General features: G+C 65.9%; 53 protein-coding genes and 1 other RNA gene (2 of these 54 only partly in view). 24 read left to right on the top strand and 30 right to left on the bottom strand.

Translation table 11 applies throughout. The features are described from left to right. Nucleotides 1-818, top strand: partial view of a dicarboxylate/amino acid:cation symporter gene (locus CO669_RS11270; protein ID WP_097659878.1) — the 3' portion only. It extends 517 nt beyond the left edge of the window; the window shows 818 of its 1,335 coding nt (coding positions 518-1,335); the start codon falls outside the window, past its left edge; its stop codon occupies nt 816-818. Between the two features lie 409 nt (nt 819-1,227). Here CO669_RS11270 and CO669_RS11275 read toward each other — a convergent pair whose 3' ends face one another. From CO669_RS11275 to CO669_RS11320, 10 genes are all read right to left on the bottom strand, one after another. After that, complete coding sequence (locus CO669_RS11275) at nt 1,228-2,838, bottom strand: ABC-F family ATP-binding cassette domain-containing protein (protein ID WP_097659879.1); 1,611 nt, start codon at nt 2,836-2,838, stop codon at nt 1,228-1,230. 174 nt (nt 2,839-3,012) lie between these two features. Continuing rightward, nucleotides 3,013-3,360 (bottom strand): RidA family protein, encoded by a 348-nt coding sequence (locus tag CO669_RS11280; protein ID WP_097659880.1) that lies wholly within the window; start codon nt 3,358-3,360, stop codon nt 3,013-3,015. 15 nt (nt 3,361-3,375) lie between these two features. Beyond that, complete coding sequence (locus CO669_RS11285; RefSeq protein ID WP_097659881.1) at nt 3,376-4,497, bottom strand: NAD(P)/FAD-dependent oxidoreductase; 1,122 nt, start codon at nt 4,495-4,497, stop codon at nt 3,376-3,378. Further along, nucleotides 4,494-5,912 (bottom strand): FAD/NAD(P)-dependent oxidoreductase, encoded by a 1,419-nt coding sequence (locus CO669_RS11290; protein WP_097659882.1) that lies wholly within the window; start codon nt 5,910-5,912, stop codon nt 4,494-4,496. The genes CO669_RS11285 and CO669_RS11290 overlap by 4 nt, the downstream gene beginning before the upstream one ends. Further along, nucleotides 5,909-6,205, bottom strand: coding sequence for a (2Fe-2S)-binding protein (locus CO669_RS11295; RefSeq protein WP_097659883.1), 297 nt, complete (start codon nt 6,203-6,205; stop codon nt 5,909-5,911). The genes CO669_RS11290 and CO669_RS11295 overlap by 4 nt, the downstream gene beginning before the upstream one ends. A 28-nt stretch (nt 6,206-6,233) precedes the next feature. Further along, nucleotides 6,234-7,370, bottom strand: coding sequence for an NAD(P)/FAD-dependent oxidoreductase (locus CO669_RS11300; RefSeq protein WP_097659884.1), 1,137 nt, complete (start codon nt 7,368-7,370; stop codon nt 6,234-6,236). A gap of 8 nt (nt 7,371-7,378) precedes the next feature. Further along, on the bottom strand, nt 7,379-8,185 hold the full coding sequence (locus tag CO669_RS11305) for an ABC transporter permease (RefSeq protein ID WP_097659885.1): 807 nt from the start codon (nt 8,183-8,185) through the stop codon (nt 7,379-7,381). Beyond that, entirely contained in the window at nt 8,182-9,057 is an 876-nt protein-coding gene (locus CO669_RS11310; protein WP_097659886.1) for an ABC transporter permease, read from the bottom strand. The genes CO669_RS11305 and CO669_RS11310 overlap by 4 nt, the downstream gene beginning before the upstream one ends. Further along, the gene (locus CO669_RS11315) at nt 9,054-10,094 is read right to left on the bottom strand and encodes an ABC transporter ATP-binding protein (RefSeq protein ID WP_097659887.1); all 1,041 of its coding nucleotides are present in this window, start codon (nt 10,092-10,094) and stop codon (nt 9,054-9,056) included. The genes CO669_RS11310 and CO669_RS11315 overlap by 4 nt, the downstream gene beginning before the upstream one ends. Nucleotides 10,095-10,118: 24 nt before the next feature. Further along, a complete protein-coding gene (locus CO669_RS11320) occupies nt 10,119-11,153 on the bottom strand; it encodes an ABC transporter substrate-binding protein (protein WP_198963955.1) in 1,035 nt (344 codons plus the stop codon). Between the two features lie 273 nt (nt 11,154-11,426). Here CO669_RS11320 and CO669_RS11325 point away from each other — a divergent pair, with 273 nt between their 5' ends. Then, complete coding sequence (locus CO669_RS11325; RefSeq protein WP_097659889.1) at nt 11,427-12,326, top strand: LysR substrate-binding domain-containing protein; 900 nt, start codon at nt 11,427-11,429, stop codon at nt 12,324-12,326. A 76-nt stretch (nt 12,327-12,402) separates the two neighbouring features. After that, entirely contained in the window at nt 12,403-13,122 is a 720-nt protein-coding gene (locus CO669_RS11330) for a type 1 glutamine amidotransferase (protein WP_097659890.1), read from the top strand. A 105-nt stretch (nt 13,123-13,227) separates the two neighbouring features. Here the strand turns inward: CO669_RS11330 and CO669_RS11335 are convergent, their stop codons facing one another. The 9 genes from CO669_RS11335 to CO669_RS11375 form a co-directional block, all read right to left on the bottom strand. Next, the gene (locus CO669_RS11335) at nt 13,228-13,695 is read right to left on the bottom strand and encodes a nuclear transport factor 2 family protein (RefSeq protein WP_097659891.1); all 468 of its coding nucleotides are present in this window, start codon (nt 13,693-13,695) and stop codon (nt 13,228-13,230) included. Nucleotides 13,696-13,773: 78 nt separating this feature from the next. Continuing rightward, on the bottom strand, nt 13,774-14,223 hold the full coding sequence (ybgC, locus tag CO669_RS11340; protein ID WP_097660087.1) for a tol-pal system-associated acyl-CoA thioesterase: 450 nt from the start codon (nt 14,221-14,223) through the stop codon (nt 13,774-13,776). A 93-nt stretch (nt 14,224-14,316) separates the two neighbouring features. Beyond that, nucleotides 14,317-15,273 carry a metallophosphoesterase gene (locus CO669_RS11345; RefSeq protein WP_097659892.1) on the bottom strand — a complete coding sequence of 319 codons (957 nt, stop codon included), beginning with the start codon at nt 15,271-15,273 and terminating at the stop codon, nt 14,317-14,319. A 107-nt stretch (nt 15,274-15,380) separates the two neighbouring features. Continuing rightward, the gene (locus CO669_RS11350) at nt 15,381-16,226 is read right to left on the bottom strand and encodes a DUF6869 domain-containing protein (protein WP_245444282.1); all 846 of its coding nucleotides are present in this window, start codon (nt 16,224-16,226) and stop codon (nt 15,381-15,383) included. A 119-nt stretch (nt 16,227-16,345) separates the two neighbouring features. Beyond that, nucleotides 16,346-17,383, bottom strand: a complete 1,038-nt coding sequence (gene ruvB / locus CO669_RS11355) for a Holliday junction branch migration DNA helicase RuvB (RefSeq protein ID WP_181769816.1) — start codon at nt 17,381-17,383, stop codon at nt 16,346-16,348. 149 nt (nt 17,384-17,532) lie between these two features. Further along, entirely contained in the window at nt 17,533-18,150 is a 618-nt protein-coding gene (ruvA, locus tag CO669_RS11360; protein WP_097659895.1) for a Holliday junction branch migration protein RuvA, read from the bottom strand. Between the two features lie 9 nt (nt 18,151-18,159). After that, nucleotides 18,160-18,582 carry a hypothetical protein gene (locus tag CO669_RS11365; RefSeq protein ID WP_143278656.1) on the bottom strand — a complete coding sequence of 141 codons (423 nt, stop codon included), beginning with the start codon at nt 18,580-18,582 and terminating at the stop codon, nt 18,160-18,162. Between the two features lie 69 nt (nt 18,583-18,651). Further along, a complete protein-coding gene (gene ruvC, locus CO669_RS11370) occupies nt 18,652-19,182 on the bottom strand; it encodes a crossover junction endodeoxyribonuclease RuvC (RefSeq protein WP_097659897.1) in 531 nt (176 codons plus the stop codon). Nucleotides 19,183-19,413: 231 nt separating this feature from the next. Further along, on the bottom strand, nt 19,414-20,160 hold the full coding sequence (locus CO669_RS11375) for a YebC/PmpR family DNA-binding transcriptional regulator (RefSeq protein WP_097659898.1): 747 nt from the start codon (nt 20,158-20,160) through the stop codon (nt 19,414-19,416). Nucleotides 20,161-20,379: 219 nt separating this feature from the next. Between CO669_RS11375 and CO669_RS11380 the strand changes: the two genes are divergently transcribed. The 7 genes from CO669_RS11380 to CO669_RS11410 all read left to right on the top strand — a co-directional run bounded on the left by CO669_RS11380 (nt 20,380) and on the right by CO669_RS11410 (nt 30,339). Beyond that, nucleotides 20,380-22,128 carry a methyl-accepting chemotaxis protein gene (locus tag CO669_RS11380; protein WP_198963956.1) on the top strand — a complete coding sequence of 583 codons (1,749 nt, stop codon included), beginning with the start codon at nt 20,380-20,382 and terminating at the stop codon, nt 22,126-22,128. Nucleotides 22,129-22,315: 187 nt separating this feature from the next. Continuing rightward, nucleotides 22,316-23,740 (top strand): methyl-accepting chemotaxis protein, encoded by a 1,425-nt coding sequence (locus CO669_RS11385; RefSeq protein ID WP_097659900.1) that lies wholly within the window; start codon nt 22,316-22,318, stop codon nt 23,738-23,740. Between the two features lie 651 nt (nt 23,741-24,391). Further along, complete coding sequence (locus tag CO669_RS11390; RefSeq protein ID WP_198963957.1) at nt 24,392-24,856, top strand: (2Fe-2S)-binding protein; 465 nt, start codon at nt 24,392-24,394, stop codon at nt 24,854-24,856. An 8-nt stretch (nt 24,857-24,864) separates the two neighbouring features. Further along, nucleotides 24,865-27,033, top strand: coding sequence for a xanthine dehydrogenase family protein molybdopterin-binding subunit (locus CO669_RS11395; protein WP_198963958.1), 2,169 nt, complete (start codon nt 24,865-24,867; stop codon nt 27,031-27,033). Next, nucleotides 27,030-28,373: a c-type cytochrome gene (locus CO669_RS11400; RefSeq protein WP_097659903.1), complete on the top strand. Its 1,344-nt coding sequence runs from the start codon at nt 27,030-27,032 to the stop codon at nt 28,371-28,373. The genes CO669_RS11395 and CO669_RS11400 overlap by 4 nt, the downstream gene beginning before the upstream one ends. Before the next feature lie 189 nt (nt 28,374-28,562). Continuing rightward, entirely contained in the window at nt 28,563-29,699 is a 1,137-nt protein-coding gene (locus CO669_RS11405) for a DSD1 family PLP-dependent enzyme (RefSeq protein WP_097659904.1), read from the top strand. 331 nt (nt 29,700-30,030) lie between these two features. After that, complete coding sequence (locus CO669_RS11410) at nt 30,031-30,339, top strand: hypothetical protein (protein ID WP_097659905.1); 309 nt, start codon at nt 30,031-30,033, stop codon at nt 30,337-30,339. Between the two features lie 477 nt (nt 30,340-30,816). On the opposite strand, the gene CO669_RS11415 is transcribed toward CO669_RS11410, so the two are convergent. From CO669_RS11415 to CO669_RS11435, 5 genes are all read right to left on the bottom strand, one after another. Continuing rightward, nucleotides 30,817-31,641 (bottom strand): TIGR00282 family metallophosphoesterase, encoded by an 825-nt coding sequence (locus CO669_RS11415; protein WP_198963959.1) that lies wholly within the window; start codon nt 31,639-31,641, stop codon nt 30,817-30,819. Next, entirely contained in the window at nt 31,619-32,215 is a 597-nt protein-coding gene (locus CO669_RS11420; protein WP_097660088.1) for a 5-formyltetrahydrofolate cyclo-ligase, read from the bottom strand. The genes CO669_RS11415 and CO669_RS11420 overlap by 23 nt, the downstream gene beginning before the upstream one ends. A gap of 214 nt (nt 32,216-32,429) precedes the next feature. Next, a non-coding RNA gene (gene ssrS, locus CO669_RS11425) (6S RNA) lies at nt 32,430-32,590 on the bottom strand. Between the two features lie 209 nt (nt 32,591-32,799). After that, nucleotides 32,800-33,183 (bottom strand): cell division protein ZapA, encoded by a 384-nt coding sequence (locus tag CO669_RS11430; RefSeq protein ID WP_097659907.1) that lies wholly within the window; start codon nt 33,181-33,183, stop codon nt 32,800-32,802. Then, nucleotides 33,180-33,500 carry a DUF4164 domain-containing protein gene (locus tag CO669_RS11435; protein WP_018318703.1) on the bottom strand — a complete coding sequence of 107 codons (321 nt, stop codon included), beginning with the start codon at nt 33,498-33,500 and terminating at the stop codon, nt 33,180-33,182. Before CO669_RS11435 ends, CO669_RS11430 begins: the two co-directional genes overlap by 4 nt. A 373-nt stretch (nt 33,501-33,873) precedes the next feature. Between CO669_RS11435 and tkt the strand changes: the two genes are divergently transcribed. The 8 genes from tkt (at nt 33,874) to CO669_RS11475 (ending at nt 43,368) form a co-directional block, all read left to right on the top strand. Continuing rightward, the gene (gene tkt, locus CO669_RS11440) at nt 33,874-35,859 is read left to right on the top strand and encodes a transketolase (protein ID WP_097659908.1); all 1,986 of its coding nucleotides are present in this window, start codon (nt 33,874-33,876) and stop codon (nt 35,857-35,859) included. Between the two features lie 148 nt (nt 35,860-36,007). After that, entirely contained in the window at nt 36,008-37,015 is a 1,008-nt protein-coding gene (gap, locus tag CO669_RS11445) for a type I glyceraldehyde-3-phosphate dehydrogenase (protein WP_097659909.1), read from the top strand. A gap of 151 nt (nt 37,016-37,166) precedes the next feature. Beyond that, the gene (locus tag CO669_RS11450; protein ID WP_097659910.1) at nt 37,167-38,363 is read left to right on the top strand and encodes a phosphoglycerate kinase; all 1,197 of its coding nucleotides are present in this window, start codon (nt 37,167-37,169) and stop codon (nt 38,361-38,363) included. A gap of 39 nt (nt 38,364-38,402) precedes the next feature. Beyond that, complete coding sequence (fba, locus tag CO669_RS11455; RefSeq protein ID WP_097659911.1) at nt 38,403-39,470, top strand: class II fructose-bisphosphate aldolase; 1,068 nt, start codon at nt 38,403-38,405, stop codon at nt 39,468-39,470. Between the two features lie 218 nt (nt 39,471-39,688). Further along, the gene (locus CO669_RS11460) at nt 39,689-40,714 is read left to right on the top strand and encodes a class I fructose-bisphosphate aldolase (protein ID WP_097659912.1); all 1,026 of its coding nucleotides are present in this window, start codon (nt 39,689-39,691) and stop codon (nt 40,712-40,714) included. Between the two features lie 3 nt (nt 40,715-40,717). Continuing rightward, on the top strand, nt 40,718-41,407 hold the full coding sequence (locus CO669_RS11465; protein WP_097659913.1) for a thiamine phosphate synthase: 690 nt from the start codon (nt 40,718-40,720) through the stop codon (nt 41,405-41,407). A 9-nt stretch (nt 41,408-41,416) separates the two neighbouring features. Continuing rightward, nucleotides 41,417-42,496, top strand: a complete 1,080-nt coding sequence (locus tag CO669_RS11470) for a tetratricopeptide repeat protein (RefSeq protein ID WP_097659914.1) — start codon at nt 41,417-41,419, stop codon at nt 42,494-42,496. Nucleotides 42,497-42,582: 86 nt separating this feature from the next. Continuing rightward, complete coding sequence (locus CO669_RS11475; RefSeq protein ID WP_097659915.1) at nt 42,583-43,368, top strand: inositol monophosphatase family protein; 786 nt, start codon at nt 42,583-42,585, stop codon at nt 43,366-43,368. A 180-nt stretch (nt 43,369-43,548) separates the two neighbouring features. On the opposite strand, the gene CO669_RS11480 is transcribed toward CO669_RS11475, so the two are convergent. The 3 genes from CO669_RS11480 to CO669_RS11490 all read right to left on the bottom strand — a co-directional run bounded on the left by CO669_RS11480 (nt 43,549) and on the right by CO669_RS11490 (nt 49,157). Beyond that, a complete protein-coding gene (locus CO669_RS11480) occupies nt 43,549-46,704 on the bottom strand; it encodes a multidrug efflux RND transporter permease subunit (RefSeq protein WP_097659916.1) in 3,156 nt (1,051 codons plus the stop codon). A gap of 6 nt (nt 46,705-46,710) precedes the next feature. Next, the gene (locus CO669_RS11485; protein ID WP_097659917.1) at nt 46,711-47,904 is read right to left on the bottom strand and encodes an efflux RND transporter periplasmic adaptor subunit; all 1,194 of its coding nucleotides are present in this window, start codon (nt 47,902-47,904) and stop codon (nt 46,711-46,713) included. 233 nt (nt 47,905-48,137) lie between these two features. Next, the gene (locus CO669_RS11490; protein WP_097659918.1) at nt 48,138-49,157 is read right to left on the bottom strand and encodes an SAM-dependent methyltransferase; all 1,020 of its coding nucleotides are present in this window, start codon (nt 49,155-49,157) and stop codon (nt 48,138-48,140) included. 165 nt (nt 49,158-49,322) lie between these two features. Here CO669_RS11490 and CO669_RS11495 point away from each other — a divergent pair, with 165 nt between their 5' ends. The 4 genes from CO669_RS11495 (at nt 49,323) to CO669_RS11510 (ending at nt 52,279) form a co-directional block, all read left to right on the top strand. Next, the gene (locus CO669_RS11495; protein WP_198963960.1) at nt 49,323-50,342 is read left to right on the top strand and encodes a flagellar motor protein MotA; all 1,020 of its coding nucleotides are present in this window, start codon (nt 49,323-49,325) and stop codon (nt 50,340-50,342) included. 144 nt (nt 50,343-50,486) lie between these two features. Continuing rightward, complete coding sequence (locus tag CO669_RS11500; protein WP_097659920.1) at nt 50,487-51,515, top strand: peptidoglycan -binding protein; 1,029 nt, start codon at nt 50,487-50,489, stop codon at nt 51,513-51,515. Then, nucleotides 51,515-51,961: a GNAT family N-acetyltransferase gene (locus tag CO669_RS11505; RefSeq protein WP_097659921.1), complete on the top strand. Its 447-nt coding sequence runs from the start codon at nt 51,515-51,517 to the stop codon at nt 51,959-51,961. Before CO669_RS11500 ends, CO669_RS11505 begins: the two co-directional genes overlap by 1 nt. A gap of 93 nt (nt 51,962-52,054) precedes the next feature. Further along, nucleotides 52,055-52,279, top strand: coding sequence for a hypothetical protein (locus CO669_RS11510; protein WP_097659922.1), 225 nt, complete (start codon nt 52,055-52,057; stop codon nt 52,277-52,279). 173 nt (nt 52,280-52,452) lie between these two features. On the opposite strand, the gene CO669_RS11515 is transcribed toward CO669_RS11510, so the two are convergent. Further along, nucleotides 52,453-54,303 carry an ABC transporter ATP-binding protein/permease gene (locus CO669_RS11515; RefSeq protein ID WP_097659923.1) on the bottom strand — a complete coding sequence of 617 codons (1,851 nt, stop codon included), beginning with the start codon at nt 54,301-54,303 and terminating at the stop codon, nt 52,453-52,455. 196 nt (nt 54,304-54,499) lie between these two features. On the opposite strand from CO669_RS11515, the gene rpmE reads away from it, so the two are divergent. Next, entirely contained in the window at nt 54,500-54,727 is a 228-nt protein-coding gene (gene rpmE, locus CO669_RS11520; RefSeq protein WP_097659924.1) for a 50S ribosomal protein L31, read from the top strand. Between the two features lie 215 nt (nt 54,728-54,942). Here rpmE and rcdA read toward each other — a convergent pair whose 3' ends face one another. After that, complete coding sequence (gene rcdA / locus CO669_RS11525) at nt 54,943-55,452, bottom strand: protease adaptor protein RcdA (protein ID WP_097659925.1); 510 nt, start codon at nt 55,450-55,452, stop codon at nt 54,943-54,945. Between the two features lie 537 nt (nt 55,453-55,989). After that, a complete protein-coding gene (locus CO669_RS11535) occupies nt 55,990-56,181 on the bottom strand; it encodes a DUF1192 domain-containing protein (RefSeq protein WP_097659926.1) in 192 nt (63 codons plus the stop codon). A 116-nt stretch (nt 56,182-56,297) separates the two neighbouring features. Here CO669_RS11535 and CO669_RS11540 point away from each other — a divergent pair, with 116 nt between their 5' ends. Continuing rightward, nucleotides 56,298-56,484: the 5' end (the start) of an NAD(P)H-quinone oxidoreductase gene (locus tag CO669_RS11540; protein WP_097659927.1), read on the top strand. The gene runs 812 nt beyond the window's last position; the window shows 187 of its 999 coding nt (coding positions 1-187); the start codon lies at nt 56,298-56,300; its stop codon lies off the right edge, out of view.

Raw genomic sequence — 56,484 nt, forward strand, 5'->3', positions numbered from 1 at the left:
GCTTCGCCATCGCCTTCCTCGGCAAGGCCGGCGAGCCCATCGCGGATGCGATCGACAAGGCCGCAAAGATGTTCTTCGGCATCATCCGCATCATCGTGCGCGTGGCGCCGATCGGTGCCTTCGGCGCCATGGCGTTCACGGTCGGCGCCTATGGCCTCGGCTCGCTGCTCAACCTCGCCGCGCTGATCGGTACGTTCTACCTCACCAGCATGCTGTTCGTGCTCGTGGTGCTGGGCGCGATCGCCCGGCTCGCCGGCTTCTCGATCCTGCGCTTCATCGCCTACATCAAGGACGAGCTCCTGATCGTGCTCGGCACGTCGTCGTCCGAGACGGTGCTGCCGCAGATGATCCAGAAGATGGAGCATCTCGGCGCCTCGCGCTCCGTGGTCGGCCTCGTCATTCCCACCGGCTACAGCTTCAACCTCGACGGCACCAACATCTACATGACGCTGGCGACGCTGTTTCTGGCGCAGGCGACCAACACCCATCTGACGATCTGGCAGGAGCTCGGCATCCTCGGCATCGCCATGATCACGTCCAAAGGCGCTTCCGGCGTCACCGGCGCCGGCTTCATCACGCTCGCGGCGACGCTCTCGATCGTGCCCGACATCCCGATCCAGTCGATCGCGATCCTGGTCGGCATCGACAAGTTCATGAGCGAGTGCCGCGCGCTGACCAATCTGATCGGCAACGGCGTTGCCTGCGTCGTCATCAGCATCTCCGAAGGCGAGCTCGATCGCGAGGCGCTGCACGAGACCATGGCCCATCCGCTGGAGATGGGAGAAGCGCTGGAGCCGGGTGGAAGCGCGGCGTCATAGAGCCTCACCGGCGGCGCAATCGCATGTCGGAGGATCTTGCCCGCGGCCATCCTTCGAGACGCCCGCCTGCGGCGGGCCCTCAGGATGAGGTCGGAGTCTGTGGCGGCAGGTTCAACGAGCACCGATGCTGCTTAGCCTCATCCTGAGGAGCCCGCTGAAAGCGGGCGTCTCGAAAGACGAGGCGCGCGCTCAGGTCGCGCCCATTGTCTTGTACGATAGCCCTTCCCATACCGGGACGACAAAGCCCGGTTCCAATGCGGTAGTTTCCCGGAGTAGCAAAGTGATGCGGCACGCGTCACAACAATCGGATTGGGATCACCGATTGATACTCATTTTTTCCACCCGACGCGCTGGGGGCAGGGCGTCGGGTTTTTGAAAATCACAGCCATATCCAGATCGCCGGGCGGGATCAGACGGTCCCGCCATCGTGCAGCGCCGCGGCGGCAAGATCGATCCGCCGCGTCATCCCGATCGCTTCCAGGAACGCTTCGTCGTGGCTGACGACGAGCAGCGCGCCGTCATAGGCCCGCAAGCCCGCCTCGACCGCTTCGATGGAATCGATGTCGAGATGATTGGTCGGCTCGTCCAGGATCAGCAACGAGGGCGGCGCTGAACCGCCCAGCACGCAAGCCAGGCCCGCCCGGAACATTTGCCCGCCGCTCAGGCTCCCGACCCGTTGCAAGGCCGCATCTGCGCGAAACATGAAGCGCGCCAGGGCCGCGTGGCATTCATTCGCGCCCGCCTCCGGATTGAGGCGCCGGAAATTGTCCAGGATCGACACCGCGGGATCGAGCAGGCTGACCTTCTGGTCGAACAGCGCGAAGTCGGGCCGAACCCGCACGGTGCCGGCGAGCGGCCGCAGGTCGCCCGCGATCAGCCTCAGCAGCGTGGTCTTGCCCGAGCCGTTCGGCCCCGCCAGTGCGACCCGCTCGGGTCCGACCATCGAGAACGACAGGTCGCGCAAGATCGGCCGCGCCGGCTGATAGCCGGCGCTGACGCCGTCGAGAAAGACCACCTCCCGGCCCGTCGGCAGGTTCGTCGCGGGCAGCTTCACCGACAGCGGCTGAAGAATCTCGACGCGCCGGCGCGCCGCATCGACGGCCTCGCGCGCTTCTGCGCGCTGCCGCTCGGCGATTTGCGCGGTCTTGCCGCCGGTGTCCTCGCTGCGATCCTTGCGCGCCCCCGCCAGGATGCGCGGCATGTCGCCTTTGGCTCGCTTCTTCCGCCCGCCGCTGTCCTTGCGCGCTTTCCTCTCCGCGGCCTCCTGCGCCTTGCCGTCGATCTCCGACAGGCGCTTCTCGGCATGCGCGAGATCGTGCCTGACTGCCGCGAGCGCGACGGCCTTCTGCGCGCGGTAATGACTCCAATTACCGCCATATCGGGTTGCGCCCAGCGACGTCAGTTCGACGATGGCATCCATGGCTTCGAGCAGGCCCCGGTCGTGACTGACCACGATCGCACCGCCGCGCCAGGCGGCGAGGAGATCGGTCACCGCCTTGCGTCCGTCCTGGTCGAGATTGTTGGTGGGCTCGTCCAGCAGCAGAAAGTCCGGCTGGGCGAAGATCAGCGCAGCGAGCCGAACCCGGGTGATCTGGCCACCGGACAAGCACGACAGCTCCGTATCCGCATGAGGATCGAAACCGAGACGCGCCAACGCGCTCTCCAGTCGCGCCTCGAGCGTCCAGTCGATCGCGGAGATGTCGTCGACTGACGCCTCACCCCGCTCCGCTCGGCGCAGCAGCTCCAGCGCCGGCCGCACGCCGAACAGATCGGCCACGGTCGCGCCCTGAAGGACCTGCACGTCCTGACGCAACAGACCGACGGTGCCGTTGATCAGAACAGATCCGGACTGGGGAACAAGCTCCCCGGAAATCGACGCAAGCAGCGTCGTCTTGCCGACGCCGTTACGGCCGACGAGGCCGGTCCGCTCGGCCGCGAATGTCAGATCGACGTTGGAGAGAAGAGAGCGGCCGTCAGGCGTGGACAGCGACAGGTTCGACAGGATGATTGAAGCAGGCATGGAATTCCCCGTGAGCAAGGCGGATGGGCTTTGCGATCGGGGTGAAATCCATGGCTGCGAGCTTCCTGATTGAAGAGTTCTGTAACTACTCCCGTCAGGGGACGAGATCAAGGCGCGGCGCGCGGAGACGGCAGCGCGGGAGACGCTGCCGTCCTTCGTTGCCGTGCGGCGCGATCAGCCCTTGAGCGCGGTGACCACCACCTCGATCAGGGCGCTGCCGCCGAGATCGGCGACGCCGACGGTGGCGCGGGTCGGCAGGTTGTCGCCGAAGAACTCGGTCCAGACCGGGTCCATCTCGTTCTTCTTGGAGAGGTCGGTCACGAAGATCGAAGCGCTGACGACGCGCGACTTGTCGGTGCCGGCCTCCTTCAGATAGCCGGCGATCTTGCCGAGGATGTTGCGGGTCTGCTCGCCCATCGAGCCCGAGGTGTCGTCGGCGATGGTGCCGCCGATGAAGACGAAGCCGTTGGCTTCGACGGCGCGGTGCTGAATGGGCGTGCGAATGCTGCGGGTGATGCTCATGATGTCCTCTTGTTGTTAGAGCGTGGAGGGATGAAAGCGATCGATGCCGAGATCGCCGATTCGGGTCTGCGTGCCGCCGTTGACAATCAGCTCCGCCATCACGGCGCCGGCGCCGGGGCCGAGCTGGAAACCGTGCAGCGAGAAGCCGAACTGGTGATAGAGGCCCCTGTGGCGGCTGCTCGGCCCGAACACGGGAATGTCGTCCTTCATCTTGGCCTCGATACCGGCCCAGGCGCGCACGATGGTGGCGCTGCGCATCACCGGAAACAGCTCGAACACGGTCTGCGCGCTGGTCGCAAGGCTCTTCCAGTCCAGCACCGTCTCGTTGCGGTCCTGATAGGGCGTCGCCAGATGGCCGCCGCCGATCAGCACGGTGCCATTCTTGAACTGCTTGAAGGACAGTTTTCGGCCGCGCAGGATCACGACGGGGTCTATAAAGTGCGGCACGCGCGAGGTGATCATCAGCATCGGCGCGACGGTCTCGACCGGCACGGGCTCGCCGAGATCGGCCGCGATCCTGCCGGCCCAGGCGCCGGCGGCATTGACCAGCACCGGCGCGGCAAAGGTTTCGGTGCCGACATCGACAGACCAGAGGCCGTCGCCGTAGCGGATGTTGTTGGCCGCCACGCCTTCGCGAACGGTCGCGCCGAGCTGCTCCGCCTTGCGGCGGAACGCCGTCGTCGTCTGCGCCGGATTGGCCGCGCCGTCGCGGCGAGAGACCACGCCGCCGGGGCAGGTCTCGGCGACCGCCGGTACCAGCCGCCGCAATTCAGCCGCGTCGATCAGCTCCTCATGGGTGAATCCAAGCGCATTGAGCTCGGCAACGCGCGCGCGACAGACCGCGAGCTCTTCCTCGTTCTCGGCCACCAGGACCTGGCCGTAGCTCTCGAAGCTGCAATCGTCGTCGAGGAGATCGTTGATCCTCTCCCAGATGCCCATCGAGCGGATCGAGAGCGGGATCTCGGGAATGTGCCGCGCGAGCTGGCGGACGCCGCCGGCATTGACGCCGGAGGCGTGGCGGCCGGCATAGTCCTTCTCGATCAGCACCGGCTTCAGGCCGGCGAGGCACAGATGCAGCGTGGTCGAGCATCCGTGGATGCCGCCGCCAATGACGATCGCATCCACGTTTGTTGTCATCCGCGCACCACCGCCTTGACGTCCGCCTCGCTCTTCGGCACGGCGGCGAGCTCGGCGAGCGTGATCGGCTTCACCGGTGCACGCAGCCGATAGTAGCCGATCTCCTGCGGAGTCTTGCCGCGCGCCTGCGCCATCAGCTCGGTGACGGTGAGGCCGCAGAGCCGGCCCTGGCATGGCCCCATGCCGGTGCGACGATAGGCCTTGAGCTGGTTCGGCCCGGTCGCGCCGATCGCGACGGAATCGAGAACGTCCTTGGCGGTGACCTCCTCGCAGCGGCAGACGATGGTGTCGCCCTTGGGAATCCGGAACTGCGGCGCCGGGCGGAACAGCGTGTCGAGGAAGACGCGGCCGCGCTCGGCCTTGGCGAGATCGGAACGGAGCGCCGCCATGGCAGGGAGTTTCGCCGCGGCTGCGGGCGCAAGCGATTCGACTGCCGCTCGCGCGGCGATGCGGCCGCGAACCACGGCGGCATTGGCACCGCCAATGCCCGCGCCGTCGCCGGCAATCGCGATGCCGGCCACCGACGAATTGCCGCTCACATCCAGCACCGGCGACCAGCAGAGTTGCAGATCGTCCCAGCGATGCTCGACGCCGGCCGCCATCGCCAGATTGACGTTGGGCACGACGCCTTGATGCAGCAGCAGAAGATCAGCCGGAATGGTCTCGCGCTTGCCGCCCGCGACATAGCTGACGCTGGCGAGTTGGCCGTCGCCGGCCGCAGCAAGCTCGGTGACACCGGAGACGACCTGCACCTTGGCCTTGACCTCGCGCATCATCGACAGGCCCTTGGCGAAATAGGGCGAGGTCAGGAACGCGAAGGCGTGCGGCAGCGCGGCGACATAATTGCCGCGCTCGGTGGTGTCGAGGATGCGGTCGATGCGGCCGCCGAGGCGCAGGATCTGCGCAGCGAGCAGCCAGAGCAGCGGCCCCTGCCCCGCGATCACCGTGCGGCCATCAGGCACCAGCGCCGATGATTTCAGCATGGTCTGCGCCGCGCCGGCAGTCATCACGCCCGGCAGCGTCCAGCCGGGAATTGGGAACGGCCGCTCCAGCGCGCCGGTCGCGAGGATCACGCGCTTCGCCCTGACGAAGGCGGAGGCGCCGCCGATCGAGACGGCGATGTCGAGATTGCGGTCGAGGCTCCAGACGGTCGCACGCTGGATCACTTCCGCATTGCTCGCGCGCAGCGCCTGCACGAGATCCGAACCGACCCAATAATCCGCACCGAGCTGGTTGCGGTCGGTCACGGGCGTCGAGGAGATCGCACGAAACACCTGACCGCCGGGGCCGATGTTCTCGTCGAGCATCAGCGTCGTCAGACCTGCGCCGGCGGAGGTCGCCGCGGCGGCAAGGCCGGCCGGCCCGGCGCCGATCACCACGACGTCGTAGTCGTCACGCTTGGGAGCCACGCTCATCGTCCGATCTCCCGCTTGCCCTTCTGGATTTCGATCTGCATGCCCTCGGCGACGGGCACGAGGCAGCCCTGGCGGTTGCCGACGCCGTCGATGGTGACGAGGCAGTCGAAGCACACGCCCATCATGCAATAAGGCAGGCGCGGCGCGCCGCTGACGGCCGTCGAGCGCCGCGCGTCGACGCTGGAGGCCAGTAGCGCGGCGGAGACAGTGTCGCCCTGGCGCGCCGCGACGGCCACGCCGTCGACGAAGATCTGGACCTGCGGACGCTTGTCCTGTTCGGATCGCTTGAACATGGGATGCCTCGTGGCTCCTTTGGAATCTCTAATAGCCGCTGTTGTCCGCGGCACCCGCGCCGCCGAAGCGGCTGGCGGAGAACGCGCCGACCAGCTCGGGCTCCAGCGCACCCTGCGCGACCATACGCGAGATCTCGAACGCGTGGTTGGAGGCGAGCGTCACGCCGGAATGGCAGCAGGCGACGAAGGCGCCGGGATGCGTCTCCGACTGGTCGTAGATCGGAAATCCGTCCTGCGGCATCACGCGAATGCCGGCCCAGCTTCGGACCACGTTGAGCCGCGACAGATGCGGGAACATGCGCTGGGCGCGATCGGTCATGACAGCGCTGATCGAATGTTTCAGCGTGCGGTCGTCGAGCTCGTCCTCCTTGCTGTCGCCGATCATCACCGTGCCCTCGTCGGTCTGGCGGATCGTGGTCAGCGGATGCGGCAGGAACGGCATGGTGCGCTCGGTCACCACGATCTGGCCGCGGGTCGGACCCATCGGCGCGTGGAGGCCGACCATCGGCGCCAGCGTCTGGTTGGCGTTGCCGGCGGCCAGCACGATTTTGGCGGCGCGCAGCTCGCCCTTCGGCGTGGCCAGGCGGAATTCGCCGCCGCTCTTGCTGATCGCCGAAACCGGCTGCTCCGGAAAATAGTCGATGCCGAATGCCTTGAAGCCGGTGTGAAAGGCGCGGAAGGTGCGCAGCGAGTTGACGTGGCCGTCGAGCGGACAATAGCTGCCGCCGGACACTTCGGGGCCAATCAGCGGCAGCGACTTCTTCACCTCGGACGCCGACAGCATCTCCATCTTGTAGTCGGCAGCACCGGTCTGGTTGTGCATGCGCTTGACGAGCTCGGTGCGTTGGCCGAATTCGTCGTCGCCGAGCGTCAGGTGGAAACCACCGTTCTGCTGGAGCGCGACATCGAGCCCCGTCTGCTGCTTCAGCTCCGAGGCGAGGCGTCCCCAGGCTTCCGACGCGCGCACGGTCCAGACCGTGTAGGCGGGCATGCCGAGTCCCTTGCTCTGCACCCAGACCAGCGCAAAGTTCGCGCGCGAGGCACGCTTGGTGATGTCGCCCTCGTCGAGCACGGCCACCTTCTGGCCGAGGCGGCCGAGGCCCCAGGCAATGGCGGAGCCGAGCAGTCCGCCGCCGACGACAGCGACGTCGTAGTCTCCTGACATGGATTCTCCTATCGTCCCGTATCGCCCTTGCCGGCGAGCACGCGGTCGAGCCCGTAGAAGCGGTCGAGCAGAATGAGGGCGGTCATGGTTACAGCGATCACGCAGGCCGAGACCGACGTCACCAGCGGATCGATGTTGTCCTGGATGTAAAGGAACATGCGCACCGGCAGCGTTTCGGTGCCGGGCGCGGCGAGGAAGACGGTCATGGTGAGATCGTCAAAGGACTGGATGAAGGCGAGTGCCCAGCCGCTGATGACGCCGGGCAGGATCAGCGGCAGGGTCACGCGGCGAAACAGCGTCCAGCCGCCGGCCCCGAGCGAGACCGCGGCCATCTCGACGGTGCGGTCCATGCCGGTCGCCGCCGCCAGCGTCAGCCGCAGCGCGAACGGAAACACGATGATGACATGGGCGATGATCAGCGCCGCAAAACTGCCGCCGAGGCCTGCCGAGGTGAAGAAGCGCAGGAAGGCGATGCCGAGCACCACGTGGGGGATCATCAGCGGCGACAGGAACAGCGCCGCCAGCGCGTCGCGGCCACGGAAGCGATAGCGCGCGATCGCGAGCGCCGCCGGCACCGCGAACAGCAGCGCGACGAAGGACGACAGCGCGCCGAGCCCGAGGCTGACCCAGAAGGCGTGGATGAATTCTGGGTAGTTCGCGATCGCCCTGAACCAGCGCAGCGAGAAGCCGTTGGTCGGCAATGAGAGAAAGCCTTCCGGCGTGAAGGCGACGAGACAGACCACCGCGATCGGCGCCACCATGACGACGACGAAGATGGTGTGGAAGATCAGCGCCAGCGGGCCGTTCCGGCTCATCGGAACACCTCCGCATAGCGGCGCTCGATCAGCGCGTTGCTGCCGACCACGATCAGCACCAGCGCGACCAGCAGCAGCGTCGCGACGGCGGCACCGAGCGGCCAGTTCAACGTGTTGAGGAATTCGTCATAGGCGAGCGTCGCCGCAACCTTGAGCCGGCGGCCGCCGATGATCGCGGGTGTCGCGAAGGCGCTGGCCGAGAGCGAGAATACGATGATCGCGCCCGACAGCACGCCCGGCATGATCTGCGGCATGATGATGCGGCGGATGATGGTGACGGGGCCGGCACCGAGCGACATCGCGGCATTCTCGATCTGCGGATCGAGCCGCTGCAGCGCCGCCCACACCGACAGCACCATGAACGGCATCATCACATGCGCGAGCGCGACCACCATGCCGGTTTCGGTGAACATGAAGGGAATGGGCGAGCGCATCACCCCGAGCGACATCAGCAGCTTGTTGACGAGGCCGTTGTTGCCGCCGAACAGCAAGGCCCAGCCGAGCGTGCGCGCGACCACGGAGATCAGCAGCGGGCCGAGGATGACCAGCAGGAAGAAGCTCTTCCAGCGGCCGTCCATGCGGTTGAGGATGTAGGCCTCGGGTGCGCCGAGCAAGGCGGTGAGCAGCGTGGTCAGGATCGCGATGCGAAACGTTCGCCAGAACATCTCGGCGTAATAGGGATCGGTCGCGATCTCGTGCCAGTTCTTGAGGATGAAGACCGGCTCGATGCCCTTGTACTGGCCCCAATCGTGGAACGACAGCATCACCGTCATCGCGAGCGGAATCAGCAGCACGCCGACGAACAGCATCAAGGCGGGCGCCGTCAGCGCCCATGGCGCGCGTATGTTGCGTTCCTCAGCGGCCATGCTCATGCGCCGGCCCTCGCACGCACGCTCATGTCCTCGGGTCGCCAGGTGAGGCGAACCGCGTCGCCTTCGGCCGGCTGCGCCTTGCCGTCATTCTGTCGGATCACGATCGCCGGGCCGCATTCGCTATCGCACTGGAACAGCCAGTGATTGCCCTGGAAGATGCGCGTGATGATCTTTGCGCTGAGACCGGTATCGCCGAAGCCGATTCTTTCGGGGCGAATGCTGACCGTAACAGGACCGCCGAGCCCGGCCGGCGCCGGTGCTCGCCAGGAGCCCGCCACCAACTGCGTCGGCGCGACGGTCCGGTCGATCGTTCCGGCAAAATCATTGGTCTTGCCAAGGAACTGCGAGACGAAGGCCGAGGCCGGCCGCTCGTAAGTCTCCTGCGGCGTGCCGATCTGCTCGATCTTGCCCTGGCTCATCACCACGATGCGATCGGACAGCGACATCGCCTCGTTCTGGTCGTGGGTGACGAGGATGGTGGTGGTGCCGATGGTGCGCTGGATCTGGCGCAGCTCGATCTGCATCTCCTCGCGCAGCTTGGCATCCAGGTTCGACAGCGGCTCGTCGAGCAGCAGCACGCTCGGCTTGATCACCAGCGCGCGCGCCAGCGCCACGCGCTGCTGCTGGCCGCCGGACATGCGGCGGGGATGGCGCTCCTCAAAGCCGGCGAGGCCCACCATCGCGAGCGCGGCGCGGACGCGCTCGGCCTTTTCGGCGCGCGGCACATTGCGCATCTCCAGGCCGAACGCGACGTTCTCCGCCGCCGTCATGTGCGGAAACAGCGCGTAGCTCTGGAACACGATTCCGAGGCCGCGCTTGGCCGGATGGATCGCGGTGAGGTCCTTGCCCTCGAGGCGGATCGCGCCGCGCGAGGGATCGAGGAAGCCCGCGATCATCTGCAAGGTCGTGGTCTTGCCGCAGCCGGAAGGGCCGAGGAAGGAGATGAACTCCCCCTTCCCCACCGACAGGCTGAAGTCGTCGACCACAGTCTGCGCGCCGAACTGCTTTGCGACCCGGTCGAGCTCGAGATAGGCCATGCGCTGTCTCCGCGAACGATCAGATCAGCGCTCGACCTCGCGATTCCAGCGCTTGGTCCACTCCTCGCGCTTCTCGTTGATGACGGTCCAGTCCGGATTATAGAGCTTGGCCGCGCGCTCGCCGATCGGCGCCATCTTGCCGAGCTCCGGCGGGATCACCAGCGATTTCAGCACCGGGCCGTAGCCGTAATCCTTCAGCAACACGAGCTGGATCTTGGGATCGAGCAGCATCTTGACGAAGCTGGACGCCAGCGGCGAGGCGTTGGGCTTGGCGATCGGGCAGGCCGTCGTCAGCAGCGTCGCCGCGCCTTCCTTCGGGTAGACGAAGTCGACGGGGAAGCCGGTATTGGCAAAGCTCTGCACACGGCCGGTGCCCCACACCGCGATCACGGCCTGGCCGGACTGGAACAGCTCGGTCATCTTGCCCGGCGACGGCTCGTAGGCGAGCACGTTCGGATTGATCTGTTCCTTGAAGATCTTGAAGCCGGAATCGACGTTGGTCTCGCCGCCGCCGTTCATCTTCGACAGCATCACCAGCGCTTCCAGACCATAGGTGTTGTTGATCGGCGGGATCACCAGCTGCTTGGCGTATTTGGTGTCCTTGAGGTCGTTCCACGAGGTCGGCGGCGCCCAGCCTTTCTCCTTGAACACCTTGGTGTTGTACATCAGGCCGGTCGCGACGATGCCGATGGCGACGGCGCGATCGTCCTTGAAGCGCGCGGCGTCGTAGAGATCGGCGGGCAGGCCGTCGAGCTTGCCGCAGAAGCCGAGCTGGATCGCCTGGTACATCGGGCCGTCATCGACGATGGCAACGTCGATCTGCTGGTTGCCCTTCTGCGCCTGCAGCTTGGCCAGCGTGTCCGTGGAGTTGCCGGCGACGTATTCGACCTTGACGCCGTTCTCCTTCTCGAAGGCCGGGATCACCTCGTCGCGGATCGTCTTCTCGAAAGAGCCGCCATAGCCGGCGATGTACAGCGTCTTTTGCTGGGCCGGGGCGACCGAGGGGGCGGCGATGAGCGCTGCGATGCTGACCGCGGTCAGAAGGCGAAAAGTCTTCATGTGGACCGATCTCCATACCGGAATGAGGTGACGTGCCGACAGATCTCCGGCTGGGGCGCCTTCCGCATTTCCTTCCGCGCGATTCCCGCCGCTCACAGGGCTCCGGCCCCTGTTCGGCAGGTTTTGGCGCGATTTGGAGGTTTGAACCCCTCCAATCTGCCGAAAAAGCGGGCTGGCTCCAGCTCTGATGAAAAAGATCGCAAACCTATACTTCCATCGTCCAATGAATAATGGCACCCTTTGCATGCCAAAATGTTATGATTGGAATGGGCGATGGCGCGGATCAATTCGCGGCAGGTGGAGGCCTTCCGGGCGATGATGCTGACCGGCAGCGTCACGGAGGCGGCAAAGCTGATGGTGGTGACCCAGCCGGCGGTGAGCCGGCTGCTGCGCGACCTTCAGGCGCTGCTCAAGATGACGCTGTTCGAGCGGCGCGGCACCGGCCTCGTGCCGACCGCGGCGGCCATGGCGCTTTATACCGAGGTCGAGCGTTCCTTCGTCGGCCTCGAACGCATCACGGCCGCAGCCGAGGAAATCCGGGGCCGCCGCACCGGCTCGCTGCGCATCGCGGCATTGCCGGCGTTGGCAAACGGCTATCTGCCGCGCCTGGCCGGACACTTCCTGCAGGAGCGACCGAACCTCAACCTCGCCTTCTTCGGCGTGATCTCGCCGATCGTGGTCGACTGGGTGCTGAACAATCAATGCGACATCGGCTTTGCCGAGGTGCCGATCGCCCATTCCGGCCTGCCGAGCCTGCGACTGCCGGCGCCCGCCCGCGTCGCGGTGCTGCCGACCGGCCATCGCCTCGCGGAAAAGGAGGTGCTGGAGCCCCGCGATTTCGAGGGCGAGACGTTCATCTCGCTGTCGGCGGGATCATCGAGCCGACATCTCGTGGACCAGGTCTTCAACCGGCATGAGGTTCGCCGCGTGCTGCGGGTCGAGACCACCTTGTCGGAGATCATGTGCGGCATGGTCTCGTCAGGGCTTGGCGTTGCGATCTGCGATCCCTTCACCGCGCGGGAATTTGCCACCCGCGGCGTGGTCGCGCGCCGTTTCCTGCCGCGCATCGACTTCGAATTCTCCGCCGTCTTCCCGGCACAGCGCAGCCCATCGCCAGTGGCGCTGGATCTCGTGGAGACCATGCGCAAGGCGCTCGACAGCTTCGAGGATTAAACAGCACCCCGGCTGAAGGCGGTTGACGTGGCCGCCATGGGCGCAGTGTTATAGGGATGGAATCGAAGCAGGGCGCATGGCACGCATCACCATCATCGAGACCGGGCTCGTCCCCTCCGAATATCGCGAGCACCACGGCTCGTTTCCCGACATGTTCGCGCGCATGGTTCGCGCCGAGGATCCGGCGGCCACGGTCGACATCGTCAGCATCCCCAACGGCGATGCGCTGCCCGACCCGCGCAAGCTCGAGGCGGTGCTGATCACCGGCGCGGCCGCCGGCGTCTATGACGGGCTCGACTGGATCGCGCCACTGGAAGATTTCGTGCGCACCGCCTACGCCAACAAGACACCGATGGTCGGAATCTGCTTCGGCCATCAGCTGATCGCGCAGGCGCTCGGCGGCACCGTGCGCAAGTCGGAGAAAGGCTGGGGCATCGGTCGTCACGTTTATCAGGTGCTGCCGGAGAACGGCGTCATTGGCGGCGAAGCGGTCGCGATCGCCGCCTCGCACCAGGACCAGGTGATCGAGCCCCCGAACGATGCGCTGACCATCCTCTCGTCCGACTTCACCCCGCATGCCGGCCTGCTCTACGCCAACGGCGCGACGCTGACCGTGCAGCCGCACCCGGAATTCGACGTAGGTTTCGCGCAAGTGTGCTGCGACCTCCGCGACGGCAAGGCGCCGGATGACGTCGTGGCGACGGCAAGGGAGTCTCTCGCGCAGCCGATGGACAGCGCAAAGCTCGGCGGCGCGATCACGCGGTTCCTGGCGCGCAAATCCATCCCCTCATCCTGACGAGCCCGCCAAAGGCGGGCGTCTCGAAGGATCGAGGTCCCGACTGTAGCATCTGGAGCCTGCATTCGAGACGCCGCTTCGCGGCTCCTCACCATGAGGGCAGAGTTAGAACGGATCGCGCCCCAACCCCGGGACATCCGCCGGCCGCGGCCCCGGCGCGGCCCAGTGGAAACGCCGATCCTTCTCCGCAATCATGATGTCGTTGATCGAGGCCTCGCGCCGCCGCATCAGGCCGTGCTCGTCGAACTCCCACTGCTCGTTGCCGTAGGAGCGATACCACTGGCCGCTCGCGTCGTGCCATTCGTATTGGAAGCGCACCGCGATGCGGTTTTCGTCGAACGCCCAGAGATCCTTGATCAGGCGGTAGTCGTGCTCCTTCTCCCATTTGCGGGTGAGAAAGGCGACGATGGCCTCACGACCCTGAAACACCTCGGAGCGATTGCGCCAGCGGCTGTCCTCGGTATAGGCGAGCGAGACACGCACCGGATCGCGCGAATTCCAGGCGTCCTCGGCCATGCGCGCCTTCTGCGCGGCGGTCTCACGGGTGAAGGGCGGAAGCGGCGGACGCGACATGATGGCCTCATCGGTTGGTGTGCGCGGCAATCTATCGCCGCATGCCGCGGAGTCGAGAGGCCATCCCCTATCGGGCGATCACGAAATCAGATCGGCCTTCATCAGCATGCGGATCGATTTCGGGATCGGCTGCGCGCGGCCGCCGCTGATGAAGGCGACACGCACCTCGGCCTTCACCAGCACCTCTTCGCCGCGCCGCACCTCCTGCGCCAGCATGATCGAGGCGCCCTTCACCGCGACCGGCCAGGTCACGACGTCGAGCACGTCGTCCATCCGCGCGGGCTTGAGGAAATCCAGATGCATCGAGCGCACCACGAAGGCAAAGCCCGTGCCCTCGGTCTCGGCCTGTTCGAACAGCGCCTGCTGCTCGGCGCCCATCAGCCTGAGATGATTGGTGCGTCCACGCTCCATGTAGCGCAGATAATTGGCGTGATAGACGATGCCGGAAAAGTCCGTGTCCTCGTAATAGACGCGGACCTGCATGTGATGGCGGCCGTCGCGGATCTCGCCGTCGAGATGGGCAGTCACGTCGCGAGCCTCTTCGCTTGTCGGGTACAGGCTCGTTTTGCGCAAAAACGGCCGGACGCGCAAGCGGGGCGCTTTTTGCTGGTCGCGTTTTCTTTACGCGAGCCGGTCCCCACTTCGCTCGAAAACGCTATCGGACACGACCAGCCCGGTGCTTCCCAGCGTCACCTCGACGATCTCGGGCGGCACGCCGACACGAACGGGCATGATGCTGCAACCGAGGCCGCCGGAGACGATGAGATCGCATTTCAGGCGGAAGTGGCCATAGGCGAGCCGCAGGCCGTTCATGGGCGACACGGCCGGCGACCAGCCGAGCAGGCGGACCTGGCCGCCATGGGTATGGCCGGACAGTTGCAGCGCGACGCGTGCCGGCACCAGCGGCGCGATGTTGGGCTCGTGCGCGAGCAGGATGACGGGCGCATCGTCGGTGACCTTCGCCAGCGTGCCCGCGAGATCGTCGGCGCCCAGCCGGTGCGCGCGGCCATAGCGCTTTGAGGGAAAATACGCCAGTTGATCGCCGAGCCCGGCGAGCCAGAACGAGCGGCCGTCCTTGGTCAGGCGCACGACGTCGTTCTCGTAGACGGGAATGCCGACCGCCTCGAGCGCCCGATGCGCGATGGTCGGCCCGTGCCCCGCCCGCTGCACGGTCCGGTCGTCCCAATAATCGTGGTTGCCCATGACGGCGTGGACACCAAGCGGCGCCTTGAGGCCGGCCAGCACCCTCGCCCATTCGCGCGACGGGATCAGCCGCGTGACGTGGTGGAGGCCGGCGACATAGTCGCCGAGCAGCACGATGATATCGGGCTTCAGCGCATTGGTGCGGTCGACGATGCCCTCGATCCGCTCCAGCGACATCCAGGGATCGCAGGCGTGGATATCGGCGATGGCGGCGATCTTCAGCGGGAAATCCTTCGGCCATTGCCGCGGCATCGGATGATAGCGGGTGACGCGAAGCCGCAGCACCGGCTCGACGCCGACACCATAGGCGGCGGTCGAGATGCCGAGGGCGGAGAGCCCGCCGATGGAACGGATGAAGTGACGGCGCGTGATCATGAATAACCCGCTTCAGCTACCGCCTCTCGATGCGATCGGATTGGAGCGGAATTGGGGTGCACTCGTGCAGACGGCCAGCATCTGCGTGCAGACGGTCTGCAAGGGGATTACCAACGGCTCTCGCCGACCAGCGCATCGAGCCGCGCCTTCAACGCGTCGGGTGCGCGGTAGTACCAGACGCCGCCGAGCAGATCACGAAAACGTTCATTGCTCCGCGCCTCGCGCTCGATGCGGTCGATCGTGGCGACGCTGATCACGTCTTCGAGGGGACCTGCGGCCAGCAGCGACAGCAGCACCGGATTGGCTTCGATCTTCAGGATCTCCAGGATGAGATCGATCAACTTGTCGGGATCGTCCTCACACAGGTCGCGTTCGAAATCCATGATCGCGAACAGATTGTCGTCCTGGTCACGCTCGGACTTGGAATATTGCTCGACCCAGGCGCGCGCCAACGCGGCCACCGACATGCTTGCGCAATCGAGCGGCTCGCGTGGCGTGCGCTGCGCCTGACGATCGGCCTGCCATGCCTTGCTGTCGGCAAGTCCTGCAATGCGCGACATCGAGGGATCGTCGGGCGCGACATGCACGCCACCGAGCAGCCAGCGCAGCCGGTCATTGTGCCCGGCCTCGTGCTCGATACGCGCAATCAAATCAGGATCGTGCGCATGGAGCAGCACCGGCAGAAACTTGTCGTCGAGCTGCATCACTGTCGGCTTGTCGGCCTCGGCCTTGAGCACCTCCAGCACGAGATCGAGCGCGGCTTCCGGCCTGCGATGCGGCAGATGATCGAAATAGAGTTTGAGAGTCCAGACGCTGCTGACCTGGTCGCGGCGGCTGACGCGCTGAAGCGCGCACCACATCGACCCCAACTCGTCGAGGGCCAGGGAATCGAGGAACGCCTCGGTCTCGTCGGGCGTGCGCAGCTGCGGCGTTGCCGCGATTACCTCGAGCAATCCAGCGTCTCCCGTCGGCTCCATTCTTCCCACTCCAATCCGTCTGCATCAGCGGCGAAGTCCGCCGCGCGTTCGGATTAGTGACGGGATTGGACCTCAGGGTTCACCGGTTACGGCAGTCAGTCGTCCTCGGCCTGGTCGGTGCCGAACAGGCCGAATTGTGCCGCCGCATCGCGCGAGGGCTCGGCGATGCCGAGATGGCGGAACGCGTGCGAGGTGAGCAGCCGGCCGCGCGGGGTGCGCTGGAGATAACCGCACTGGATCAGATAGGGCTCGATGATGTCCTCGATCGCATCGCGCGGCTCGGACAAAGCTGCGGCCATCGTCTCGACACCCACCGGGCCGCCGCCATAGTTCGTCGCGATGGTCGTGAGATAGCGGCGGTCCATGGCATCCAGGCCCGCGGCGTCGACCTCGAGTGCACTCAGCGCGTGGTCGGCAATCTTGCGGTCGATCTTGTCGGCATCGGCCGCCGAGGCGAAATCGCGCACCCGGCGTAGGAGGCGGCCGGCGATGCGCGGCGTGCCGCGGGCGCGGCGCGCGATCTCGTTGGCGCCGTCGGCACTCATGCCGACATTGAGCACGCGCGCGCCGCGGCTGACGATGCTCTCGAGCTCCTCGATCGTGTAGAAGTTCAGCCGCACCGGAATGCCGAAGCGGTCGCGCAAGGGGTTGGTGAGCAGGCCGGCCCGCGTGGTGGCGCCGACCAGCGTGAACTTCGACAGCTCGATCTTGACCGAGCGCGCCGCCGGGCCTTCGCCGATGATGAGGTCGAGCTGAAAGTCCTCCATGGCGGGATAGAGCACCTCTTCCACCGCCGGGCTGAGGCGGTGGATCTCGTCGATGAAGAGCACGTCGCGCTCTTCGAGATTGGTGAGAAGGGCTGCGAGATCGCCGGCCTTGGCGATAACAGGACCCGACGTGGCGCGAAAGCCGACGCCGAGCTCCTTGGCCACGATCTGCGCCAGCGTGGTCTTGCCGAGGCCGGGGGGACCGACGAACAGCACGTGATCCAGCGCCTCGCCGCGCTTGCGCGCGGCCTCGATGAAGATCGAGAGATTCTTGCGCGCCTGCTGCTGGCCGACGAAATCGGACAGCGATTGCGGACGCAAGGCCGTGTCGCCGACATCGTCGCTGCGACGCTCGGGCGAAACCATGCGGCTGGCCTTGGGATCGCTCACTCAGCGAACTCCTCGTAGGGTGGGCAAAGGCGCCCTTCGCGCAGTGCCCACCATTTCTCCGATCAATCCAAAGGTGGTGGGCACGCACTGCTTTGCCCACCCTACAAGATCGAGCGTTGCAGTGCTCACTTCGCGAGCTCCTTCAGGCCAAGGCGAATGAGCTGCGCGGTTTCGGCGCCCTCACCGGCGCTGCGCGAGGCCGACGCGATCGCGGCAGCCGCCTGCGGCTGGCCGTAGCCGAGATTGACCAGCGCTGAGATCGCATCCGCCACCGGGCGCGGCGCGCGCTGGTCGTCGACGGCGCCGGCCAGATGCACCACGGCGGGATCGACGCTGGCGAAGGCCGGCGCCTTGTCCTTCAGTTCGGTGACGATGCGCTCGGCGACCTTGGGGCCGACGCCCGGGGTGCGCGCCACCGCCGCCTTGTCGCGCAGCGCGATCGCATTGGCGAGGTCGGCCGGCGCCAGCGTGCCGAGCACGGCGAGCGCGACCTTGGCGCCGACGCCCTGCACGGTCTGCAGCAGGCGAAACCATTCGCGCTCCTGGTCGGTGCGGAAGCCGAACAGCTTGATCTGATCCTCGCGAACATAGGTCTCGATCGAGAGCACGGCGGCCTCGCCCGGCTTGGGCAGATGCTGCAGCGTGCGCGTCGAGCAATGCACCTGGTAGCCGACGCCGCCGACGTCGAGGATCACGAAATCCTCGCCGTAGGAATCGATCAGGCCCTTGAGCTTGCCGATCATCGAAATGCCTCAAATCGCATCACGCCTGCCTGCGATTTCGTAGAAATATTCGAGCGTCTCGTAACTGACATCCGGATCGACCTCCTCGCTGAACGCCACGAAGCCAATCTGCTTGCCATCTTTGCTGTAGAGCCACGTGAGTCCCGCCTCATCGGCCTTCTTCTCGAGAAATGCAGCTCGGCTTGCCGACATCCGGCCGTCGGCAGCTCCGTAAACTGCCTGCATGAAATCGTCCCAATCAAACCAAACTTGATTCCGACCATTCTCGTGGCGCTTCACCTCGATGGACTTCAGGAAATTCACGACGCGGTCCTGCTCGACCTCTTTGCTCATCCTTTCCGGTTTCCACCTACGCAGCGGACTCGTCGGCATCTGGCCAGCAGATTTATGTTTGGACGCAGTGCGCATCGAGATCTTCTTCGCCTTGCCCATGAGAGTCCTCCGATCGAACTCCCGCGAGACATAGCGAAGAATTAAGAAATAAGCAATCTTATTTTAAAATTATTGATTAAGCGCCACCTTCAGCCGCAGCGCGGTGCTCTGGCGGTGATGGGCGTGGGTGATGGCGATGGCGAGCGCGTCGGCCGCGTCGGCCGATGGCGGATCGGCCTTGGGCAGAAGGATCTTCAGCATCATCGCGATCTGGGCCTTCTCGGCGTGACCGGCGCCGACCACCGTCTTCTTCACCTGGTTCGGCGCGTATTCGGCGACCGAGATGCCAAACATTGCGGGCGCCAGCATGGCGACGCCGCGGGCCTGGCCGAGCTTCAGCGTCGCAACGCCGTCCTTGTTGACGAAGGTCTGCTCGACCGCGGCTTCCATCGGCTGATGGTTCGAGAGCACGGAAGCGAGCCCTTCGTGGATCGCGAGCAGCCGGCTGGCCAACGGCAGGTCGTTCGGCGGTTCCACAGAGCCGCAGGCCACATAGATGAGACGGTTGCCCTCAGCCTCGATCACGCCCCAGCCGGTGCGGCGCAGGCCGGGGTCGATGCCGATGATGCGGACGGGGCCACGAATCGGGAGCGCAGTCATGGGCCAGTGATAGCGGCTGGCCGCTGGAAGCGAAACAGAAACAGAACGGAAGTAACAGGGGAAGTGGGTCGGCGGGTGAGCGCCGCACTGCCCGCCACATACTCCGCCGTCATACCCCGCGAAAGCGGGGTATCCAGTACGCCTGGGCCTCTCCGCATGCCTCTGGCGTCTCTGGGATACTGGGTCGCCCGGTCAAGCCGGGCGACGACAGTGGAGACTGGGAGTGACGCCTCAGCCGCCCATCTTCGCGACCAGCGCGTCCGACACCTCGAAATTGGCGTAGACGTGCTGGACGTCATCATGCTCGTTGAGCAAGTCCATCAGCTTGAGCAGCTTCTCGCCGGTCTCGTCGTCGACAGCGACCGTGTTCTGCGGCTTCCAGATCAGCGCGGCCTTGCGCGGCTCGCCGAACTTGGCTTCGAGCGCCTTGGCGACATCGCGATAACCTTCGGTCGAGGCGTAGATCTCGTGACCGCCTTCGCCGGACACGACGTCGTCGGCGCCGGCCTCGATCGCGGCATCCAGCACGGAATCGTCATCAGCGACGCTGCGGTCGTATTCGATGATTCCGGTGCGGTCGAACATGAAGGAGACCGAGCCGGTTTCGCCGAGATTGCCGCCCGATTTGGTGAAGAAGGAGCGGATGTCGGAGGCGGCGCGGTTGCGGTTGTCGGTCAGCGCCTCGACGATCACGGCGACGCCGCCGGGGCCATAGCCCTCGTAGCGAATCTCGTCATAGTTCTCGCCGTCGCTGCCGAGCGCCTTCTTGATGGCGCGCTCGATATTGTCCTTCGGCATGTTCTCCTGCCGCGCGGCGATCACGGCGGCGCGCAGGCGGGGGTTCATGTTGGGGTCGGGCGTCCCCAGCTTGGCCGCGACGGTGATTTCCCGCGCCAGCTTGCCGAACAGCTTCGACTTCTGGGCATCCTGCCGCCCCTTGCGGTGCATGATGTTCTTGAATTGGGAATGTCCGGCCATGCGGGGTCTCTCGAGGAATCGTCAGCCAAAGGTAAGCGTGGGAAGCGCGGCCTTATAGGCCGCCAACCCGCCGGAATCAAAGGGCTCCGGCTGCCTCAAGGTAGCACTGTAGAGGTCGGTGCCGTAATGGTCCGTGCCAGGAGGTCGGGCATTGTTAACCCTGATTTCATTCCGGGCTGCGAAAATAGCGTCCGACCGTTCCCCGACAAGAGAGAGCTGATGGCGTTCGGACTATTTCGGAAGCGCCTGCCGGATCAGGCTGCGCCTGCGGCCGCCCCGGCGGCTCCGCAGCCGGCGGCCCATTCCGAGCCCGCTCACGGGGCCGAAACCGATTCGGCTCGGGAAATCCTGGAGTTGCTGGAACTCGAGCTCGGCGCCATGATTCGCCAGCTCGAGCGCGCCGCCAATTCGGTGGCCGGCGGCGCCGAGGCGACCGCCGCGACCCTTGCCGCCATCCGCGACCGCACCGATGCCCTGACCGGACGGACCAACGCGGCGCAATCGACCGCCTCGACCTTCGCCCATGCCGCCGACAAGTTCACCCAGTCCGCCCAAGGCATCGGGACCCAGGTTCGCGAGGCCGGCAAGCTCGCCGACGAGGCCAGCGCCGCGGCGCAGGAAGCCCGCGCCAATGTCGATCGCTTGCGCGAATCCTCCGCCGCCATCGGCAACGTCGTCAATCTGATCGCGCAGATCGCGCGACAGACGACGCTGCTCGCGCTCAACTCGACCATCGAGGCCGCGCGTGCGGGCGCCGCAGGCAGGGGCTTTGCGGTCGTCGCCACCGAGGTCAAGGCCCTCGCGGTGCAGACCCAGAGCGCGACCGAAGAGATCACGAAGAAGATCGACGCGCTGCAGCGCGACGCCGCCGGCTCCGCCGATGCCGTGCACCGCATCTCGCAGGCGATCGAGGCGATCCGCCCGGTGTTCGAGACCGTCAACGGCGCGGTCGCGGAACAGAACGCCACCACGAGCGAAGTCTCGGGCAACGCCGCCAGCGCCTCGGAATTCATCGTCTCGGTCGGCGAGAGCGCCGCCGAGATCGATGCGGCGACCAAGGCCGCCGAGACCCATGGCGAGAGCGTTGCCAGTGCCGGCAAGGCCGTCACCACCTTTGCGCGGAAGCTGAAATCGCGCTGCGCCGTGCTGCTCCGCCAGAGCGAGCACGACGACCGCCGCAAGACCGAACGGCTGCCGTGCCATCTCAAGTTCGAGAGCGCGCGCGGCGCGATGCCGGTCTACGAGATCTCGATGGACGGTGTGCTGATCGGCGGCGCGGACGCGGCCCGGCTCGCACCGCAAGCCATGATCGAGGGCACGCTGGAAGACGTCGGCGCCTGTCGCCTGCGCGTGATCGAGCAATCCAAGGCCGGCGCCCGCGCGCAATTCGTCGCCCCCAATGCCGAGCTCCGCGAAAGGATCGAGGACAAGCTCTGGTCGATCCACGAAGAGAACACCGAGTTCGTCACCCGCGCCATGGAGGCGGGCAACGCGCTGACTGGGATCTTCGAGCAGGCGGTTGCCCGCGGCGAGGTCGGGATCAACGACCTCTTCGACACCGACTATGCCGAAATCACCGGAACCGATCCGCAGCAATACCGCACGAAATATCTCGACTGGGCCGACCGCGCCCTGCCGCCGTTCCAGGAAGCCTTTCTGGCCAAGGACCAGCGCATGGCGTTCTGCGCCATGGTCGACCGCAACGGCTTCCTGCCGGTGCACAACAAGATCTATTCGCACCCGCAACGGCCGGGCGACGTCGCCTGGAACACGGCCAACAGCCGCAACAGGCGGATCTTCAACGATCCGGCGGGGCTCGCCGCCGCGCGCAACCTGCGATCGTACCTGGTCCAGAGCTATGCGCGCGACATGGGGAATGGAAATACGGTGATGATGCGCGAGATCGACGTTCCGATCCGCGTGCAGGGCCGGCACTGGGGTGGATTCCGCACGGCATACAAGCTCTAGAGCAGGTCTCAAAAAGGGTGCCGCATACTTCAAGTGGCCCCCGCTCGAAATAGAGAAATAGGGCGCAAATTTCGCCTGAGTGCACGCTCAGGCAAGACGCCGGCCGCGAATCATCCTTTTAAGCTGAATTGGAATGGGAATGCCGCCGTGAGCCGGGTTGCGGCTCTGTCTGGAGGACTCATCGAACATGTCCGTCGTACAACTTGCAGTCATGGACACCGGCTCCAATCGCACGCTGGCCGAGCGGCTGATTGACCAGCTTGCCGACCGCATCGGCGGGCTTGGTGTGGAACTCGCCGATATCGCCGGCAACGTTCAGGAAGTCGCAAGCCGCGTCGCAAACCAGTCGGAACGGTTCCACCATCTGCAGAAGACGGCCGAGACGATGGTCTCGGCCAACCACGACATCGCCAACGCCTCGCAGGCCGTGCAGACCACGACGTCGGCCGCGGTCGGCGAGATCGCGCAGTCGCGCAGCGCCGTCGACACCGCGGTCAGCCACATCTCCGAGCTCGTCGCAGCGGTGGAGCGGATCGAGGCGCGTCTCAGCGCGGTCGGCTCGGCGCTGGCGCAGGTGGCGAAGGTCTCGGGTTCGATCGAGGCGATCGCCAAGCAGACCAATCTGCTGGCGCTCAACGCCACCATCGAAGCCGCCCGCGCCGGCAATGCCGGCCGCGGCTTTGCGGTGGTGGCAAGCGAAGTGAAGAACCTCGCGGAAGCCACGCGCCAGGCCACGCACCAGATCTCCGACACCGTGCGCGACCTCGACGGCCAGATCGAAGGCCTGATCGGCGAGAGCAGCGACGCCTCGCAGCGCGCCAAGACCGCCGGCGAAGGCGCCCAGCAGATCTCCGGCATCATCTCGCGCGTCCAGCAGGGCTTCGCCTCCGTGGAAGCGGAGATCGACAGCGTGACGCGCGCGGCAACCTCCAATCTCGGACACTGCGACACCGTCATCAGCGAGCTCAACGAGCTCGCCAGGGGCGTCGATCTGTCCTCGCGCGACCTCAAGAACGCCGACGAGCGGGTGGCGAAGCTGCTCGACACATCCGAGGGCCTGATCGCGCTGATCGCCGACAGCGGCGTCGACACGACGGACACGCCGCTGATCCGGATCGTGGTCGACACCGCGAAGCGGATCTCAACCGAATTCGAAGCCGCGCTCGATCGCGGCGACATCACACTCGACCAGCTCCTCGACGAGACCTATCGCGAAATTCCCGGCACCGACCCGAAGCAATATCTCACCAATTACGTCGAGTTTACCGACCGCGTGCTGCCGGCGATCCAGGACCCGATCCAGAAATCGGATCCGCGCATCGTCTACTGTGTGGCCTGGGCGCGCAGCGGCTACCTGCCGACCCACAACCCGAACTACCGCCTGCCGCAGGGCAAGGACCCGGTCTGGAACAACGCCAATTGCCGCAACCGCCGCCTGTTCAATGACCGCACGGTGAAGAAGGTCGCCGCCAACACCAAGCCGTTCCTGCTCCAGACCTACCGCCGCGACATGGGCGGCGGGCAGTTCGTGCTGATGAAGGATGTGTCCTCGCCGATCATGATCCGCGGCAAGCACTGGGGCGCCTTCCGGATGGGATTCCGGCAGGGCTGACGGCCGCTCAATCAAGAATCTGAAAAACAACCCCATGCACAGTAGCCGGGGCATGCGAAATCAATGGCTTACGCCGACAGGCTGCGGCCCGTTTTGACCCGTCGGGCAAAACAGACGCATAATGCTATTATTCCGAAATTATCGTCATCCTCCTTCCTTCTCCCCTTGCGGGAGAAGGTGGCGCGAAGCGCCGGCTGAGGGGTCTGCCTACCGCGGGCAGAGCTGCGTGAGAATGAGAGAGGATCATGCGCGGAGACAGACCCCTCACCCGAGTGAGTCTGCATCGACTGGCGTCGCCGCCCTCTCCCACAAGTCGGCGTCGCGGATGATCCGTCGAACCACCGCCGACTGACTTTTACAATCGCACGACTTTCGTCATCGCACGACTTTGCGCGTTCGCACGAACATCTGCGGCGATCGACGGCGCGTGCGACGAAAATGCGCCAAAACATGACGATTATCATTCCAATTCGCCCAAAACGCTTGCAGCGACCGCTGCACAAATTCGTGAACGTCATGGCCTGACGCTTACGCCGCGCAAATATGCATCGCCAGAAATCTCGACGCTTCATCATTTCGCGTCGCTATGATTAGGGTCGCGCGAAATATCGACCTGATCGCCGCAAGCGATCGTCGAGCAAGGGGATGCATATGGCAATTGTTCTCACCATCAACGGCGAAACGAAATCGTTCGACGCGCCACCTGACATGCCGCTGCTGTGGGCGCTGCGCGACATCCTCGGCATGACCGGCACCAAGTTCGGCTGCGGCATCGCGCAATGCGGCGCCTGCACGGTGCATGTCGACGGCAAGGCGGTGCGCTCCTGCGTGTTGCCGGTCAGCGCCGTCGCGAACCGCACTGTCACCACCATCGAACATGTCGGCAGCACGCCCGCGGGCGCCAAGGTGCAGAAGGCCTGGCTCGAGGCCGAGGTGATCCAGTGCGGCTATTGCCAGTCCGGCCAGATCATGGCGGCCGCCGCGCTGCTGGCGGCAACGCCCAATCCTGACGACTCCGACATCGACGCCGCGATGGCCGGCAACATCTGCCGCTGCGGCACCTATGTGCGAATCCGCGAGGCCATCAAGCAGGCCGCCAACGGCCGGCAGTCGTGAGGTCCGCCATGAATGCACCCGACAACCTCTCCCGCCGCGCGCTTTTGACCGGCGGCCTTGCCACCGGTTTCCTGCTCGCCTTCCATCTGCCGCTGCGCGCCGCCGTCAACGAGCCGGTGCAGCCGGAGGACAAGACCGACGGCAAGTTCGCGCCGAACGCCTTCATCCGTATCGACCCGGAGGGGGTGACCACGCTGGTGATGCCGCAGGTCGAGATGGGACAGGGCATCTACACCGCGGTCTCGATGATCCTGGCGGAAGAACTCGACGCGGACTGGTCGAAGGTGCAACTGCTGCACGCACCGGCCAACGAGAAACTCTACGGCAATCCGATCTTCGTCATTCAGGCCACCGGAGGCTCCACATCGGTCCGGGCCTTCTGGAAGCCGCTGCGCGACGCCGGCGCCAGCGCGCGCGCCATGCTGGTGCAGGCCGCGGCCGCGCAATGGAACGTCGATCCCGCCAGTTGCACGACATCGAAAGGTGTCGTGACGCACAAGGCGAGCGGCCGGACGCTCGCCTATGGCGCGCTTGCGGCTGCCGCGAGCGGCCAGACGCCGCCCAACAACGTCCCGCTCAAGGACCCCAAGGATTTCGTCTATATCGGCCAGCCGTTCAAGCGGCTCGACACCCCCGACAAGGTCAACGGCAAGGCCGTCTACGGCATCGACGCCATCGTGCCGAACATGACGTTCGCGACGCTGGCGCAGTGCCCGGTGTTCGGCGGCAAGGTCGGCAAGGTCGACGACCGCGCCGCGAAGAAGATCCCGGGCGTGCGGCAGATCGTCGTGCTCGACGATCTCGTCGCCGTCGTCGGAGACCACATGTGGGCCGCGAAGAAAGGCCTCGACGCGCTCGACATCGAATGGAACGAGGGCCCGAACGCGAAGATCAATTCGAAAGCGATCTGGGACGATCTGCGCGCCGCCAGCGCCAGGGACGGCGTGGTCGCCAAATCCACCGGCGACGTCGCCAAGGGCCTCGCGACCGGTGAAAAATTCGAGGCGTCGTTCGAATTGCCGTTTCTCGCCCACGCGACGATGGAGCCGTTGAACGCCACGGTGCATTGCAAGCCTGATTCCTGCGAGATCTGGACCGGCACGCAGATCATGGCGCGCGTGCAGTCGGAGGCGGCCAAGGCCGCCGGGCTCCCGGTCGAGAAGGTGACGGTCAACCAGCACCTGCTCGGCGGCGGCTTCGGCCGAAAGCTCGAGCCTGACATGGTGGTCGCGGCCGTTCGTATCGCCAAACAGGTCGACGGGCCGGTCAAGGTGGTGTGGACCCGCGAGGAGGACATTCAGCACGACGTCTATCGGCCGGTCTATCGCGACACGATCGCGGCGACCCTGTCGGGCGGCAAGATCGTCGGCTGGAAATACAAGATCGCCGGCGCTGCGATCATCGCACGCTGGCTGCCGCCGGCGTTCCAGAAGGGCATCGACATCGACGCGATCGACAGCGCCACCGACGTTCCCTACGAGATCCCGAATGTCCACGTGGAATATGTGCGGGCCGAACCACCGGCAATCCCGACCGGGTTCTGGCGCGGGGTCGGCCCGAACAACAACGTGTTTGCCGTCGAGTGCTTCATCGACGAACTGGCGCGCAAGGCAGGCAAGGACCCGGTCGAGTTTCGCCGCGGCATGCTGGCCAATTCGCCGCGCTTCCTCTCCGTCCTCAACCTCGCGGCCGAGAAGTCCAATTGGGGGCAGCCTCTGCCGGCCCGCGTCGGGCGTGGCGTGTGCCTGCAGCCGTCGTTCGGAAGTTTCATCGCAACGGTCGTGGAAGCGGAGGTCGACGAGCAGGGTGAGATCAATCTGCGCCGCGCGACCTCGGTGGTGGATACCGGCATTGCCGTCAATCCCGATACGATCATCGCCCAGGTCGAGGGCGGCCTGGTCTTCGGCCTGACCGCCGCGCTCTACGGCGAGATCACCATCGAGAAGGGCCGCGTCCAGCAATCCAACTTCAACGACTACCGGATGCTGCGGATCAACCAGATGCCCAAGATCGAGGTTCACGTCGTGAGGAGCGGCGAGGCGCCCGGCGGAATCGGCGAGACCGGCACGACGGCGGGACCGCCTGCCCTGCGCAACGCGATCTACGCCGCAACCGGCGTGGCGCTGCGGCGCCTGCCCATCGATCGGAAACTGCTGGCTGCGGGGAAGAAGGCATGAGCGGCAAGATGCGTATCCTCACGAGCGTCGTTGTCATCGGCGTCGTCGCGGCAGGGCTCGGCGCCTGGATCATCCGCGGACCCGGCCCGCTCGACTTCGCCGGCGGCACGAAAGTGGCGCTGGCGGACTATCGGGCCGGCAAGCCGACCGGCGTGCCGGCGAAATTGGAGAAAGCGAGCCTCGTCGAGCGCGGCGAATATCTCGCCAAGGCCGCCGACTGCATGGTCTGCCATACCCAGCCGGGCGAGAAGGACTATTCCGGCGGGCTCGCCTTCAAGCTGCCGTTCGGCACGCTCTATTCCACCAACATCACGGCGGACAAGGACACCGGCATCGGCAATTACAGCGACCAGGATTTCCTGAACGCGGTCCAGCACGGCAAGCGTCGTGACGGCGCGCGGCTCTATCCGGCCATGCCATACACCTCCTACACGTTCATGACCGACGAGGACGTGCTGGCGGTGAAGGCGTATCTGTTCAGCCTGCCGGCGGTGCGCGCGAAAGCGCCCGACAACACGCTGTCGTTCCCGTTCAACCAGCGCTGGGCGATGATCGTCTGGTCGGCCGTGTTCAATCCGGACACGCGCTTTGCGCCCGATACCTCGAAGAGCCCGGAGTGGAACAGAGGCGCGTATCTTGCCGAAGCGCTGGCGCATTGCGGCGAGTGCCACACCCCGCGCAATCTCGGCTTCGCGCTGGACAACCGCAGGAAGTTCGCCGGCGCGATCACGGCCGGATGGCGCGCGTTCAACATCTCGTCCGACAAGGCGACGGGTCTCGGCAGCTGGAGCGACCAGAATCTGATCTCGTATCTGTCGCTCGGGCACGCACCCGGCCACGGCTCGGCGTCGGGCCCGATGGGTGAAGCGGTCGACCACAGCTTCAGCCAGTTCGCGCCTGAGGACATCCGCTCGATCGTTGCTTATCTGCGCAGCGTGCCGCCGGTGCCCTCGCCCGACCTCCCCGCCACCACGGCGCCCATCGCGCCTGCCTCGCACAAGGAGGGCGTCACGGCGGACGCGCGCGGCAAGATGCTGTTCGCGGGTGCCTGCGCCAGCTGCCACGGCTGGAGCGGCGAGAGCCCGGTCTCGCCGATGGCGACGCTGACCGGCACCTGGGCCGTCAACGACCCCGCCGCGACCAACGTCGCACAGATCGTGATCTCGGGCACGAAACGCCACACGCCGGATGGCGCGCTGTCGATGCCGGCGTTCGGCAATGCGTACACCGACGACGAGATCGCGGCGGTGGCGAACTACGTCACGGCGCGGTTCGGGACGAAGGGCTCGAAGCTGACGGCGAAGGACGTGGCGGAGCTGAGGAAGCAGACGGCGGAATAGGTCTCCGCCGCGTCTGACGCTGCACCTTCTCCCCCTGCGGGAGAAGGTGGTGCGAAGCGGAGCGGGCGGTCACCCCCGCCGCCTGCCCCGAGCATCGAAGGCGCCGCCACTGGTGCGACGGCCGTTGTTGCCATAAAAAGTCCGCAGCACATTCGGGGCTTGGACCCGAATACAATCGACTGGCTTTCGATGTCGCTTCCACCCGCCCAAATCGGCATGCCGTTGTCCGAGGTCGATACACCGGCGCTGATCATCGACCTCGACGCCTTCGAGCGCAATCTCGACACCATGGCGGCAGCGGTCGGCAAGCTCGGCGTTCGGTTGCGTCCACATGCGAAGACCCACAAGTCGCCGATCGTCGCGGCCAAGCAGATCGCGCGCGGCGCCGTCGGCATGTGCTGCCAGAAGGTCGCCGAGGCCGAGATCCTGGTGGCGGGCGGCGTGAGCGACGTGCTCGTCAGCAACGAGGTGGTGGGCCTGCAGAAGCTGGAACGGCTGGCGGCGCTCGCGCGCCACGCGCGCATCAGCGTTTGCGTCGACGATTCCATCGCTGTCGAGCAACTGGCGCTTGCCGCGGAACGGGCCGGCTCGCACATCGAGGTGCTGGTCGAAATCGACGTCGGCGCCGGTCGCTGCGGCGTCAGGCCGGGCCCGGCGGCGGCCACCCTGGCGCGGCAGGTGGCGGGGTCACGCTTCCTGTCGTTCGGCGGCTTGCAGGCCTATCACGGCTCCGCCCAGCATCTGCGCACGCCGGAGGAGCGGCGCGCGGCCATCGCCGGCGCAGCGAACGCGACCACGGAGACGCTGCGCGTCCTCAGGGATGGGGGCTTTCAATGCCGGACGATCGGCGGTGCGGGAACCGGAACGTTCGAGCTCGAAGGCGCGAGCGGCATCTGGAACGAATTGCAGGCCGGCTCCTATATTTTCATGGACGCCGACTACGCCAAGAACGTCGCCGACGGGACGCGCAACGCCAGCCCATTCGAGCACGCGCTGTTCGTGATCGCGACCGTGATGAGCACCGGCTCCGGCGAACGCGCCGTCATCGACGCCGGCCACAAGGCGCTGTCGAACGACAGCGGATTTCCGGCCGTGCTGGGCCGGCCCGACCTGCGCTATCACAGGCCCTCCGACGAACATGGCGTGCTCGAGTTCGACGGCGCGTCGTCGCGGCTCGCGCTTGGCGACAGGGTGACGCTGATCCCTGGCCATTGCGACCCGACCGTCAATCTCTACGACTGGTATGTCGGCGTGCGTGGCTTCAATAGACCGGATGCGAGGGTGGAAGCGGTGTGGCCGATCGCGGCGCGGGGTGCGGTGACGTGAGATGATGCGTGATTGCGCGTCGATCTCCGCGGTCGTCCCGGACGAGCAAAGCGGAGATTCGGGGCCCATGCCCCGCAGCAAGAGCTTGGCGAAGATTCGGAGCGAGCAGCTTCGCGAAACAACTACGCCCTGCGGTGGATCTCGGCCCCGGCGCGCGATTGCGCACCAGGGCGTGCACTCATAAATTCGGGACCGTCCGTTCCGAGGGATGAGCAGACGTTGTCTGACCGACTGGGAACATCTGCAAATGACCCGAAGCGGGCATCAAAGGCTCGATGCAAGCTGGACCGCGAGCGGACGAGGTGAGACGCAATGCCTGTAGCGAGATGAGATGGCTGACGCGAAGCTAGTCAAGAGCTGGAAAATTACTGAAACGCTGCTTGAGCGTGCGCGACGGGCTCTGCCCGTACGACACGAACCTGAGTACGCAGCCCTTTTGACCCGATACCACGAGTTTATGGATTACAATGAACTTGAGTTGGCCCTCGATATTCTCGATGAACTCGGTCATCTCACCACTGCCCGTGGTGGGTTTTGGCGTGATTTGGAGCGAGCCGCCGAAAACATGGGTTTAACAGATAGGCTGCCTGCTTTTCGAAAGGCGTTCGCTGAGGCACCTGTGGGGCCGAAATCCCGGTAGCTTGATATCACCCAAGTTTGTGATATCGCCTTTTGGCCAATAGCGGAACTCCCTTGGTTGCCCGCCAAGGTCCGCTGTTGGGAGCAAAGCTGATGCAGCCGACCGGGGGCACCGATCGTAGCGGCATATTCCAGAATCGTAGGGTGGGCAAAGCGAAGCGTGCTCACGTAGGCCCTTCGCACATGGAGAGAAATCGTGGGCACGGCGCAAGTGCGCCTTTGCCCACCCTACGATTTTTGCGAGAGCAGACGGCGGAGTAATGTACGGCGACATTGATGCGTGATCGCGCATCATTCTCAAATGTCGTCCCGGACAAGCGAAGCGCAGATCCGGGACCCATACGCCGCAGCAATCGTTTTGCGAAGATTCGGAGTGACCAGCTTCGCGCAACAACTCTTCCCTGTGGCTATGGATCCCCGCCCCCCGTGCGCAATTGCGCACTAGGCGGGGATGACACTGAGGGTGTGGCGACGTTCTTCAGCTCAACCAGAATTTCGGCGTCGCCGGCTCCAGCCTGCCGCCCATGCGCACCGGCGCGATCTTCAGCGCGAGCCCCGTGGCATCGTCGGTCTCGACCGCGACGCCGCTGAGCGTCGCAGCCCCCGCGGCCGGCTCGAAACGCCCCGACGGAATGCCCGCCGTAAACCTGCGCAGCGGCTCTTCCTTCTGCATGCCGATGATGGAATCGTAATCGCCGGTCATGCCGGCGTCGGTCATGTAGGCGGTGCCGCCCGACAGTATCTGGTGGTCGGCGGTCGGCACATGGGTGTGGGTGCCGACGACGAGGCTGGCGCGGCCGTCGCAGAAGAAGCCGATGCCCTGCTTCTCGCTCGACGCCTCGCAATGGAAATCGACGACGATGGCGTCTGCGGCAACGCCGAGCGGGCACGCGCCGAGCTCGCGCTCCAGCGCGGCGAAGGGATCGTCGAACGGGGTCATGAAGACGCGGCCGAGTGCGTTGACGACGAGCGCATGCTTGCCGTTCTTGGTCTCGACCAGGGCGGCGCCGCGGCCGGGCGTGCCGCGCGGATAGTTCGCGGGCCGGATCAGGCGCTCGGCGCGCTCGATGAACACCAGGGCTTCGCGCTGGTCCCAGGAATGGTTGCCGAGCGTCACCGCGTCGGCGCCGGCGTCGAGAAACTCCTGATAGATCGCTTCCGTGATGCCGAAGCCTCCGGCGGAATTCTCGCCGTTGACGACGACGAAATCGAGCGACCAGTCCTTGACCATGCCGGGCAGATATTCGGCGATGGCGTTGCGCCCCGCGCGACCGACGACATCACCCACGAAGAGAATGCGCAACTTCAGAACTCCGGAAATCGAACACGTCCGATTCCGTTAGCACATAATCCAGCGCGACGTCGTGCGATAGTGCCGGAACCGTCTTGATCTCCTGCGCTGCGAAAGCAAGCCCGATGCCGAGAATGTTCTTGGTTTTGCGCAAGTGCGCGAAGGTGACATCGTAATGCCCGGCGCCATAGCCGATGCGATGGCCGAGACGGTCGAACGCGGCGAGCGGCGTCAGCATGATGTCGGGGATGACCTCAGTGGCTGCCGGCGACGGCTCGGGAATGCCGAGCGGGCCGAGCATCAGGCGGTCGCTGGGATGGAAGAGGCGGAAGATCAGCGACTGGCCGCGCGCGGTGACGCAGGGCAGCGCCAGCTGTGCGCCCAGCTCCGCGAGCGCCTTCATCAGCGGCATCGGATCGATCTCGCTGCGGATCGGCGAGTAGCCGGAGACGATGCTGCCGGGCAGCAGCTTGAACGGCAGGCCGCGCTTGGCGAGCCTGGCGGCGGCGGCGGCGCGCTTCTTCTCGCTGAGCCCATCGCGCGCCGCGAGGGCTTTGGCACGGAGTTCGGCTTTGGTGTTGGGCATGTGCGCTTTCCCCCGAAAGGCGAAGTCTTGCTCCGCCGTCATCACCCGCCTTGTGCGCCCTTGCGCACTGGAGCGGGTGATCCAGTATTCCAGAGACGCCAGTGATCAAACATCGACGCTGCGGCGTACTGGATGCCCCGGTCAAGCCGGGGCATGACACTGCCGCTTTGTCAGGGACGCATTTCGACAGGCACGAACCAGAAGGAAGAAACAGTGCGAAGCCGCGTACGCCGTTGAAGCACTCGATCCCGGAGTTCCCTACGAAAGTAGGTGGGCACCATATGTCCGGGCCCACGGGCCCGGCCAGGGACAGTTCCCTAAAGGATCGATAAGGCCCCGGGGATATATGGCTCCGGACGCGCGTCGCAGCCTCGCCTCGGCAATGTAACAACGATACTGACGAATCGCCATAGCGATCGCACGTGGCCGGCCGGCTGCGTCGAAAATGCCGGGCCTGCATGGTTCGAGACGCCCGCCTGCGGCGGGCTCCTCACCATGAGGGTCTAATGCCGCGAAACGGGACCTCATCCTGAGGAGCCCGCGGAAGCGGGCGTCTCGAAGGATGGGCCGCAAGCGCGCAGCCCCTACCCGATCGCGATGCCGTTGCCGACGGTGCGGTTCAGCACCTGGGTCGATTTCTCGATGCGTTCGGCCGCGGAGTTCAGGGCGTTGACCACCGCGGTCTGCGTCAACCTGGCGCGCTCGACGGCGGCGTTGCGGAAATCCCTGAGCTCGGTGAGCTCCTGCTCCAAAGTACGGACGCGGTTGCTGGTGTCGACCAGTTCGTCACAGACGGTCAGCGCCGCCATCACCGTGAGCCTGGCATCGCCGATCTCGCCGAATTTTCCGCGCAGCGACTGAATGCGTGTTTCCAGGGTTTCGGCGAGCTTGAGCAGCCGCACCTCCTGGCCCTCCTCGCAGGCCATGCGGTACTGCCGGCCGTTGATGGTGACGTTGATGTGGCTCATCCGTCCTCTCCGGTATCGAGCACCGAGCGTATCGTGACGATGGCGGAATCCAGCCGGTCGGAGATCTCGCGATTGGTGCGCTCGAGCTTGCGCGCCTTCACCAGCGCGCCGTCGAGCTCGTCGGCGAGCCGCGAACGGTCGGCGCCCAGCGCCTGAATCCGCGCCGCCAGCTCGTTCTCGTCGCGATCGGCATCGCGCCGCCGCTCCACCGCGCTTTCGAGCGCGTCGAGTGCTGCCATCAGCCTGCGGGTCGCGATCTCGATCTCGACCGCGGAGGACTCCGTCATGGCGGCACTGTTGGACACGCGATCGTTCATGTAGTCAGCGGTGGAACCTGGCGGCCTTTGCCCAGTGGCCTTTTCCTGGGGCTTGCCGCCCGGCAAAAGACTCGGTTCGGCAAGCGGTTAGAAGCAGAAATTTACGTGGCAAGCTAGCCGAGCGCAACGCCGCCGCGAAACTATGCACCGATCAATCGGACGGAGGCTGCTGCGATCCCTCGGTTCCTCCCGCGCCGCATCTTGCGGAAAACCGATCTCCACAGAGGCAACTTTTGCGGCCAAATCGGCGTTTGATCACCTTGGACTCCCGGAACCGAGGTGCTATCCCAGCCCCGACCTTCAGTGGCCGCCAGGCTCCTCCCGCGCGGGCGTACGTCGCCTCCAAGCGCCTCATTTCAGACGGATTTCAGACATGACGCAGGTCGATCACACCCGTATGGCCAACGCGATCCGCGGCCTTTCGATGGACGCTGTCGAGAAGGCGAAATCCGGCCATCCCGGCCTGCCGATGGGTGCCGCCGACATCGCCACGGTGCTGTTCACGCAATTCCTGAAATTCGACGCCGCCGCGCCTGCCTGGCCGGATCGCGACCGCTTCGTGCTGTCGGCCGGCCACGGCTCGATGCTGCTCTATTCGCTGCTGTATCTCACCGGCAATGCCGAGATGACGCTGGACCAGATCAAGCAGTTTCGTCAGGTCGGCTCGCTGACGCCGGGACACCCCGAGAACTTCCGCACCAAGGGCATCGAGACCACGACCGGGCCGCTCGGCCAGGGCATCTCGACCGCGGTCGGCATGGCGCTGGCCGAGAAGATGCTCGCGGCCGAGTTCGGCAAGAAGATCGTCGATCACCACACCTATGTGCTGGCCTCCGACGGCGACCTGATGGAAGGCGTGTCGCAGGAAGCGATCGCGATGGCCGGGCACTGGAAGCTCGGCAAGCTGATCGTGCTCTACGACGACAACGGCATCTCGATCGACGGCCCGACCTCGATCGCCGATTCCGTCGACCAGGTGAAGCGCTTCAAGTCGGCGGGCTGGGCCGCCGAGAAGATCGACGGCCACGACCAGGCCGCCATCGCCGCCGCGATCACGCGCGCGCAGAAGTCGAACAAGCCGACGCTGATCGCCTGCCGCACCACCATCGGCTTCGGCTCGCCGCACAAGGCCGGCACCTCGAAGGTGCATGGCGAGGCGCTCGGGGCCGACGAGCTCAAGGCCACCAAGGAAAATCTCGGCATTTCGCTCGAGCCGTTCTCGGTGCCCGACGACGTGTTGAAGGCCTGGCGCGCTGCCGGCAGCCGCGGCGCGGCCGCACGGCAGGAATGGGAAACCCGCCTCGGTGAGCTCGGCAGCCGCAAGCGCGCCGAGTTCGAGCGCCGCCTGCGCCACGAGCGTCCGGCGTCGCTGGCGAAGGCCGTGCGCGCCTACAAGAAGGAGCTGCTGGAAAAGCCGATGAATGCGGCCACCCGCAAATCCTCGGAAGCCGTGATCGAAGTGATCGCCGGCGCCATGCCGATGGAATTTCTGGCCGGCTCGGCCGACCTCACCGGCTCCAACAACAACAAGGCGAAGTCGGCAACCGCCTTCTCGGCCAAGACGCCGAAGGGCCGCTTCATCCATTACGGCATTCGCGAGCACGGCATGGCCGCCGCGATGAACGGCATTTTCCTGCATGGCGGCTTCGCGCCGAACGGCGCGACCTTCCTGGTCTTCACCGACTACGCGCGGCCTGCGATGCGCCTTGCCGCGCTGATGGGCGCCGGCGTCGTCTATGTGATGACCCACGACTCCATCGGCCTCGGCGAAGACGGCCCGACCCATCAGCCGGTCGAGCATCTCGCCGCGCTCCGCGCCATTCCCAACATGCGTGTGTTCCGTCCCTGCGATTCCATCGAGGTCGCCGAGTGCTGGGAGCTCGCGCTCAACCGCGTCGACGGACCGACCGTGCTGGCGCTGACGCGCCAGAACCTGCCGCAGCTGCGCACCACCGCGCCGAACGACAATCCCTGCGCGGCCGGCGCCTACGAGCTGGTCGCAGCCCAGGGCGAAGCCAAGGCGACGCTGTTCGCCTCCGGCTCCGAGGTCGAGATCGCGGTCGCCGCCCAGAAGCAGCTCGCCGAGCGCGGCATCGCGTCACGGGTGGTCTCGGTGCCCTCGCTCGAGCTGTTGTTAGCGCAACCAGAGGCCAAGCGCGCCGCAATCATCGGCAATGCGCCGGTGAAGGTGGCGATCGAGGCCGCGGTGCGCTGGGGCTGGGACGCCGTGATCGGCCAGGATGGCGACTTCATCGGCATGCATTCGTTCGGCGAAAGCGGCCCTGCAAAGGAGCTTTACAAGCACTTCGGTATTACCGCCGAGGCTGCGGTTAACGCTGTGCTGAAGCGCGTTTCCTGAGAGTTGAGCTTGCCGCAAAAAAGGACTACGTAATCTCTCATATGATCAAGCACCGCCCGGCCGAACCGGGCGTCCGCCCCTAAAAAACCCTCGCAGGCGCGTAGAGCGCGTTGTGCGGGATGACAACGGTCATTGAAGGAGACGAAACATGGCAGTCCGCGTCGGAATTAACGGTTTTGGCCGCATCGGCCGCAACATCCTGCGGGCTATCGCCGAGTCCGGCCGCAAGGACATCGAGGTCGTCGGCATCAACGACCTCGGCCCGGTCGAGACCAACGCTCATCTGCTCCGCTTCGACAGCGTCCATGGCCGCTTCCCCGGCACCGTGACCGTCGACGGCGACTCCATCAACCTCGGCAGCGGCAAGATCAAGGTGACCGCCGAGCGCGATCCCTCGAAGCTGCCCTGGAAGGATCTCGGCGTCGACATCGCGATGGAATGCACCGGCATCTTCACCTCGAAGGACAAGGCGTCCGCGCATCTGACCGCCGGCGCCAAGCGGGTGCTGGTCTCCGCGCCCGCCGACGGCGCCGATGCCACCATCGTCTACGGCGTCAACCACGACACGCTGACCAAGGATCACCTCGTCATCTCCAACGGCTCCTGCACCACGAATTGCCTCGCACCGGTCGCCAAGGTGCTGAACGATCTCGTCGGCATCGAGACCGGCTTCATGACCACGATCCACGCCTATACCGGCGACCAGCCGACGCTCGACACGATGCACAAGGATCTCTATCGCGGCCGTGCGGCGGCGATGTCGATGATCCCGACCTCGACCGGTGCTGCGAAGGCGATCGGCCTCGTGCTGCCCGAGCTGAAGGGCAAGCTCGACGGCGTCGCGATCCGGGTGCCGACCCCGAACGTCTCGGTCGTCGACCTCAAGATCGTCGCCAAGCGCGCCACCGACGCCAAGGAGATCAACGCGGCGATGAAGCGCGCCTCCGAGCAGCAGCTCAAGGGCATCCTCGGCTACACCACCGCGCCGAACGTCTCGATCGACTTCAACCACGACCCGCACTCCTCGACCTTCCACGAGGACCAGACCAAGGTGCAGAACGGCACGCTGGTGCGCGTGATGTCCTGGTACGACAACGAGTGGGGCTTCTCGAACCGCATGGCGGACACCGCCGCCGCGATCGCGAAAGTGATCTAACGCCGCTCTCGTGTCCCGGACGCGATGCAGCGTGAAACGCTGCTTCGCAGATCCGGGACCCATTCCACCACGGGACCCGCTGCAACGTGGGTCCCGGCTCTGCACAGCGGCACTGCGCGCCGCAGTGCGTCCGGGACAAGGGCCAGCTCCGATGACCAACAAATTCCGCACCCTCGACGACGTCGAATTGAAGGGCAAGCGCGTGCTGCTGCGCGTCGACCTCAACGTGCCCATGGACAATGGCCGCGTCAGCGACACGACCCGGCTCGACCGCGTCGCGCCGACCATCACCGAGATCTCGGACAAGGGCGGCAAGGTCATCCTGCTCGCGCATTTCGGCCGGCCGAAGGGACGCGATGCCAAGGACTCGCTGCGGCCCGTTGCCGAAGCGCTGTCGAAGGTGGTGAAGAAGCCCGTCGCCTTCGCCGAGGATTGCATCGGCGAGCCCGCGGCCAAGGCCGTGGCGGCGATGAAGGACGGCGACATCCTCTGCCTGGAAAACACCCGCTTCCACAAGGAAGAGGAGAAGAACGATCCCGCCTTCGTTGCTGAGCTGGCGAAGCTCGGCGACATCTGGGTCAACGACGCGTTCTCGGCGGCGCACCGCGCCCACGCCACGACCGAAGGCCTCGGGCACAAGCTGCCGGCCTATGCCGGCCGCACCATGCAGGCCGAGCTCGACGCGCTGGAGAAGGCGCTGGGCTCGCCGACCAAGCCCGTCATCGCCATCATCGGCGGCGCGAAGGTCTCGACCAAGATCGACCTCCTGGAAAATCTCGTCAGCAAGGTCGACGCGCTGGTGATCGGCGGCGGCATGGCCAACACCTTCCTGCACGCCCAGGGCGTCGCGGTCGGCAAGTCACTGGCCGAGAAGGATCTCGCGCCGACGGCGCTACGCATCATGGAGAAGGCGGAAGCCGCCAACTGCGCCATCATCCTTCCCGTGGACGCAACCGTTGCCTATCACTTCGCCGCCAACGCGCCGTCGCACGCCTACGGGCTCGACGCGATCCCGGCCGACGGCATGATCCTCGACGTCGGCCCGCAATCGATCGCGCGCGTCCACGCCGCGATCGACGATGCGGCCACGCTGGTCTGGAACGGGCCGCTGGGCGCGTTCGAGATGCAGCCGTTCGACCGCGGCACGGTCGCGGCCGCCAAGCACGCCGCCGAGCGCACCAAGGCCAAGAAGCTGATCTCGATCGCGGGCGGCGGCGACACCGTCGCGGCGCTCAACCAGGCCCATGTGGCCGGTGACTTCACCTATGTCTCGACCGCCGGTGGCGCATTCCTCGAATGGATGGAAGGCAAGCCCCTGCCCGGCGTTGAAGTTCTGCGTATCAAGTAATCAAGCGGCCTCTCAGGCCCCAACGGGAGATTAAGACAGATGGCTCGGATCACGTTACGTCAACTGCTCGACCACGCGGCGGAGAACGATTACGGCGTACCGGCCTTCAACATCAACAACATGGAGCAGGCGCTGGCGATCATGGACGCGGCCAACCAGGTCGACGCGCCCGTCATCATCCAGGCCTCGCGCGGTGCGCGCTCCTACGCCAACGACATCATGCTCAAGCACATGATGGACGCGGTCACCGAGATCTATCCGCACATCCCGGTCTGCGTGCATCTCGACCACGGCAACGAGGCCGCGACCTGCATGACCGCGATCCAGGCCGGCTTCACCTCGGTCATGATGGACGGCTCGCTCAAGGCCGACGGCAAGACGCCCGGCGACTGGAGCTACAATGTCGGCGTCACCAAGACCGTGACCGACATGGCCCATCTCGGCGGCATCTCGGTCGAGGGTGAGCTCGGCGTGCTCGGCTCGCTCGAGACCGGCATGGGCGACAAGGAAGACGGCCACGGCGCCGAGGGCAAGCTCAGCCACGACCAGCTCCTGACCAATCCGGACGAGGCCGTGAAGTTCGTCCAGGAGACCAAGGTCGACGCGCTCGCGATCGCGATGGGCACCTCGCATGGCGCCTACAAGTTCACCCGCAAGCCGGACGGCGACATCCTCGCCATGAACGTGATCGAGGAGATCCACCGCAAGCTGCCGAACACGCATCTCGTCATGCACGGCTCCTCGTCGGTGCCGCAGGATCTCCAGGACATCATCAACGCCTATGGCGGCAAGATGAAGCCGACCTGGGGCGTGCCGGTGGCCGAGATCCAGCGCGGCATCAAGAACGGCGTGCGCAAGATCAACATCGACACCGACAACCGCATGGCCATGACCGGCCAGATCCGGAAAGTTCTCAAGGACAGCCCGGAAGAGTTCGATCCGCGCAAGTACCTGAAGCCGGCGATGGAAGCCATGACCAAGCTGTGCAAGCAGCGGCTGCAGGAGTTCAACACTGCCGGACAGGCCTCCAAGATCAAGCGCGTCCTGACCACTGCGGAGATGGCCAAGCGCTACGCCAAGGGCGAGCTCGACCCGAAGGTGGCGTAAGGCCCTCAGATCCCCTCTCCCGTCATTCCGGGACACGCGAAGCGTGGGCCCGGAATCCATAACCACAGCCCGGGTTATGGATTCCGGGCCTGCGCCTTTCGGCGCATCCCGGAATGACAGAGAGCTCTTTTACCCTGCGACCAACGTTAACTCGGCAAATGCCCGAGAACGGTCTATTTTCACAGGCAAGGGCAGAATCGTTTTGGGAGGACCTCTCGATGAATCTGACTGAGCTCAACAAGGTCGCGACCGCCATGGTCGCATCAGGCAAGGGCATCCTTGCCGCCGACGAATCCTCCGGCACCATCAAGAAGCGCTTCGACGCGATCGGCGTGGAATCGACCGAAGAGAACCGCCGCGACTACCGCGAGATGCTGTTCCGGTCGAAGGAGGCCATGAGCCAGTTCATCTCCGGCGTGATCCTCTATGACGAGACGATCTGGCAGGCGGCCGCGGACGGCACGCCGCTGGTGAAGCTGATCGAGAGCAGCGGCGCCATTCCCGGCATCAAGGTCGACGAGGGCACACAAGCCCTGCCGATGTGCCCGGGTGAAACAGTGACCGTCGGCCTCGACAAGCTCGCCGAACGCCTGAAGAAATATTACGAGCGCGGTGCGCGCTTTGCGAAATGGCGCGCGGTGATCGACATCGGCGGCGGGATCCCCTCGATGACCGCGATCAGCGTCAACGCCCATGCGCTGGCGCGCTATGCCGCGCTGTGCCAGGCCGCGCAGATCGTGCCGATCGTCGAGCCTGAGGTGCTGATGGACGGCGACCACGACATCGACCGCTGCTATGACGTCACGAGCCGCGTGCTCAACAAGACGTTCCAGGAATTGCGCGTGCAGCGCGTCGCGCTCGAAGGCATGGTGCTGAAGCCGAACATGGCGATCTCGGGCAAGAAATCACCGAAGCAGGCTTCCGTCGAGGAAGTCGCCGAGAAGACCGTGCGCCTGCTGAAGGCGTGCGTGCCCGCGGCGGTGCCCGGCATCGCCTTCCTCTCCGGCGGCCAGTCGGACGAGGAAGCGACCGCGCATCTCAACGCCATGCACAAGCTCGGTCCGCTGCCCTGGGGTCTGACTTTTTCCTACGGCCGCGCGCTGCAGGCCGCGCCTCAGAAGGCCTGGTCCGGCAAGGCCGAGAACGTCGCGGCCGGACAACGCGCCTTCAGTCATCGTGCCCGCATGAACGGCCTCGCCTCCAGGGGCGAATGGCAAAGTAGCCTGGAAAAGAAGGCAGCCTAGATCTTGTCGAACAAACCGCCTCCGCCGCGCCCGGCGCCGCGTCTCTATCTCGCGACGCCCGTCGTCGATGATCCCGCAACGCTTGTCGCCGAGCTGCCCGGCCTGCTCGCCTCCGCCGATATCGCCGCGGTGCTGCTGCGGTTGAAGGAGACCGACCAGCGCAGCATGATCTCGCGCATCAAGACGCTGGCGCCGCCGGTGCAGAAGGCCGGCGCCGCGCTGCTGGTCGAGGCCCATGCCGAGCTGGTGGCGCGCGGCGGCGCCGACGGCGCGCACCTGCCCGGCATCGCCGCGCTGAAAGAGGCGTTGCCGTCCCTCAAGCCGGATCGCATCGCCGGTGTCGGCGGGCTGACGACGCGGCACCATTCCATGGATGCGGGCGAGATGGGCGCGGATTACGTGCTGTTCGGCGAGCCCGATGCGAAAGGCCAGCGTCCCTCGGCGCAGGCGATCGCGGAGCGGCTCGACTGGTGGGCCGAGCTGTTCGAGCCGCCCTGCGTCGGCTTTGCCATGTCACTGCAGGAAGCCCACGACTTCGCCCTCAGCGGCGCCGATTTCGTGCTGGTCGGCGACTTCATCTGGGCCGATCCGCGCGGGCCCAAGGCGGCGCTGGTCGAGGTCGACGCGGCGATCAAGAAGGCCCATGCGACGGCGACGGCCGATCCAAATCCCGCGGGCAGCGAGCACGGTTAGCACCCCGACATGAAGCTTCCCTGCATCATCGCTCTGGCCACGCTGCTGCTCACAGGGCCCGCGGCCGCGCAGCTCCAGATCGCGCCGCCGGCGACGATCCCGAGCGCGACGCCCGAGAAGCAGAAGCCCAAGCCGCCCGCGCCTGCCAAGAAGGAGGCTGCGCCGGCGCCAAAGCCTTCGGCCTCGCCCAAGCCGGCCGCCTCCTCCAAGCCGGCGCCGAGCCCGACCGTGATCCCGGCGCCGCCGACGGACAATTCCAACGCCGATCTGGTGTTCGGCGCCTATCAGCGCGGCCAGTACAAGACCGCGTTCGAACTCGCCACCGCCCGCGCGCAAAGCGGCGACCCCAAGGCCATGACCATGCTCGGCGAGCTCTATTCCAACGCCATGGGCATCCGCCGCGACTACGCCAAGGCGGCCGAATGGTACAAACGTGCAGCCGACGCCGGCGACCGCGAGGCGATGTTCGCGCTCGCGATGCTGCGCATCTCCGGCCGCGGCGGCGCGGTCGACAAGGGCGAGGCGGTCAAGCTGATGGCATCGGCCGCCAAGCTCGGCGAGCCCAAGGCGGCCTATAATCTCGCTCTGCTCTATCTGGACGGCCAGACCCTGCCGCAGGACGTCAGGCGTTCCGCCGAGCTGTTGCGCCAGGCTGCGGACGCCGGCCTGCCCGAGGCGCAATACGCGCTCGCGACCTTCTACAAGGAAGGCACCGGCGTGGCGAAGGATCCGGAACGCGCGGTGCGGCTGCTGCAGGCGGCGTCGCTGGCCGACAATGTCGACGCCGAGGTCGAATATGCCATCGCCATGTTCAACGGCACCGGCACCCCGAAGAACCAGCCGGCCGCCGTGGCCCTGCTCCGCAAGGCCTCCCGCCAGGGCAGCGCGATCGCGCAGAACCGGCTGGCCTGGGTGCTGATCAACGGCGCGGGCGTGGCCGTGGACAAGGTCGAGGGCTTCAAATGGCACCTGGTGGCCAAGACCGCCGGCAAGGGCGACCCGGAGCTCGACAAGCAATTGTCCGACCTGCCCGCCGACGAGCGGGCCAAGGCGGAGGCCGCAGCCAGGAAATGGCTCGGCAGCAAATGACTTGACCTGAGGGCCCGTGCAGGGCACCCCATCCCTCAAACAGGCCCGATTTCGCGCCATTTCCCCCGATCAAGACCGAAAAGCCCATGCTGTATTCCGCAACTATCAATGTCATGGTCAAGGCCGCGCGCCGCGCCGGCCGCAGCCTCAAGCGCGATCTCGGCGAGATCGAGCATCTCCAGGTCTCGCTGAAGGGACCGGCCAATTTCGTCTCCCTCGCCGACAAGCGCGCCGAGGAGATCCTGTATCAGGACCTCGCCAAGGCCCGGCCCGGCTACGGCTTCATCGGCGAGGAAGGAGGCCAGCGCGAGGGCAGCGACAAGAGCCACACCTGGATCGTCGATCCGCTCGACGGCACCACCAACTTCCTGCACGGCATCCCGCAATTCGCGATCTCGATCGGCCTCGTGCGCGAGGGCACGATCATTGCGGGCGTGATCTACAACCCGGCCAATGACGAGCTCTACATCGCCGAGCGCGGCAAGGGCGCCTTCCTCAACGACCAGCGCCTCCGGGTGGCCGGCCGCCGCCAGCTCAACGAATGCGTCGTGGCCTGCGGCCTGCCCCATATCGGCCGCGGCGACCACGAGGAATTCCGCCGCGAGATGACCGCGATCCAGGACCGCGTCGCCGGCCTGCGCCGCTTCGGCGCCGCCTCCCTCGACCTCGCCTTCGTCGCCGCCGGCCGCCTCGACGGCTATTGGGAACGCGACCTGCAATCCTGGGACATCGCGGCGGGTATGCTGATGGTGAGGGAAGCGGGCGGGACCGTGACCGATATCGCGACGCCGGGGGATCCGCTGGTCACCGGACACGTCGTGTGCGGGAATGAGTACGTGCACGGGGAGCTGGTGAAGATTTTGCGGAAGTAGGGGTAGGGCAAGGGCCGCGCTTCACACTCCGCTGTCATCGTCCGCCTTGTGCGCAATTGCGCACTGTGGCGGACGATCCAGTACTCAGCAGCGGCTGAGCTCAATCATGACCGCCGCGGCGTACTGGATGCCCCGCCTTCGCGGGGCATGACGGTGTGCCCTGGGGCATGACAATGTGCCCTACGGCTTCACCGGCGCCGGTGGCCCATACGCCTCGCCGTCCTTCGCCGCCTTCGGCTCGCGATCTCCCGCCAGCACCCGCTGCACCGAGACGAAGAACACCGGCACCATCAAGAGCGCCAGGATCACCACCGCGATCATGCCGCCCATCACGACGCTGCCGAGCGCCTGCTGGCTGGCGCCGCCGGCGCCGTGGGCGATGGCCATGGGGAGCACGCCGCAGATGAAGGCGAGGCCCGTCATCAGGATCGGGCGGAAGCGCAGGCGGCAGGCTTCGATGGTGGCTTCCACCAGCGGCTTGCCTTCCTTGCGCAGGTCCTTGGCGAACTCGATGATCAGGATCGCGTCCTTGGCGGCGAGGCCGATGATGGTGATCAGGCCGACGGTGAAATAGACGTCGTTGGGCAGGCCGCGCAGCATCGCGGCAATCACGGCGCCGACGATGCCGAGCGGCACCGTGAGCAGCACCGCGAGCGGGATGGTCCAGCTCTCGTAGAGCGCGGCGAGGCACAGGAACACCACGAAGATCGAGAGCGCGAGCAGGAACGGCGCCTGCGAGCCCGACAGCTTCTCCTGCAGCGACTGGCCGGTCCATTCATAGCCGAAGCCGCGCGGCAGCCGGCCCGCGAGCCGCTCCATCTCGGCAATGGCATCGCCCGAGGTAAAGCCGGGTTTTGCCTCGCCGGAGATGCGCACAGCCGGATAATAGTTGAAGCCTGCGATCTGGGTCGGGCCGCGCGCCCACTCCACCGTGGCGAAGGACGAGAACGGCACCAGCTGACCGCGGCTGTTCTTGACATTGTAGTTGAGGATGTCCTCGGTGCGCATGCGGTCGCGGGCGTCGGCCTGCACCACGACGCGCTGCATGCGGCCCCGGTTCGGGAAGTCGTTGATGTAGTTCGAGCCGAGATTGGTCGAGATCGTGTTGTTGATGTCCTCGAAGGTGACGCCGAAGGCGCCGGCCTTCTCGCGGTCGATCATGAGATTGACCACGCCGGCCTCGGGCAGGCCTTCGACATAGACCTTCTGCAGCACCGGGCTCGCATTGGCCTCCGCGATCAACTGGTCGGCGGCGCGCATCAAGGCCGGATAACCTTTCTGTCCGCGGTCCTGGAGGCGGAACGAGAAGCCGGAGGAGTTGCCGAGATTGTCGATCGGCGGTGGCTGCAGCGCGGAGATCTTCGCGTCGCGGATCGAGGACCCGAGATCGCGGTTGATGTCGTTGACGATCGCCGCGGCGGAGTCCTTCGGCCCGCGCTCCGACCAATCCTTCAGCGTGATGAAGGCCTGCGCGGTGTTCATGCCCTGGCCGGAGAAGCTGAAGCCGGTGAGGAAGGTGACGTTGTCGACGCCCGGCCGCTGCGCCAGATATTTCTCGACCTTCTCGATCACCGCCTCGGTGCGGCCGTAGGACGAATCCGACGGCGTCTGCACGTCTGTGGTGATGAAGCCCTGATCGTCGATCGGCAGGAAGCCGCCAGGCAGGCTGACGAAGGCCCACGACAGGCCGGCCAGCAGCGCGACATAGACCAGCATCAGGCGGCCGGTGCGCTTCAGCGAGAAGCCGACGGTGCGCGCGTAGCGAAACCGGCAGGCCTCGAGGACGTGGTTGAACCGGCTGAACACGAAGTTGGTCGAATGGCCGTGCCCCTTGGCAATGGGCTTGAGCAGCGTCGCGCACAGCGCCGGCGTCAGCGACAGCGCGAGGAAGGCGGAGAAGCCGATCGCCGCGACCATGGTGACCGAGAACTGGCGGTAGATGATGCCGACCGAGCCCGGGAAGAAGGCCATCGGCACGAACACCGCCATCAGCACCAGCGTGATGCCGATGATGGCACCCGTGATCTGCGACATCGCCTTGCGTGTCGCTTCCTTCGGCGACAGGCCTTCCTCGGCCATGATGCGCTCGACGTTCTCGACCACGACGATGGCATCGTCGACGAGGATGCCGACCGCGAGCACCATGCCGAACATCGAGAGCATGTTGATGGAATAGCCGGCGAGCAGCAGCGTGGTGCAGGCGCCGAGAAGCGCCACGGGCACCACGATGGTCGGGATGATGGTGTAGCGGATGTTCTGCAGGAACAGGAACATCACCACGAACACCAGCACCACGGCCTCGACCAACGTCGTCAGCACCTTCTTGATCGAGGCCTCGACCACCGGCGTGATGTTGTAGGGAATTTCGTAGGTGATGTTGGCCGGGAAGAAGCGCGACAGCTCCTTCATCTTCTCCTCGACCGCGCTCGCGGTCGCCAGCGCGTTCCCGGTCGGCGACATCAGCACGGAGAGACCCGCGGTCGGCTTGCCGTCGAGGCGGGTGTTGAACTGGTAGCTGAGACCACCGACCTCGACGCGCGCGACGTCGCGCAGGCGCACGGTCGAGCCGTCGGCATTGGCGCGCAGGATGATGGCGCCGAACTCATCCGGCGAGGAGAGCTGGCCCTTGACCAGCACCAGCGCGGAGGTGCGCTGGCTCGACGTCGACGGCTCGGCGCCGATGCTGCCCGAGGCGACCTGCGCGTTCTGCGCGGCAATGGCCTTGTTGACGTCGTCAGCGGTGAGCCCATAGCCGACCAGCTTGGCCGGATCGACCCAGACGCGAAGCGACCGCTCGGTCGAATAGAGCGTGGCGCGGCCGACGCCCGGGATGCGGCGGACCTCGCCGAGCACGTTGCGGATCATGAAGTCGCCGAGGCCGACCTCGTCGAGGCTGCCGTCCGTCGAGCTCAGCGTGATGATCTGAAGCACCGCGCTCGAGGCTTCCTCGATCAGGATGCCCTGTTGCATCACCGCGCGCGGCAGGCGCGCCTCGACGCGCTTGATGCGGTTCTGCACCTCCACCGAGGCGTCGTTGGTGTTTGTACCCGGCTGGAAATTGGCGATGATCTCGACTTGGCCGAGCGAGTCGCTGGTCGATTCGAAATTGAGGATGCCGGAGGCGCCGTTGAGCTCCTCCTCGATCAGCCGCGTGACGCTGTTGTAGAGGTTTTCCGGCGAGGCGCCGGGATAGCTGGTCGAGATCGAGATCGAGGGCGGCGCGATGATCGGATATTGCGCGATCGGCAGCAACGGCACGGCGATTGCGCCGATCAAGCAGATGAACAGCGCGACCACCCAGGCAAAGATGGGCCTGTCGATGAAGAAGCTCGCCATGGTGCGTTACCGCGTGAGCTTCTGGGCGTGCCGGTTGTCGGCGGTCGCGTCCGCCTCCGACCAGGATTGCGGCTTGACCTTGTCGCCGGCGGCGAACTTCTGGAAGCCTTCGACCACGACCTTGTCGCCGGCCTTCAGGCCTTCGGTGACGAACCAGAGTCCGTCCTGCACCGAGCCGGTGCGCACCGCCTGCACCGCGATATGGTTGTCGTCCTTGACGACGAACACTTCGCTGCCGCCGCCGCCATTGCGTTGGATCGCCTGCTGCGGCACCGCGATCGCATCGGAATCGAGGCCCTGGTCGATGCGGACGCGGACATACATCCCCGGCAACAGCTCGCGCTTGGGGTTGGGGAACTCGCCGCGCAACGTCACCTGCCCGGTGTGGGCGTCGACCTTGGCGTCGGAGAACAGCAGCTTGCCGTCGAGCGAGTAGAGCGTGTTGTCGTCGAGCACCAGATGCACCTTGGCGGCATCGGAGGCGATGCGCTCGAGGTCGCCGGTCTCGAAGGCGCGGCGCAGCTGGTTGAGCTCGTTCACCGACTGGGTGAAGTCGGCATAGATCGGGTCGAGCTGCTGGATGGTGGCCAGATTGGTCTCGTTCTGCACCGCGAGCGCGCCCTCGCTGACCAGGGCCGCACCGACCACGCCGTCGATCGGCGCGCGCACGGTGGCATAATCGAGATTGAGCTTTGCCCGCGCGAGCTCGGCCTTGCGGCCCTCGACCTCGGCATGGGCCTGGCGCTCGCCTGCCACCGCCTTCTCGTTCTCGGCCTCGGGCGCGGCGCGCTGGCTGGTCAGCGTGGCGATACGGTGGGCCTGCTGCTTCGCCTGCATCAAGGCAGCCTCCGCCTTGGCGAGCGCAGCCTCGTTGGCCATCACCTCGACCTCGAACGGACGCGGATCGATACGATAGAGCGGATCGCCGGCCTTCACCTCGCTGCCCTGGCGGAACAGGCGCTCGACCACGATGCCGGAGACGCGCGGCCGGACATCGGAGACGCGCGTCGGCGCGATGCGGCCGGGCAGCTCGCGCACCACGGCGCGGGCTTGCGGCTTCACGACGACGACGCTGACGTCAGGATAGGCCGGCGGAGCGGCGGACACGGCGGAGCTGGATTCGTCGCAAGCGCCGAGCAGCGGCGCTAGGGCCGCGAGCATCATTGCAACGCATGCCGATCGCGCGCGAAGTCCTGACATGAAGTGGGGTGCCCCGATGTTGTTGATACTGAACCACGCACGACGCGACGCCCGTTCTGGACCAAGACCGCGCGGCTGATGCGATCAAAATAGAATGGACTTGCTGCGACGCAACGCGTGTTGCGGGCGGCTCATTGTCACACAGACTATCATGCTGAATTCAGGAGCTTTTTCCGGGCTCACCAGATCGTGAGTCCGGTTCCATCGCGGCGTGCTGCGACAGAAGATCGCAATTACTGGGCAACCCTCATCCGATAGTGGCTGACGCCCCATTCGGTTCCATCGGCATGGCCGAACAGGCCCGATGTCGCGAGCAGGTACCAGCGCCAGCGCCGCATCCACATGGCAGCCTGTTCGCCGTGGACCTTGCGCAAGGAGGCCTCGATCGCATCCCGGTGCGCGTCGAAATTGGCGAGCCAGTCATTGGCGGTGCGTTGATAGTGGGTGCCGCTCCAGCACCATTCCTTCTCGATCGCGAAGATGTCGTCGAATTGCCTGACGAGGTGATGGCTCGGCATCATCCCGCCCGTGAAGACGTGCTGCGCGATCCAGTCCTCGCGATCGGACCGGTCGAACAGGTGGGATCCGGTGCGATGCGTGGCGACGTGCATGAAGCAGCGCCCCTCGGGCGCGAGCCAAGACTGCAGCCGCGTCATCAGCTTGCGCCAGTTCACGATGTGCTCGAACGTCTCGACCGAGACGATGCGGTCGAACTGGCCGTCGGGTGCGAACACGTTCATGTCGGCACAGATCACGCGCAGGTTCAGCAAGCCGCGCTGCTGCGCCTGCTCCTCGACATGGGCGCGCTGCGCCTGCGAGGTCGACACCGCCGTTACCTTTGCGTGTGGAAATTGCCGCGCCATCCACAGCGCCAGCGAGCCCCAGCCGCAGCCGAGCTCGAGGATGGTCTGGCCGTCGGCGAGGCCGGCATGCTCGACGGTCTGGCGCAGCGCCTCCTCCTCCGCCTCCTGCAAGGTGGTGACGTCGGTCTTGTAGAAGCCGCAGGAATGTTTGCGGTTGGGGCCGAGCACGTCCGCGAAGAACGCCGCGGGCATCTCGCCGCGCCCGGCCTCGGTGTCCTCGGCGATCGGCCGCAGCATCATCCGGCCCGCGAAGGCGGAATCGGCGGCCGCGTCATGGCCGGCAAGCCGCGTTGCAGTGCGGGAGCACAGGCGCTGGATCGCCGCGCGGATCACGACGTCCGGCAGCGGCACGCGTTCGGCAGTCCCGATGATCGCGGAAACGACGCTCATGCGCCCCCTGAATGGCGAACTTCTGCAGATACCTGTCTATCAAAGCGCCGCTTCCGGTCCGGGTTCCCGGAGCCCACCCCGAAATCGGCGTATCCGGCGCTTTTTTTGGGCCGGCGCTGTGCCATAGTGCGCACCGCAAGCAAGCTTTTGTGGATGATACCGGCCATGCCGTCAGGCACTTCTCCCCGCTCCACCATGGATATCGAGTACACCAAACTGTCCTCGCCCAGCGTCTTCCTGGTGCGGATGCTGGTCTTCCTGGTGCTGTGCACGCTGGTGGGCGTGGTGCTCTACAAGCAGATCATCCAGGCCTTCTTCGCCAATCCCGGGCTCAACGCCCTGATCGGCGGCGTGCTGTTCATCGGCATCATCTTGGCCTTCCGGCAGGTGATCCGGCTCTACCCCGAGGTCTCCTGGGTGAACAATTTCCGCATCGCCGATCCCGGCCTCGCCCCGGCCCGCCACCCCAAGCTGCTGGCGCCGATGGCGGCCATCCTCGGCGGCGAGCGCTCCGGGCGGATGTCGATCACTCAGACCACCATGCGGCACCTGCTCGATTCGATCGCGACGCGTCTCGACGAGGCCCGCGACATCTCGCGCTACATGACCGGCCTGCTGGTCTTCCTCGGCCTGCTCGGCACCTTCTGGGGCCTGATCGAGACGGTCGGCTCGGTCGGCAAGGTGATCGACGGGCTCAAGGTCGGCGGCGATTCCGGGGCCCTGTTCGACACGCTGAAAGAGGGCCTCGCCGCCCCGCTCGGCGGCATGGGCATCTCGTTCTCGAGCTCCCTGTTCGGCCTCGCCGGCTCGCTGATCCTCGGCTTCCTCGACCTGCAATCGAGCCAGGCGCAGAACCGCTTCTACACCGACCTCGAAGACTGGCTCGCCACCACCGTGCGCGAATATGGCAGCGGCGAAGTCGCGGTCGCTTCCGGCGGCGGCGGGGTCGCCAGCGGCGAGCTGCAGGCCGCGGTCGAACGGCTGCGCTCGGTGCTCGAGGAAGGCAGCGCCAGCCGCGGCACCACGGCCGCGATGGCGAGCCTTGCCGAAGCCATCCAGGCGCTGGTCTCGCACATGCGCACCGAGCAGCAGATGATCCGGGAATGGGCCGACGGCCAGGGCGAGCAGAACCGCGAGATCCGGCGCCTGCTGGAGCGCCTCGCGCGCCAGCCGGAAAAGAGCTAGCGGCTCGCGTGCCCCGGACGCTGCGCAGCACGAAGTGATGCGCTGCAGAGCCGGGGCCCAGGGAACGAGATATGGGTCCCGGCTCTGCGAAGCAGCGTTGCACGCTGCATCGCGTCCGGGACACGAAAGTGGAGACGGACAACAATGGCACTGGCGCGCGGCCGCCGCGGCGACACCTCCTTCAACTACTGGCCCGGCTTCGTCGACGCGCTGTCGACGCTGGTGCTGTCGATCGTGTTCCTGCTGTCGGTGTTCCTGGTGGTGCAGTTCTTCCTGTCGCAGGAGGTCACCGGCAAGGACAAGGCGCTGGAACAGCTCAACGCCAAGATCGCCCAGCTCAACGAGCTGCTGTCGCTGGAGAAGCTCGGCAAGCTCACGCTCGACGACCAGGTCTCGCAGCTGAAGGCTGGCCTCGCCTCGGCCGAGACCGAGCGCGACCGCATCAAGGGCCTCTATGACGGCTTGGCTGCCGCCGGCAACGACGCGCAGGGCAAGACCTCCGAGCTCGGCAAGGCATTGGATTCGGAGAAGGCGGTCTCGGCGCGGGCGCTGGCGCAGATCGAGGTGCTGAACCAGCAGATCAGCGCTTTGCGCCGGCAATTGGCCGCGCTGGAAGAGGCGCTCGATGCCTCCGAGAAGCGCGACAAGGAATCGCAGAACCGGATCGCCGATCTCGGCTCCCGCCTGAACGTGGCGCTGGCGCAGCGCGTGCAGGAATTGTCGCGCTACCGCTCGGAATTCTTCGGCCGCCTGCGCGCCATCCTCGGCAACCGGCCCGACATCCGCATCGTCGGCGACCGCTTCGTGTTTCAGTCCGAAGTGTTCTTCGACACCGGACAGGCGACGCTGCTGCCCGAGGGCCGCGCCGAGCTCGACACCCTGGCGACCGCGCTGATCGAGCTCGACAAGAAGATTCCGAACGAGATCCCCTGGGTGCTGCGCGTCGACGGCCACACCGACGTGCGCCCGGTCAACGGTCCGAACTTCAAGTCGAATTGGGACCTGTCGGCGGCACGCTCGATCTCGGTGGTGCAATATCTGGTCTCGCTCGGCGTGCCCGCCCAGCGGCTCGTCGCAGCCGGCTTCGGCGAATTCCAGCCGCTCGATCCCGGCAACACCGAGGAAGCCTACAAGCGCAATCGGCGCATCGAGCTCAAGCTGACGGAGCGGTAGTGAGCGCGATTCACCTCCGCCCCTACGCGACCTCCGACGAAGCCGCCGCGATCGACCTCTGGCATCGCACATGGCAGCAGGCCTATCCGCAGATCGACTTCGCGGCCCGGCTGGACTGGTGGCGCGAGCGCTGGCGCAAGGATCTGGTGCCGAAGGCCACGATCGTCGTGGCGGAGCAGGACGGCGCACTGACCGGCTTCGTCACCATCGACGGCGACGGCTATCTCGACCAGCTCGTGGTCGATCCCGCGCATTGGGGCTCGGACGCGGCGCGGTTGCTCGTCGAGGAAGCCAAGCGGCTGTCGCCCTCGGGCGTCACGCTGCTCGTCAACAAGGACAATACCCGCGCCATCCGCTTCTACGAGCGCAACGGCTTTGCCCATGCCGGCGACGATGTGAACCCGACCTCGGGCCGGCCGGTGCTGAAGATGGCGTGGCGGGCGTGATCTGGCGGACGTGAGGCCGGTCACGGTTGGATCCAGGAATGTCCGCTAGTCGTTGGTACGGAAGCAGCGATGACAAGCGGATGGAGACGATCGATGAAGTTGCGCGATCTGGCCGAGGGATCCTCGGTCTTTCTCGGCGTCATCGTCGCCGGATATGTGTCGACAAGCTATGTCGACCAGCGCTTCGCCTCGCGCGAGATGGCGCGCGCGCCTGCCCCGACGAGCAGCCCTACCCCATCGGCCTGTGTCGACAAGGACGGCAGCTGGAAGAACTGGCCGTGGCCGAATGTGCCCACGCTCTCGCCGAAGTGCCGGTAAGGAACGCTCCTTTACACACCGCTGTCATCACCCGCGCAGGCGGGTGATCCAGTATTCCAGAGACAGCAGTGGTTGAACCGAGACGCCGCGGCGTACTGGATCGCCCGCCTGCGCGGGCGATGACACTGTGGGTGAGGCAGCGATCGCAGCACCTCACGTCGATCGTTCAGCGCTCACGCGACCTCGAACTGCAGCCTCGCCAGCCGCGCATAAAGTCCGTTCGCGGCGACGAGCTCGGCATGCCTGCCCTGCTCGACGATCTTGCCCTGGTCCATCACCAGGATGCGGTCGCAGGACAAGACGGTTGCGAGGCGATGGGCGATGACGAGCGTGGTGCGGTGGCGCATCAGCTCTTCCAGCGCGGTCTGCACCAGCGTCTCGCTTTCGGCATCGAGTGCGGAGGTGGCTTCGTCGAGCAGCAGGAGCGGCGCATCACGCAGGATGGCGCGCGCGATCGCAATACGCTGGCGCTGGCCGCCGGAGAGCGTCACGCCGCGCTCGCCGAGCGGGGTCTCGAAACCTTCGGGCAGGCGGCGGATGAACTCGGCTGCGTGCGCCAGCTCGGCGGCGCGCTCGACCTCGGCATCGGTCGCGTCGGGTCGGCCGAAGCGGATGTTCTCGCGGGCGCTCGCGGCGAACACGTTCGATTCCTGCGGCACCAGCGCGATGCGCGAGCGGAAGTCGCGGGGATCTGCGGATTTGACCGGCACGCCATCGAGCGAGATCGCGCCGCTGCGCGGGTCGTAGAAGCGCAGCAACAGATGAAAGATCGTGCTCTTGCCGGCGCCGGACGGGCCGACGATCGCGACCTTCTCGCCCGGACGCACCGTGAACGACACGGAATCGAGCACATTGACGTCGCGCCGCGCCGGATAGGCAAAGCTGACCTGATCGAAGCCGACCTCGCCGCGTGCCGGCACGGGTAACGCGCGCGCAGACGCAGGCGCCTTGATGTCGGGCTTCACATGCAGGATCTCGAACAGGCGCTCGGCTGCGCCTGATGCCGACGAGACCTCGCCCCAGACTTCGCTGAGCTGGCCGAGGCCGGCCGCGGCGAACACCGCATACAGCACGAACTGGCCAAGCCGGCCCGGCGAAATCGCGCCGGTCAGCACGTCATGCGAGCCGATCCAGAGGATCGCGACCACGCTTGCGAACACGATGAAGATGATGATGGCCGTGAGCACGGCGCGAGCCTGGGTCGAGGTGCGCGCGGCTTCATAGGCCTGCTCGACCTCGCCGCCGAAACGCTCTTCGGCGAATTGCTCGCTGGTATAGGCCTGCACGGTGCGGATCGCGCCGACCAGTTCGCCGGCATAGGCCGACGCCTCGGCCAGCGTGTCCTGCGCATTGCGCGACAGACGCCGCACCCAGCGCCCGAAGGCGACCAGCGGCAGCACGATCAAGGGAATGGCCAGCAGCACGAAGCCCGACAGTTTGGGGCTCGTGATCACCATCATCGCCGCAGCACCAAGGAACATCATCAAATTGCGCAGCGCGATCGACACGGAGGCGCCGACGGCCGATTTGAGCTGGGTGGTGTCGGCGGTGAGCCGCGAGATCAATTCGCCGCTGCGCGCGGAATCGAAGAAGGCGGGGGACAGCGAGAGCAGGTGAGCGAAGACGTCGCGCCTGAGGTCGGCAACGATGCGCTCGCCGATCGTCATCACGAGGTAGTAGCGCGCGGCGCTGGCGAGCGCGAGCACGCCGACCACCGCGAGCATCACCGAGAAGTAGCTGTTGATCAGCTCGATGCCCTCGGGCGTCAGGCCGAAATCGATCATCCGGCGCACCGCGACGGGCACCAGCAGGGTGGTCAGGGCCGCGACCGTGAGCGCGACGAAGGCGAGCGCCGCCCGGCCGCGATAGCGGCTGACATAAGGCGCCAGCGCGAGCAGCGGCCGCAGCTTGGCGCGGCCCTTGGCCGGCTCTTCGATCAGCTCGGCTTCGATCGAGGGGGGGTCCGCGGCATTCATTCCGGGCTGATCGACATACTGGTCATCAAGCCGTTCCACTGCGCTCATGAGATCTGGCCCATTGCATCCGTTTGCTCCCAATAGGCCGGTGCAAGGGTAGTGGCAAATCCGGGATGTCCCTTAGGGGCAAACCCGGCTCACCCGCGCAAGCCCGGCTTGTTTTGCCTGATAGCGTGAGGTATAGAGCCGCCAAATCCGTCATTCGCTAGCCACAGAACAGGCGCCGGGCGCCGAGGAATTTGCCATGAAAGCCGAAATTCATCCGGATTATCATACGATTAAGGTCGTGATGACCGACGGAACCGAGTACCTGACCCGCTCCACCTGGGGCAAGGAAGGCGACACGCTGAACCTCGACATCGACCCGAAGTCGCACCCGGCCTGGACCGGCGGCTCCCAGCAGCTGATGGATCGCGGCGGCCGCGTCTCGCGCTTCCAGAAGAAGTTTTCGGGCTTCCTCAAAAAGGATTGATCCGGCCAACGAGGCTGGAGACGAAAAACGCCCCTGGAAAGCCGGGGGCGTTTTTGTTTTTGGGGCGGTCGCCAAGGCCGAGGTCTCGTAGATTTTGTAGGGTGGGCAAAGCGAAGCGTGCCCACGTATCTTTCGCGACTGAGAGAGGTCGTGGGCACGGCGCAAGAGCGCCTTTGCCCACCCTACGGCACCTTTGACTACGGCACCGGTGAAACTTACCGCTCGAACGCGGCCTTCAGCGCGTTGAGGTGCGGCACCAGCGGATTGCCGATCGCGATGTGCTCGGCCGGCGGGGTGTGGATGGTGGTGTCGAGACGGCGGACGCGGGTCTGCAGGCTCATCGAGCGATGGATCAGCTCCTGGAGCTGCAAAGGCAGCTTCTCGATGGTGTCGGCGGGGCCGGGATCGGCGGCGCTGAGCTTGACCTTGGTCTTCTCGCGATTGGCCTGGACCAGCGTCATCTCGCCTTCCTTTACCGCACGGTGCAGCAGCAGCCACGAGGCGAGCTGCATCAGGCGGGTGGTGAGACGCATGCTCTCGGTCGCGTAGGTGAGGCTGACGGCACGGTCGAGCGCCTTGGCCTCGGTGCGGCCGGCGCCGTCGAGATAGGCCGCAGTCTCTTCGACGAGGTCCATGCCCTCACGGAACAGGACGCCGAACGCCGCAGAATTGGTGAACCGCTCGCTGAGTTGAACGAGAGCGCCGTCGGCCTGCAAACGTTCCATGGTTAACGCCTCTTACGCAACTGTTTGACTGTCCGGCTTTGGCGCCGGCTTATGATGAACAAATCATTGCGCGGGCTGGACGCGGAGTCCAGTGACAAGCGCGGATATGGTTTCCGCGGGTCATTCCTCGGAATGCAACTCGGGAAGAGACGCACAAAAGCGGGGAGCGGACGCAAAAAAAGAGCCGCCGGAGACCGGCGGCTTTGAAAGTTGATAACAGGGAGGCGTCAAACAGAGTGGACAGGAGCCACTCGGTGTCCAAACGAGGACAGTTCCAGTCATAAACTCGAAAGCTTAATCGACCGTAAACGAACGTTTTTTTTGAGGGTTCGTTAGCCATGTCGGCCAGCGGCCGAGTGAGGTGCGGAACAAACCTCTCCGCCGTCATTCCGGGGCGCGCGCAGCGCGAGCCCGGAATCCATAGCCACAGGCAGATGTGACGGCCGTTCACTATCAGCGTGCCCATTGCCACGGCCTGTGGTTATGGATTCCGGGCTCGGCGCTGCGCGCCGCCCCGGAATGACGGCGGGAGGTGTCCTACTTCTTGAAAAAACTATCCGCCGCATCGCGCGAGGCGCGCTTCCTGGTGGCGGCTTCTTCCAGTCTGGCGATCTCGGTCTTCAGGAGAAGCATGCGCTCGGCCAGTTCCTCCACGGACAACAGTGAGAGATCCTGTCCGATTTCGTGGCTGATCTTCTTGCGCGGGCGGTCGTCGTCTTCCGTTGCCATCCTCGTTCCTCCTCTCGTCCGCGGGCCGGACCATATGGCTGAGGCAGTTGCCAGTCCGGACCATGCTGGCTAAGCAAGGGCCTGGTTCATCCCGCACCTTTGCTCAAGGACACATCATGGACAAGCTGCCCGCGCAAATGACCGTGGTCGCCATCTCCAAGCCCGGCGGACCGGAGGTGCTGGTCCCTGAACAGCGCGCGCTGCCGCAGCCCGGCCCCGACGAGATCCTGGTCAAGGTGATGGCTGCCGGCGTCAACCGGCCCGACGTCGCACAGCGCTCCGGCGCCTATCCGCCGCCGCCCG

It is taken from the genome of Bradyrhizobium sp. Y36, assembly GCF_002531575.1.
GTDB lineage: Bacteria > Pseudomonadota > Alphaproteobacteria > Rhizobiales > Xanthobacteraceae > Bradyrhizobium.

Bases quoted from the DNA above. Each gene is read 5' to 3' on its own strand.
- CO669_RS11335 (WP_097659891.1), bottom strand. From the start codon at position 13,695: ATGTCGCGTCCGCCGCTTCCGCCCTTCACCCGTGAGACCGCCGCGCAG.
- CO669_RS11320 (WP_198963955.1), bottom strand. From the start codon at position 11,153: ATGAAGACTTTTCGCCTTCTGACCGCGGTCAGCATCGCAGCGCTCATC.
- CO669_RS11290 (WP_097659882.1), bottom strand. From the start codon at position 5,912: ATGAGCGTGGCTCCCAAGCGTGACGACTACGACGTCGTGGTGATCGGC.
- CO669_RS11470 (WP_097659914.1), top strand. From the start codon at position 41,417: ATGAAGCTTCCCTGCATCATCGCTCTGGCCACGCTGCTGCTCACAGGG.
- CO669_RS11405 (WP_097659904.1), top strand. From the start codon at position 28,563: ATGTCGCTTCCACCCGCCCAAATCGGCATGCCGTTGTCCGAGGTCGAT.
- CO669_RS11480 (WP_097659916.1), bottom strand. From the start codon at position 46,704: ATGGCGAGCTTCTTCATCGACAGGCCCATCTTTGCCTGGGTGGTCGCG.
- CO669_RS11315 (WP_097659887.1), bottom strand. From the start codon at position 10,094: ATGGCCTATCTCGAGCTCGACCGGGTCGCAAAGCAGTTCGGCGCGCAG.
- CO669_RS11365 (WP_143278656.1), bottom strand. From the start codon at position 18,582: ATGGGCAAGGCGAAGAAGATCTCGATGCGCACTGCGTCCAAACATAAA.
- tkt (WP_097659908.1), top strand. From the start codon at position 33,874: ATGACGCAGGTCGATCACACCCGTATGGCCAACGCGATCCGCGGCCTT.
- CO669_RS11395 (WP_198963958.1), top strand. From the start codon at position 24,865: ATGAATGCACCCGACAACCTCTCCCGCCGCGCGCTTTTGACCGGCGGC.
- rpmE (WP_097659924.1), top strand. From the start codon at position 54,500: ATGAAAGCCGAAATTCATCCGGATTATCATACGATTAAGGTCGTGATG.
- CO669_RS11305 (WP_097659885.1), bottom strand. From the start codon at position 8,185: ATGAGCCGGAACGGCCCGCTGGCGCTGATCTTCCACACCATCTTCGTC.
- CO669_RS11495 (WP_198963960.1), top strand. From the start codon at position 49,323: ATGCCGTCAGGCACTTCTCCCCGCTCCACCATGGATATCGAGTACACC.
- CO669_RS11345 (WP_097659892.1), bottom strand. From the start codon at position 15,273: ATGATCACGCGCCGTCACTTCATCCGTTCCATCGGCGGGCTCTCCGCC.
- CO669_RS11310 (WP_097659886.1), bottom strand. From the start codon at position 9,057: ATGAGCATGGCCGCTGAGGAACGCAACATACGCGCGCCATGGGCGCTG.
- CO669_RS11485 (WP_097659917.1), bottom strand. From the start codon at position 47,904: ATGTCAGGACTTCGCGCGCGATCGGCATGCGTTGCAATGATGCTCGCG.
- gap (WP_097659909.1), top strand. From the start codon at position 36,008: ATGGCAGTCCGCGTCGGAATTAACGGTTTTGGCCGCATCGGCCGCAAC.
- CO669_RS11535 (WP_097659926.1), bottom strand. From the start codon at position 56,181: ATGGCAACGGAAGACGACGACCGCCCGCGCAAGAAGATCAGCCACGAA.
- CO669_RS11435 (WP_018318703.1), bottom strand. From the start codon at position 33,500: ATGAACGATCGCGTGTCCAACAGTGCCGCCATGACGGAGTCCTCCGCG.
- CO669_RS11280 (WP_097659880.1), bottom strand. From the start codon at position 3,360: ATGAGCATCACCCGCAGCATTCGCACGCCCATTCAGCACCGCGCCGTC.
- CO669_RS11475 (WP_097659915.1), top strand. From the start codon at position 42,583: ATGCTGTATTCCGCAACTATCAATGTCATGGTCAAGGCCGCGCGCCGC.
- CO669_RS11515 (WP_097659923.1), bottom strand. From the start codon at position 54,303: ATGAGCGCAGTGGAACGGCTTGATGACCAGTATGTCGATCAGCCCGGA.
- CO669_RS11390 (WP_198963957.1), top strand. From the start codon at position 24,392: ATGGCAATTGTTCTCACCATCAACGGCGAAACGAAATCGTTCGACGCG.
- CO669_RS11510 (WP_097659922.1), top strand. From the start codon at position 52,055: ATGAAGTTGCGCGATCTGGCCGAGGGATCCTCGGTCTTTCTCGGCGTC.
- CO669_RS11420 (WP_097660088.1), bottom strand. From the start codon at position 32,215: ATGCCCAACACCAAAGCCGAACTCCGTGCCAAAGCCCTCGCGGCGCGC.
- CO669_RS11330 (WP_097659890.1), top strand. From the start codon at position 12,403: ATGGCACGCATCACCATCATCGAGACCGGGCTCGTCCCCTCCGAATAT.
- CO669_RS11325 (WP_097659889.1), top strand. From the start codon at position 11,427: ATGGCGCGGATCAATTCGCGGCAGGTGGAGGCCTTCCGGGCGATGATG.
- fba (WP_097659911.1), top strand. From the start codon at position 38,403: ATGGCTCGGATCACGTTACGTCAACTGCTCGACCACGCGGCGGAGAAC.
- CO669_RS11300 (WP_097659884.1), bottom strand. From the start codon at position 7,370: ATGTCAGGAGACTACGACGTCGCTGTCGTCGGCGGCGGACTGCTCGGC.
- CO669_RS11275 (WP_097659879.1), bottom strand. From the start codon at position 2,838: ATGCCTGCTTCAATCATCCTGTCGAACCTGTCGCTGTCCACGCCTGAC.
- CO669_RS11375 (WP_097659898.1), bottom strand. From the start codon at position 20,160: ATGGCCGGACATTCCCAATTCAAGAACATCATGCACCGCAAGGGGCGG.
- CO669_RS11490 (WP_097659918.1), bottom strand. From the start codon at position 49,157: ATGAGCGTCGTTTCCGCGATCATCGGGACTGCCGAACGCGTGCCGCTG.
- CO669_RS11460 (WP_097659912.1), top strand. From the start codon at position 39,689: ATGAATCTGACTGAGCTCAACAAGGTCGCGACCGCCATGGTCGCATCA.
- ruvA (WP_097659895.1), bottom strand. From the start codon at position 18,150: ATGATCGGCAAGCTCAAGGGCCTGATCGATTCCTACGGCGAGGATTTC.
- CO669_RS11385 (WP_097659900.1), top strand. From the start codon at position 22,316: ATGTCCGTCGTACAACTTGCAGTCATGGACACCGGCTCCAATCGCACG.
- rcdA (WP_097659925.1), bottom strand. From the start codon at position 55,452: ATGGAACGTTTGCAGGCCGACGGCGCTCTCGTTCAACTCAGCGAGCGG.
- ruvC (WP_097659897.1), bottom strand. From the start codon at position 19,182: ATGACTGCGCTCCCGATTCGTGGCCCCGTCCGCATCATCGGCATCGAC.
- CO669_RS11400 (WP_097659903.1), top strand. From the start codon at position 27,030: ATGAGCGGCAAGATGCGTATCCTCACGAGCGTCGTTGTCATCGGCGTC.
- CO669_RS11450 (WP_097659910.1), top strand. From the start codon at position 37,167: ATGACCAACAAATTCCGCACCCTCGACGACGTCGAATTGAAGGGCAAG.
- ruvB (WP_181769816.1), bottom strand. From the start codon at position 17,383: ATGGTTTCGCCCGAGCGTCGCAGCGACGATGTCGGCGACACGGCCTTG.
- CO669_RS11380 (WP_198963956.1), top strand. From the start codon at position 20,380: ATGGCGTTCGGACTATTTCGGAAGCGCCTGCCGGATCAGGCTGCGCCT.
- CO669_RS11285 (WP_097659881.1), bottom strand. From the start codon at position 4,497: ATGACAACAAACGTGGATGCGATCGTCATTGGCGGCGGCATCCACGGA.
- CO669_RS11410 (WP_097659905.1), top strand. From the start codon at position 30,031: ATGGCTGACGCGAAGCTAGTCAAGAGCTGGAAAATTACTGAAACGCTG.
- CO669_RS11295 (WP_097659883.1), bottom strand. From the start codon at position 6,205: ATGTTCAAGCGATCCGAACAGGACAAGCGTCCGCAGGTCCAGATCTTC.
- CO669_RS11430 (WP_097659907.1), bottom strand. From the start codon at position 33,183: ATGAGCCACATCAACGTCACCATCAACGGCCGGCAGTACCGCATGGCC.
- CO669_RS11500 (WP_097659920.1), top strand. From the start codon at position 50,487: ATGGCACTGGCGCGCGGCCGCCGCGGCGACACCTCCTTCAACTACTGG.